At 70.4% G+C, this 43,789-nt stretch carries 25 protein-coding genes; 2 read left to right on the plus strand and 23 right to left on the minus strand.

The window, feature by feature from the left end:
* Positions 1-406 precede the first annotated feature (406 nt).
* The 18 genes from KR546_RS15375 to KR546_RS15465 all read right to left on the minus strand — a co-directional run bounded on the left by KR546_RS15375 (position 407) and on the right by KR546_RS15465 (position 36,076).
* Complete coding sequence (locus tag KR546_RS15375) at positions 407-1,411, minus strand: sugar phosphate isomerase/epimerase family protein (protein WP_238445606.1); 1,005 nt, start codon at positions 1,409-1,411, stop codon at positions 407-409.
* A gap of 216 nt (positions 1,412-1,627) precedes the next feature.
* Complete coding sequence (locus KR546_RS15385) at positions 1,628-9,001, minus strand: ThuA domain-containing protein (protein WP_274388187.1); 7,374 nt, start codon at positions 8,999-9,001, stop codon at positions 1,628-1,630.
* A 266-nt stretch (positions 9,002-9,267) separates the two neighbouring features.
* Positions 9,268-10,440 (minus strand): Gfo/Idh/MocA family protein, encoded by a 1,173-nt coding sequence (locus tag KR546_RS15390; RefSeq protein WP_238445607.1) that lies wholly within the window; start codon positions 10,438-10,440, stop codon positions 9,268-9,270.
* Between the two features lie 84 nt (positions 10,441-10,524).
* Entirely contained in the window at positions 10,525-11,613 is a 1,089-nt protein-coding gene (locus KR546_RS15395) for a substrate-binding domain-containing protein (protein ID WP_238445608.1), read from the minus strand.
* Between the two features lie 115 nt (positions 11,614-11,728).
* Complete coding sequence (locus KR546_RS15400) at positions 11,729-12,739, minus strand: ABC transporter permease (protein WP_238445609.1); 1,011 nt, start codon at positions 12,737-12,739, stop codon at positions 11,729-11,731.
* Complete coding sequence (locus tag KR546_RS15405) at positions 12,732-14,384, minus strand: sugar ABC transporter ATP-binding protein (protein ID WP_238445610.1); 1,653 nt, start codon at positions 14,382-14,384, stop codon at positions 12,732-12,734. The genes KR546_RS15400 and KR546_RS15405 overlap by 8 nt, the downstream gene beginning before the upstream one ends.
* A 422-nt stretch (positions 14,385-14,806) precedes the next feature.
* Positions 14,807-21,526, minus strand: coding sequence for a ThuA domain-containing protein (locus KR546_RS15410; RefSeq protein WP_238445611.1), 6,720 nt, complete (start codon positions 21,524-21,526; stop codon positions 14,807-14,809).
* Positions 21,527-21,711: 185 nt separating this feature from the next.
* On the minus strand, positions 21,712-22,572 hold the full coding sequence (locus tag KR546_RS15415) for a sugar phosphate isomerase/epimerase family protein (RefSeq protein ID WP_238445612.1): 861 nt from the start codon (positions 22,570-22,572) through the stop codon (positions 21,712-21,714).
* Between the two features lie 108 nt (positions 22,573-22,680).
* Complete coding sequence (locus KR546_RS15420) at positions 22,681-23,973, minus strand: substrate-binding domain-containing protein (protein ID WP_238445613.1); 1,293 nt, start codon at positions 23,971-23,973, stop codon at positions 22,681-22,683.
* Positions 23,974-24,126: 153 nt separating this feature from the next.
* Positions 24,127-25,164 carry an ABC transporter permease gene (locus KR546_RS15425; RefSeq protein ID WP_238445614.1) on the minus strand — a complete coding sequence of 346 codons (1,038 nt, stop codon included), beginning with the start codon at positions 25,162-25,164 and terminating at the stop codon, positions 24,127-24,129.
* On the minus strand, positions 25,161-26,279 hold the full coding sequence (locus KR546_RS15430; protein ID WP_238445615.1) for an ABC transporter permease: 1,119 nt from the start codon (positions 26,277-26,279) through the stop codon (positions 25,161-25,163). Before KR546_RS15430 ends, KR546_RS15425 begins: the two co-directional genes overlap by 4 nt.
* Positions 26,276-27,811 (minus strand): sugar ABC transporter ATP-binding protein, encoded by a 1,536-nt coding sequence (locus KR546_RS15435; RefSeq protein WP_238445616.1) that lies wholly within the window; start codon positions 27,809-27,811, stop codon positions 26,276-26,278. Before KR546_RS15435 ends, KR546_RS15430 begins: the two co-directional genes overlap by 4 nt.
* A complete protein-coding gene (locus KR546_RS15440; RefSeq protein ID WP_238445627.1) occupies positions 27,808-28,947 on the minus strand; it encodes a Gfo/Idh/MocA family protein in 1,140 nt (379 codons plus the stop codon). Before KR546_RS15440 ends, KR546_RS15435 begins: the two co-directional genes overlap by 4 nt.
* A 244-nt stretch (positions 28,948-29,191) precedes the next feature.
* A complete protein-coding gene (locus KR546_RS15445; RefSeq protein ID WP_238445617.1) occupies positions 29,192-30,379 on the minus strand; it encodes an ROK family transcriptional regulator in 1,188 nt (395 codons plus the stop codon).
* 182 nt (positions 30,380-30,561) lie between these two features.
* Entirely contained in the window at positions 30,562-31,833 is a 1,272-nt protein-coding gene (locus KR546_RS15450) for an FAD-binding domain-containing protein (protein WP_238445618.1), read from the minus strand.
* A complete protein-coding gene (locus KR546_RS15455; protein ID WP_238445619.1) occupies positions 31,830-33,341 on the minus strand; it encodes a cryptochrome/photolyase family protein in 1,512 nt (503 codons plus the stop codon). The genes KR546_RS15450 and KR546_RS15455 overlap by 4 nt, the downstream gene beginning before the upstream one ends.
* A gap of 269 nt (positions 33,342-33,610) precedes the next feature.
* Positions 33,611-34,156 carry a DUF421 domain-containing protein gene (locus KR546_RS19800; RefSeq protein WP_238445620.1) on the minus strand — a complete coding sequence of 182 codons (546 nt, stop codon included), beginning with the start codon at positions 34,154-34,156 and terminating at the stop codon, positions 33,611-33,613.
* 57 nt (positions 34,157-34,213) lie between these two features.
* Entirely contained in the window at positions 34,214-36,076 is a 1,863-nt protein-coding gene (locus KR546_RS15465; RefSeq protein ID WP_238445621.1) for a glycoside hydrolase family 15 protein, read from the minus strand.
* A gap of 327 nt (positions 36,077-36,403) precedes the next feature.
* On the opposite strand from KR546_RS15465, the gene KR546_RS15470 reads away from it, so the two are divergent.
* Positions 36,404-38,497: a PQQ-dependent sugar dehydrogenase gene (locus tag KR546_RS15470; RefSeq protein WP_238445628.1), complete on the plus strand. Its 2,094-nt coding sequence runs from the start codon at positions 36,404-36,406 to the stop codon at positions 38,495-38,497.
* 345 nt (positions 38,498-38,842) lie between these two features.
* On the opposite strand, the gene KR546_RS15475 is transcribed toward KR546_RS15470, so the two are convergent.
* Positions 38,843-39,658, minus strand: coding sequence for an alpha/beta fold hydrolase (locus tag KR546_RS15475; RefSeq protein ID WP_420804259.1), 816 nt, complete (start codon positions 39,656-39,658; stop codon positions 38,843-38,845).
* A gap of 41 nt (positions 39,659-39,699) precedes the next feature.
* Positions 39,700-40,359, minus strand: coding sequence for a DUF4352 domain-containing protein (locus KR546_RS15480; RefSeq protein ID WP_238445622.1), 660 nt, complete (start codon positions 40,357-40,359; stop codon positions 39,700-39,702).
* Positions 40,360-40,539: 180 nt separating this feature from the next.
* Here KR546_RS15480 and KR546_RS15485 point away from each other — a divergent pair, with 180 nt between their 5' ends.
* Positions 40,540-40,920 (plus strand): four-helix bundle copper-binding protein, encoded by a 381-nt coding sequence (locus tag KR546_RS15485; protein WP_238445623.1) that lies wholly within the window; start codon positions 40,540-40,542, stop codon positions 40,918-40,920.
* Positions 40,921-40,987: 67 nt separating this feature from the next.
* Here KR546_RS15485 and KR546_RS15490 read toward each other — a convergent pair whose 3' ends face one another.
* From KR546_RS15490 to KR546_RS15500, 3 genes are all read right to left on the minus strand, one after another.
* Positions 40,988-41,989: an NADP-dependent oxidoreductase gene (locus tag KR546_RS15490; protein ID WP_238445624.1), complete on the minus strand. Its 1,002-nt coding sequence runs from the start codon at positions 41,987-41,989 to the stop codon at positions 40,988-40,990.
* Between the two features lie 119 nt (positions 41,990-42,108).
* Positions 42,109-42,855: a hypothetical protein gene (locus KR546_RS15495; protein WP_238445625.1), complete on the minus strand. Its 747-nt coding sequence runs from the start codon at positions 42,853-42,855 to the stop codon at positions 42,109-42,111.
* Positions 42,856-42,963: 108 nt separating this feature from the next.
* The gene (locus KR546_RS15500; protein WP_238445626.1) at positions 42,964-43,341 is read right to left on the minus strand and encodes a hypothetical protein; all 378 of its coding nucleotides are present in this window, start codon (positions 43,339-43,341) and stop codon (positions 42,964-42,966) included.
* Positions 43,342-43,789: the final 448 nt, after the last annotated feature.

A 43,789-nucleotide genomic window follows, 5' to 3' on the forward strand; every position in this document is an offset into this window, starting at 1 on the left:
ACTCGTGGGTCACGGCCGGGAGCGGGTGCACGAACGAGCGGAATCCGCACCGGACGGCACCCACTCGTCGGTCACGGCCGGGAGCGGGTGCACGAACGAGCGGAAACCGCACCCAACTGCACCCACTCGTCGGCCACGGCCAGGAGCGGGTGCACGACCGAGCGGAATCCGCACCGGACGGCACCCACTCGTGGGTCACGGCCGGGAGCGGGTGCACGAACGAGCGGAATCCGCACCGGACGGCACCCACTCGTCGGTCACGGCCGGGAGCGGGTGCACGAACGAGCGGAAACCGCACCCAACTGCACCCACTTCGTGGGAGGTTTCGGGCACCGGCGGGGCGAGAACGGCCACGCCCGGCGCGTGGGCGCCGGGCGTGGTCGATCGATCGGTGTTCCGGGGGGTGTCAGTCGGAGGAGAAGGCCGCGTCGAAGGAGGACTCCGACGGCTCGATCGCGACGACCTTGCGGATGAACTCCTGGGCGTCCGGGCCGCCGAGCTCGCGGTCCATGCCGGCGTCCTCCCACTCGACCGAGATCGGGCCCTCGTAGCCGATGGCGTTGAGCATCCGGATGATGGCCTCCCACGGCACGTCCCCGTGCCCGGTCGAGACGAAGTCCCACCCACGTCGCGGGTCACCCCACGCCAGGTGCGAGCCCAGGCGGCCGTTGCGACCGTTGTCCTGGACCACCGACTCCTTGCAGTCCACGTGGTAGATCCGGTCCTTGAAGTCCCACAGGAACCCGACCGGGTCGAGGTTCTGCCACACGAAGTGGCTCGGGTCGAAGTTCAGCCCGAAACCGGGACGGTGGTCGATGGCCTCGAGCGTGCGGACCGTGGTCCAGTAGTCGTAGGCGATCTCGGAGGGGTGCACCTCGTGGGCGAAGCGCACGCCGACCTCGTCGTAGACGTCGATGATGGGGTTCCACCGGTCGGCGAAGTCCTGGTAGCCGGCGTCGATGGTCGCCTGGTCCACCGGTGGGAACATCGCGACGTAGTGCCAGATGGACGAGCCCGTGAAGCCGATGACCACGTCGACGCCGAGCTTGGCGGCGGCGCGTGCGGTGTCCTTCATCTCCTCGGCGGCACGCTGGCGCACACCCTCGGGGTCGCCGTCGCCCCAGATGCGGGCCGGCAGGATCGCCTTGTGGCGCTGGTCGATGATCGAGTCACAGACCGCCTGGCCGACGAGGTGGTTGCTGATCGCGAAGGTCTCCAACCCGTGCTCTGCCAGGATCTCCTTGCGCGAGTCGATGTAGCCGTCGTCGTCCATGGCCTTGTCGACCTCGAAGTGGTCGCCCCAGCAGGCGAGCTCCAGACCGTCGTAGCCCCACTCCGCCGCCTTGCGGCAGATCTCGGTGAAGGGCATGTCGGCGAACTGTCCGGTGAACAGGGTGACGGGTCGTGGCATGTCGTCGTCCTTGTCGTTGGGTCTGCACGGAAGAGGTGGGAGCGAGCGTCCCGGCGGATGTCCGGATGGCCGGTCATGCGCGCCGGGACGTCGCTCGCGGGGTCTGCACGGGTGTGGGGCCCGTAGGCCCCACACCGGAGTGTTGCTGATGGAACCCCCGCCGGCCGCCCGTCCCGCGGTGCAGGCGCGGGACGGACAGGCCGACGGAGGGATCGATCACGCTTGCTGGTAGAGCTCGGTCAGCGAGTCGACGATGACACGCCGCGCATCTGCGTCCTCGATCTGGACCGCCAGGTCGAGTGCCCGGTTGATCCACTGACGCACCTGCTTGGTCTTGTCACCCTTCTGGCCCGCCATCTTGACCGCCTTGTCGAGGTCGAATCGGATGTCGTCGGCCAGCTCGGAGCTGATCGACCCGTCCGCCTCGTAGGCGTCGATGAGGGCGAAGATGTCGTCGAACGACGTGGTGGTCGTGAACTCGATCGTCACGGTCGTGGTGTTGCCGGCGACATCGGTCGCCTCCACGACGAGCGTGTGCTCACCCAGGTCCAGCTCCGCCAGGGCGACGTCCAGCGGCACCTCGGTGCCGATGACGCTCCCGTCGATGCTGATCTCCACCGTGTCCAGTCCGCTGGTCGCGTCGCTGGCGTCGACCTGGAACGAGCCCGAGTTGCCGGCCTCGTCACCGTCGGCGATGCCCTCGACCGAGACCTCCGGATCGGTCGCGTCGATGTCGAAGGACACCGTCTCGACCTCGGTGGTCTCGTCCTCGCGGACTGCGCGCACCTCCACGGTGTGCGAGCCGTCGGTGTCGACGGTCAGCACGCCGTCCTCGTCGGCCACCCAGCCGGCGCCGTCGAGGTTGAACTCGACCGTCGCGTCGTCGTTGGTGGTCGCGGTGACGGTCACCGCGGACGTGTACCAGTCGTTGGCGCCGTTGGGCTCGGCCGGATCGACCGTGACGTCCAGCGTGAGGGGCTCGACCGTGGAGCAGTCGGCCTCCACCAGCCCGGCAGCGGTGGCGATGCCACCCCACAGGTGCTGGAGGAACAGGTCCTCGCTGTAGCTGGCCGTCGTGTGGCCGAGCGCGGTGTACCAGGAGCGGCCACCGTCGTAGTCGTGGCACCACGACATCGGGTGGTCGCCCATCGCCAGGCCGCCCACGTCGTAGGTCGACTCGTCGATGGTCATGAGGACGTGGACGTCCTCACGCGGGTTCTCCTGGAAGGAGTACCACTCGTCCACGCGGGTCCAGTCCTCGGGCAGCATGGACGTCGACGGGTGGTCGAAGTCCTCGACGTGCAGCGTGGCCTCGGGGGTACCCGGCGGGTGACCCTCGAAGTACGCACCGACGAGGTCGCCGTACCACTCCCAGTCGTACTCGGTGTCCGACGCGGCGTGCACGCCGGCGAAGCCACCGCCGTCCTGGATGTAGCGCTCGAAGGCGTCCTGCTGGACCCCGTTGAGCACGTCACCCGTGGTGGACAGGAACACGACCGCGTCGAACTGCGCGAGGTAGGAGTCACTGAAGACGTTGGCGTCCTCGGTGACCACCGTCACGGCACCGTTGTCGTTGGCCAACTCGGTGATCGCCTGCTGGCCCGCCTCGATGGATCCGTGGCGGAAGCCGGCGGTCTTGGAGAAGACCAGGATGCGTGGCGTGTCCTCCTCGGCGATCGTGAAGCTCGCCGAGCCGATGTCGCTGGTGTTGCCCTCGACATCGATCGCGCGGTACTCGATCGTGTGGTTGCCGATCTCGGAGACCTCGACCCCGGTCGTGTACTCCATCCAGTCGCCGCCGTCGAGGCGGTACTCGATGTAGTCCACGCCACTGTCGTCGGTCGCGTCGACCTGGACGGTGACCGTCCCGGCCGACGTGTCGAGGTTGGCGCACCCGATCGGCAGGCCGGTCGATCCGACGTGGATCATCACCGACTGCGCGCTCGAGCGTGCGGCCCAGTCCGCGGTCCCGGTCGCCGTGACGTTGCCGTCCGCGTCCGTGGTGAACCCACCGGTCGGGTCCTGGGTGTCCGACAGCCACAACTCGTTCGGGGGCTCGGTCGCCCCGTCCGGGTCGTCGCGGTAGTGCGGACCGTCCTCACCGCAGGCGAGGTCGTGCAGGTGCCCGCTGTAGTCGGCGTTGGGCTCCAGGCCACCGAGGTCCACGTCGATCGTGGTGGTGGACTCCTCCACGACCATCTGGGCGGTGCCCTCGATGGAGGTGCCGGTGGTCGGTGCGAACGCACCCTCGAACGTGCCGAGCAGGGTGGACGTCACCTCCGGGGCCGTGTCGTCACCGCCGTCGTCACCCAGGACGTGGAAGTAGTCGAACGCGATCGGCACGGAGCCGTTGGTCTGGTTCGTCCCGACCGTGAACGGTCCGACCGAACCATCCTGCGCCACCGCCGCGTTGGTCACGGTGCTGGGCAGGTCGGTCCAGGTCTCGCCGTCGGTCGAGAACGCACCCGAGATGACGTCGCCGGAGCGGGACATCCGCAACCACAGTTCGTCCTGGGGAGCCAGGGCCGGACCGTTGATCGCGTCCTCGATGGAGCCGTCGATCTCGCTCAGGAGCTCGACCAGGCCACTCGGCGTGTTGCCTGCCGTGTTGGTGACCACGTGGTCCAGCTTGACGTAGTTGTCGTCGTCGAGGTAGAGGATCACGCCACCCTGCTGGTACTGCTCGTACAGCGCAGAGGTGTCGAGCTTGACCTCGACCGTCCACTCGTCCTCGGCCGGTTGCGGCTGCAGGATGAAGTTCGTGGGCGTGCCGTTCGGGGTCTGGTAGATGTCACCGTCGCCCGTCTGGATCGTGAGCTCGCCGTCCGCGACCTCGTACGCACTCTCGTCGAGGCGCACGCTGTCGGTCCAGCGGCACAGCTCCAGCTCGGACCCACTGAACTCGTCGTTGGGGTCGACGGGACCACCGGTCCCGCCACCACCACCGGCGCCTTCGTAGGCGAACCAGTCGAAGCTGGCCAGCTCGTCAGCGGAATTGCCGGTCCCCGACAGGGCGAACAGCCCCATCTGGAGGTCGTCCCAGGCGGCAGGCGTCCCCGTGACCGCACCGGTGATGCCCGTCCAGCTCGACCCATCGGTCGAGTACTCGGGCGTGATGGTGCCGTCGTCCGCGACGTTCAGCCGGAGCTGGACCTCGTCCGGGAAGCCTGCACCCACGGCCGGGCTGTTCACCTCGGTCGGGGCACCGTCGACCTCCCACAGGAACTGGACGACCCGGGCATCCGGGTTGGCGGCACCGGTGTCGCGGCCCTCGATGACGAGCTTCACGTAGTTGTCGTCGTCCTGGTAGAGCAGCAGGCCTGCCTGCTCGTAGGCCTCGTAGGCCGCGACGTCGACGACGGTCGTGATGGTCGCCTCGCCGTCCGGCAGCGGCCGCACGACGATGTTCGGGGTGTCGGTGTTGTTGGTCCCGTAGATGTCGGTCGCGGAGACCGGCATCGTCAGGTTCGAGTCCGCCACGACGAGGTTGCCGTCGGGACGGATCACCGTCCAGTCGCCGGAGAGGCTGGAGCCCTCGAAGTCATCGAGGATCCCGCCGCCACCGCCGCCGGCGCCCGCGTACTCGAACCAGTCGAAGGCAGCTTCCTCGTCGGCGGGCTGGTTGTTGCCCGACAGCGCGAACATGCCCATCTGGAGGTTCTCGAAGTCGGCCCGGTCGGCCGTCTGGGAGAACGCGGTCCAGGTCTCGCCATCGGTCGACGAGTACGGGGTGATGAGGTCGCCCTCACCGACCAGCCGCAGGTACACGGTGTCGGGGTAGGCGGCGCCAAGTGCCGGTCCGTTGGTCTCGGCAGGACTGCCGTCGACCTCACTGACCAGCTGGAGCACCCGGGCAGCCGGGTCGGCCGCGTTGTTGTTGCGACCCTCGAGGACGAACTTGACGTAGTTGTCGTCGTCCTCGTAGAGCATCAGGCCGGCCTGCTGGTAGGCGTCGTACACCTGGGCCGTCACCTGGGTGGTGATCTCGAAGTCACCATCCGGCAGCGGCGTGTGCACGATGTTCGGCGTGTCGGTGTTGTTGGTCCCGTAGATGTCCGTCGCGGTCAGCGGCAGCACCAGGTTGGAGTCCTCGACGCGCAGGTTGCCGTCGGGACGCAGGACCGACCAACGAGCGTCGAGGCTGTCACCCTCGAAGTCGTCGAGGAAGCCTCCGCCGCCACAGCCGGGGCCGGGCGGGAAGTCCACCTCGATGTCGAACTCGGTGACCGAGCTCGCGCCCTCCGGGTCGGCCACGGTCAGGGTCGCCGTGTAGTCACCGGGTGAGGTGTAGGTGTGCTGGACGTCCATGCCGCTGTCCACGTCGCCGTCCCCGAAGGTCCAGTCGAAGGTCAGCGGGCTGTCGCCGTCGGGGTCGGTCGCCGTCGCGGAGAAGTCCACGTCCAGCGGTGCCTCACCCGATGTCGGGGTGGCCGAGGCGGTCACGTCCGGAGCACGGTTGCTGCTGACGCCGACGCCGTCGAACTCCATCCAGTTGACGTTGAACAGGCTGCCGGTGTTGTCCGTGGGCGAGTTCGCCACGAAGTACACGCTGTCGCTGGTCACGCCGTCGTCGAGATCGGCGGTCACCGTCGTCCACGACTGCCAGCCACCGGTCACCGGCACCTCGACGGTGCCCACGATCGGGCCGTCGGGTGCGTCGGTGCGGACCTGGATCTCGCCACCCGCGCCGGCCGAGGCCACGCGGAAGTCGATCGAGTCGATGCCGACCAGGTCGGCCGGGTCCATCGACCACCAGTCGCCGTCCTCGATGAAGCCGATGTTCTGGCCACCACCGTCGTCGGTCGTGTCCTCGATCTGGACGCCTGCGTCACCGGTCCCGACGCTGTCTGCGGTGCGACCGGTCTCGGCGAAGTACTCCGCCTCGGTGTGGCGCAGGTTGAGCTTGACGACCTCCTGGCTGGTCAGGCTGCCGGCACCACCCTCACCACCGGTGTCGGTGTAGGTGAAGGTGATGACGCCGAAGATGTCCGCCCCGACGTGGCCGGTGTCACCGGGGATCGGGAACTCGCCCGAGCATCCGGTGTACTGGTCGTAGGGGTGGGCGTGCTCGTCGTGGCCCAGCGCGGGCTGGGTGACGACGTCCTCGCAGTCGACCGTGCCGTCCTCGGTGTCGGTGACGGTCACGTCGTAGGCGACGCTGTCACCGAACGAGAAGAACCCACCGTCGGCCGGCGCGTTCACCTCGATGGTCGGGGGCGTGTTGCCCGCCGTGATGGACACGCTCGCCGAGGCGGTGTCGCCCTCGTCGTCGGTCACGGTCAGCACGGCCGTGAACTGGCCACCGGTCGTGTACTCGTAGGACGGTTCCTCCTCGGTGGAGTCGACGGTTCCGTCGTTGTCGAAGTCCCAGGCGTAGGTGATGTCCCCGCCGTCGGGGTCGTTGGACCGCGCCGCCGAGAAGTTGACGGTCAGTGGCAGGCCACCGGAGGTGACGTCGGTGTCGATGCGCGCCACCGGTGAGCGGTCACCACCGACGTACTCGATCTTGTAGATCCCGGAGTCGGGGTTGTTGTCCCCGTAGCCGTTGCCCCACTCGATGAGGTACAGCGAGCCGTCGGGGCCCCACTGGAAGTCCATCGTGCGGATGAACGAGTACTCGGTGAAGACCGGGTTGATCTTCTCGACCTTGTCGATGTCGTCGTCGACCTGGAAGGACCACCACGCGTTGTTGGTCCGGTTCCAGTCGGCGAAGATGTTCTTGCCGTCCCAGTACGCGGGCCACTTGACGTCGGACTCGAGGTCGGCGTCGTAGCGGTACGGGGCGGAGGTCATGGGGGCGCCGACGTTGCCGACCTCGGGCGTGCCGGTCGACGAGCGACCCATCCACTCCTCGGCCGGGATGGCCGGGGGCAGCTCGGTCAGCCCGGTGTTGTTGGGCGACTCGTTGACCGGGTTGGCGCAGTCGAACGCGCTTCCCGACGTGGACGTCGCGAAGTTGTAGTCGATGTAGGGCGTGTTGTTGCCGACGCAGTACGGCCAGCCGTAGTTGCCCGGCTCGTCGATGATGTTCCACTCGACCCGGCCGTCAGGACCACGGTTGGCGTTGGCCCCACCGGCATCCGGGCCGTAGTCGGCCAGGAGCACGGTGCCGGTCAACGGGTCGATGCCGAACCGGAACGGGTTGCGGAAGCCCATGCCGTAGATCTCGTCACGGATGAGGTCCTGGTTCTTGTCGGACGCCCAGTCGGTGTCCTGCAGGTTGCCCGCGGGGACCGTGTAGCCGCCCTCGTCGAGCGGGGTGATCCGCAGCAGCTTGCCGGACAGCGAGTTGGTGTTGCCCGAGGAGCGCTGCGCGTCCCAGGCGGAACGGCCGTCGCGCTCGTCGATCGGGGTGTAGCCGCTCGAGGCGAACGGGTTGGTGTTGTCACCGGTGGAGATCCACAGGTTGCCGTCCGGGTCGAACTCCAGTTCCCCACCGGCGTGGCAGCACTCGGCGCGCTGGGTCGGGATGTTGAGGATCTCGACCTCGCTGGACAGGTCCAGCGTGTTGCCGTCCATCGTGAACCGGGAGACCTGGTCACCGGTGCCGCCGGAGGGCGAGTAGGTGAGGTAGACCCAGTTGTTGTCGGCGAAGTCCGGGTCGAGCGCGAGCCCGATCAGGCCGAACTCGTGGACCGTGGTGACCGGCAGGGTCCCCGCGGTCGAGACGGCACCGCCGTCGATGACCTTGAACTGGCCGGTGCGCTGGACGTAGAAGACCCGTCCGTCCGGGGTCACCTCGATGGCCATCGGAGCGGTCGGGCTGTCGTCGAGCGTGACCTTCTGGTAGTTCTCGGTCAGCGTGGCACCACAGTCGTAGGACACGGCGCCGGCCGCAGTCTGGATCCCGCCCCAGATCTGCTCGAGGAACTCGGCCTCGGAGAACGAGGCGTTGGTGTGGCCCAGGCCGGTGTACCAGGAGCGGCCACCGTCGTAGTCGTGGCACCAGGTGATCGGGTGGTCCAGGCCCATCGCGCCCGCGCCGGCGCCGTAGGTGGACTCGTCCATCGACTGCAGCACGTGGACGTCACCACGGGGGTTCGTCTGGAAGTTGTACCACTCGTCGGTGCGCTCCCACCGAGTCGGCAGGTGCGCGGTCGACGGATGGGCGTGGTCCTCGGTGATCACCGTCGCCGTCGGTGTCCCCGGTGGGTGGTCCTCGAAGTAGGCGCCCACCAGGTCGCCGTACCAGGCCCAGTCGTACTCGGTGTCCGATGCGGAGTGGATGCCGGCGTAGCCACCGCCGCGCTGGATGTAACCCTCGAACGCCGCCTGTTGTTCGGCGTCGAGCACGTCACCCGTCGTGGACAGGAACACCACGGCCGCGTACTGGTCGAGGTTGTCCTCGTTGAAGGCGCTGGCGTCCTCGGTGGCGTCCACCGCGACGTTGTTGTCGGCGCCGAGCTGTTGGATCGCGGCGATGCCGGCCGGGATCGAGTCGTGTCGGAAGCCGGCGGTCTTGGAGAAGACCAGGATCGAGTAGTCCTCGGCGGTCTGCGCACTGGCAGGCTGGGCGAGGGCCACCACGGAACTCACGATCATCGCCAGCAAGGCGATGATGACGGTCAGGCGTTGGCGGGTTGCGCTCATGTGTCGGTCACTCCTGGTGGTTCGGTCGCGGCTCCCGACGCGGGTGTCGGAGCCGTGCGGGACACCGACCTGACTCGGTGCTCCGCCCCTGCTGCTGGTCCGTCGGTGACGGACTGCCGCCTCCCCCCGACCTGACCCGGTGAGCGGCGTGGTGCCGTTGGTGCGATGCTGCTGTGCTGGTGGTGCGTCGGATACTGGTCGGTGTCGGGGGGGAGCACCAACCTCGGGAAGTCAGGGGTCGTGCTGGCCGTGCATCGTGACGTCGCTCACTCGGCGACCTCCTGCCAGCAGCCGTCGGCGGCGGCAGAGTCCTCCACCGCAGCCAGGACGCGCTGGACCGACAGGGCGTCGGCGAACGACGGCGTCGGATCGGTCTCGTCGCCGATCGCGCGCACGAAGTCGGCGATCTCGTGGACGAAGGTGTGGTCGTAGCCCAGGACGTGGCCCGGCGGGTACCACGAACCGGAATAGGGGTCGGCGCCCTCGGTGGCCAGGACGCGGGTGAACCCGCCCGTGGCCGGGTCTGCCGTGGCGTCGTGGACCCACAGCTCGTTCATCGCCTCGAACGAGAACTTCAGTCCACCCTTCGAGCCGTACAGCTCGATGCCCATGTCGTTCTTGGCGCCGGCGGCGAAGCGGGTCGCCTCGAAGCTGGCGAGGGCACCGGAACGCATCCGGCCGATGAACAGTGCGGCGTCGTCGACCGTGACGTCGCCGTACTCGTCGCCACCGGTGCCCGACAGGCCGTCGTCGGAGCCGGACGGCAACGGGCGCTCGGTCACGAAGGTGTGCAGCAGCGCCGACACCCCAGCGACCCGGTCGCCGAGCAGGAACTGGGTGGCGTCGATGATGTGCGCGCCGATGTCGCCCAGGGCACCCGAGCCGGCGTGCTCCTTCTGCAGGCGCCAGGCCAGGGGGAACTCGGGGTCCAGCAGCCAGTCCTGCAGGTAGCGGGCCCGAACGTGGTGGATCTCGCCCACGGCGCCCTGGGCGATCATCTGGCGGGCGAGGGCGAGCGCGGGGACCCGGCGGTAGTTGAACGCCACCATCGAGCGCACGCCGTCGACGTGCGCCTTCTCGGCGGCCTCGACCATCGCCTCGGCCTCGGCGACCGAGTTGGCCAGCGGCTTCTCGCACAGCACGTGCTTGCCGGCCTCCAGCGCCGCGATCGCGATCTCGGCATGGCTGTCACCGGGCGTGCAGATGTCGACCACGTCGATGTCGTCGCGGTCGAGCACGCTGCGCCAGTCCGTCGTGGACTCCGCCCAGCCGAGCCGGCTGGCCGCCGCCTCGGTGCGCTCCGCGTCGCGGCCGGCGACCACCACCATGCGCGGGTCGCGCGGCAGGTCGAAGACGGCCGGCGCGTTGCGCCAGGCATGGGAGTGTGTCCGTCCCATGAAGGCATGGCCCACCATGGCGATGCCGAGCGGCGTGGTCATCGGTGCTCCTGTCCGGTCAGGGATGTCGGGGCTGGAGTCGAACCAGTCCGGCGGGGCGGCGATGGCCGCCCCGCCGGAGCGGGCTCAGGACTCGAAGCCGTAGGGCAGGTACTCCTCGACGTTGTCGGCCGTGACCGTGGCCGAGAAGGTGGTGATCGAGGCCGGCACGGCCAGCTCGACCAGGTCCGACATGCCCTTGTTCTGGGCGATCAGGCGGGCGAGGTTGATCCCCGACCCGGCCATCGTCGGCGAGTACAGGACGGTCGCGACCAGCACGGACTCACCCGACTGGATCTCGCGCATGGCGTTGGCCGATCCGGCACCACCCACCATGAAGAACTCGTTGCGACCGGCCTCGTTGATGGCCGCCAGGACGCCGACGCCCTGGTCGTCGTCGTGGTTCCAGATCGCGTCGATCTCCGGCTCGGCCTGCAGCAGGTTCGCGGTGACCTGCTGGCCCGACTCGACCGTGAACTCGGCCGCCTGGCGTGCGGTCACCGAGAAGCCGTAGCCCTCGAGCGCGTCCGCGAAGCCCTGCGAGCGGGCCTGGGTCAGCGGCAGCTGGTCGATGCCGGCGATCTCGGCGATGACGGGGCTGTCGACGCCCTCGTCGGTGAGGCGCTGGCCGATGAAGTTGCCGGCCGAGACACCCATGCCGTAGTTGTCACCACCGATGTACGTGCGGTAGGCCAGTGGGGAGTCGAAGATCCGGTCGATGTTGACGACCGGGATGCCCGCGTCCATCGCCTGCTGGGCGATCTCGGTCAGGGCGGCGCCGTCGAAGGGCAGGATCGCGAGGACGTCGACACCACCGTTGATCAGCGTCTCGACCTGGCTGATCTGCTGGTTGACGTCGTTGGTGCCCTCGGTGGCCTCGAAGGTCACGTCGCCGAACTGCTCGGCGGCGGCCGCGGCGTTGTCGGTGACCGCGGCGATCCAGCCGTGGTCGGCCTCGGGAGCCGAGAACCCGATCGTGACGGCCGGGCCCTCCTCCTGTGCGGCGGCCTCGGTCTCGGTGTCGCCCGTGGCCGCGGCGGTCGTCGCCGCCGCGGTCGTGGCGGCGTCGTCGGAGGCCTCGTTGGAGGTGCAGGCGGCAATGACGCTCATCGCGCCGAAGGCCCCCACACCACGCAACAGGTTGCGTCGGGACAGGTTCTGTGCTGCGTCAGTCATGCTGGTGCTCCTGGTTGACCGGTGCTGCCGGATCTGTTGGTGTGGGCGGTGCGGGTGACCCGGCGCCGAAGCCCACGTGCTCGGCCTCCGGGTGTTCGGGGGTTGGTGCGGGGGGTCATGCGTGTGCACCATCGGACCCGCGCTGGGTCCGCTGCTGCAGCAACACGGCCAGGACGATGATCACGCCCTTGGCGATGTTCTGGAGATCGGTGGTGAGGTTGTTGAGGACGAAGATGTTGGTCATGACGGTGAAGACCAGCACGCCCAGCACGGTGCCCACCATGGTCCCGCGGCCACCGGCCAGGCTGGTGCCGCCGATGACCACCGCGCCGATGGCGTCCAGCTCGTAGAGGTTGCCGTGCGTCGAGGACCCCGTCGTGGTGCGCGCGACGATCATGATGGCCGCGATCCCGCAGGCCAGGCCGGACAGGGTGAACAGCAACATCGTCTGGCGCTTGACGTTGATGCCGGCGAGCCGGGCTGCCTCGGGGTTGCCCCCGACCGCGAAGGTGCGGCGGCCGAAGGTCGTGCGGTTGAGGACGAACCACCCGATCGCGGCCACCACGATCAGCATGACGACCAGGTTGGGGATCCCGAAGACGTCACCGTTGTTGAGACTGCGGAAGGCGCTGACCTCGACGATCTGGGTCTGGCCGTCGGAGATGTACTGCGCGAGGCCACGGGCGGACACCAGCATCGCCAGCGTCGCGATGAACGACACGATCTTGCCGTAGGCGATCAGCACGCCGTTGACCAGGCCCGTGGCCGTGCCGACCGCCAGGAAGGCGAACAGCATCCCCCACAGGCCCATCTCCTGGGAGGCGACCGTGGTCCCCCACACCGAGGCGAGCGCCACGATCGCCCCGACCGACAGGTCGATGCCTCCACCGATGATCACGAACGTCATGCCGACGGAGACGACGCCGATCACGGCGGCCGACTTGAGGATCGTCAGGAAGTTGTTGGCGTCGAGGAAGGTGTCGGGCGACGTGACCCAGCCCGCGACGAAGGCCAGCACGAGCACGGCGATGAGGCCGAGGTTCTGGGTGTCGCCGAGGCGGTCGCGCCACGAGGTGCCACCGTTGCTGGCACTGGTCTCGTCGAGCGTGGTCACGGTGTCATTCATCGTGGGGGCTCCCGGGGGCGACGTGGTCGCCGTCGGTCGATTCGGACGTCGTGCTCGAGTCGTCGGCAGGGTCGTCGGCCGAGTCGTCGGCAAGGACCTTGTTGGGGTCGTCGTCCACGTGGGTGGTGTTCTCCATGATCATGTCGAGGACGTCGTCCTCCTCCAGGGCACCGCCGGTCTCGCGTTCGATGATCCGACCGTCGGCGATCACCAGCACGCGATCGGCGAGGCCGAGGACCTCGGGGATCTCGCTGGACACCACCAGCACGGCCACACCCTCGTCCGCGAGCTCGCGGACGAGGCCGTACAGCTCGGCCCGGGCGCCGACGTCCACCCCGCGAGTGGGCTCGTCCAGCAGCAGGATCTTGCAGCCGTGGAGCAGCCAGCGCCCGACGACGACCTTCTGCTGGTTGCCACCCGACAGCGTGCTGACCTTGCGGGTCGCATCCGGTGGCCGCAGCTCGAGCTGCTCGGTGATCGCCTGTGCGTCGTCCACCTCGGCCTTGGCGCCGATCCAACCCGCGGTGCTGAACTTGTGCAGGTCGGACAGGGACATGTTGCGGGCGATGGACTGGCCCATCAGCAGGGCCTGGGACTTCCGCTCTTCGGGGGCCAGTCCCAGTCCGTGCTTGACCGACTTGGTCACCGAGTTGCGGCCCATGCGCTCGCCGAAGAACGACACCGTGCCGCTGGTCGCCTTGCGGGCGCCGTAGATGGTCTCGAGGATCTCGGAGCGCCCCGACCCGACCAGTCCGGCCAGCCCGACGATCTCGCCCTCGCGGACGTCGAACGACACGTCCTTGAACTCGCCCGTGCGCGACAGGCCGTCGACCTCCAGCGCGACCTCACCGAGGTGGTCGGTGCCCTCGCGGCGCTCCGGGAACAGGTACTCGACGTTGCGCCCGGTCATGAGCGACACGATCTCGGAGGTGGACGTGGACTTGGCGTCCAGCCCGGTGGCCACGGTGGCGCCGTCCTTGAGCACGGTGACCCGGTCGCCGATCTCGCGGATCTCCTCGAGCCGATGGCTGATGTAGATGATCGCGACGCCGTCCTCGGTCAGCTCGTGGATGACCCGGAACAGGTTCTCGACCTCGTCGTTGTCGAGCACGGCGGAGGGCTCGTCCATGACGATCAGCTTGGCGTCGTGCGACAGGGCCCGGGCCATGGACACGATCTGCTTGCCGGCGGCGGACAACGACCCGACGGTCCGTCGGACCCGGATCTCGCCGTGGCCGAGGCGCTGCATGATCTCGCGGGCCCGCTTGTTGGAGCTGCGGGTGTCGATCCAGCCGAGCCGCGACTTCTCGTGGCCGAGGAAGATGTTGTCGGCGACGGTCAGGCCGTCGATCAGGTCCAGCTCCTGGTACATCGTGGCCAGGCCGGCCTGCAGCGCCGCGAGCGGGGTGGCGAACGAGCGGTCCTCGCCGAGCCAGTTGATCGTGCCCTCTTCGGGCGTGTGCGCGGCCGACAGGACCTTGATCAGGGTCGACTTGCCGGCACCGTTCTGGCCGAGCAGGCAGTGCACCTCGCCGGGACGGACATCGAGGTCGACGCCGTCGAGCGCACGGACCCCCGGAAAGACCTTGACGATGTCGGTCATTCTCAGGATCGGCGCGGCGGTGTCCGTCGCGACGTCGGGCATCTGCACTCCCCCGGCGGTTGGGCGTTTCCGGTGTGGGACCCGCGTGGGCGGCTCCCGCTCGGCCATGTTGACCGAGTGTTAATTAGTTGTGGCGGGCATACAAACAGACGACAGGCGTCTTGTCAAGGGTTTCGGGGACCAAATTCCCGAATCTCGAGACGATCATGGAGCAACATCTGCGGACGAACCCCGCGACGTGGTCGTAACGTGCGCCCTTTGTCCAGCTGGTGATCGAAGTTCTTCGCCAAGCTAACCAAAGTGAGCGGCTCGGTCAATGGTTTCGCCGATGTTTCCGGGAGGTCTCGCGGGCCGGGCTCCCCACCACGCGGGCAAGGATGCCCGCGTCGGCCCGCCCCCGCACGGCACTGCCGGCCGGTCCCCGAAGGAACCGGCCGGCAGCGGGGCACGCGTGCCTGGCGGGTTCAGCCGAGGTCGTCGACCAGGGCCCGAAGGTTCGCGCCCAGGACCTCGCGGACCTCGGGGTCGTCGACCTGCTGCAGCCGGTCCAGCGCGCGTTGGAAGGCACCGGCAGCCTGGCTGGTCCGCCCACCGTCGAGGTGGCGCATGCCCACCTCGACCTGCTGGCCGACCTGTCGTGCGACGCGGGCGTCCAGCGCACCTTCCTCGACGAACTGGTCGATCAGTGCGAGCACGTCCTCACCGGAGGTGGTGATGGTGAAGGACAGCTCGGTGGTCGTGACGTTGCCCGCGACGTCGGTCGCCTCGACGGTGACCGCGTGGTCGCCCAGCGACCAGTCCCGGGCGGTGAGGGTGGCGGACACCTCGTCGGTGCCCTCGCCCACGACCTCGCCGTCGACCATGACCACCAGCGACGCCATGCCGCTGGTCGCGTCGTCGGCCGACACGGTCACGTCGACCTCGGACGAGCTGCCGACCTCGACGCCGTCGGTGACGCCGTCGACGGCGACCCCGGGCGCGGTGGCGTCGAGGTCGATGGCGACCTCCGCCACGTCGGTGGTCTCGCCCCCGCGGATGGCCCGCACCGCGACGGTGTGGGACCCGTCGGTGTCGACCACCAGCACGCCGTCGTCGTCGGCCACCCAACCGTCACCATCGACGTCGAACTCGATGGTCGCGTCGTCGTTGGTCGACGCCGTGATCGTGACCGGGCTGACGTACCAGCCGTCCTGGCCGTCGGGGTCGGTCGGGTCGACGACCACGTCCAGCTCCAGCGGCTCCGTGATGGTGAACGATGCCTCACCGACCACCGACGTGTTGCCGGCGGCATCGGTCGCACGCCACGTCACCACGTGGTCACCCGGCTCGTCGACCGTGAACGGGCCGTCGTAGACGATCCACTCACCACCGTCGAGCGTGTACTCCACGGACGCCACGCCGACGTCGTCACTCGCGTCGAGGACGACCTCGACCGGCTCCGACGTGGTGTCGAGCGTCGCGCAGCCACGGGGCAGGCCGAACTCGCCCGCGTGGACGTACACCGACTGGGCGGTCGAGCCCGCGGTCCACGGCGCGGAGCCGTCCACCGTTGCCTCGCCGTCACCGTCGGAGGTGAAACCGGCCGCGGGGTCGCTGTCGTCGTCGAGCAGCCACAGTTCGTTCGGCGGCTCCTCGACACCGTCGGGGTCGTCCTGGTAGTGCCCGCCCATCGGCACGGCACCACACACGTCCTCGTGGAGGTGGCCCTGGTGGGTCGTGTCGGGCTCCAGCCCGGACAGGTCCGCGGACAGCGTGGTGCCGTCCTCGGTGACCTCCAGGGTCGCGGTCCCGGCGGTGTCCCACCCGGCGGTCGGGGTGAACGCACCCGTGAAGGTGCCCAGCAGCGTGGCGCTGGCCTCCGGCGCGGTGTCGTCGACGACGTCGCCGCCGTCGACCCGGAACCAGTCGAAGTCGACCGTCACCGGCGACTGCTGGCTCGGGCCGATGGCCCAGAGGCCGAACGTGTCCAGGTCACCGGCGTTGGTGACCGGCTCGCCGACCTGGGTCCAGTTGATCCCACCGTCGCTCACCCAACCGGTGTAGGTGTCGCCCTCCTTCGCCAGGCGCAGGTACCAGTACCCGGACTCGGTGGTCTCGGCGACGTCGAGCAGGCGGTTGCCGCCGGCACCGAAGTTCGCATCGACCTCACTGACCAGTTCGGTTCCCAGGTCGAGCGCCGATCCCGGAGCGTTGCGGGCACCCACGTTCAGCTTGACGTAGTTGTCGTCGTCGCCGTACGCGAGCAGCCCGGCGAGCTGCCACTGGGTCTCCAGCGGTGCCCGCATCCGGGTCTCGATCGTCCAGTCACCGTCGGGGGCGTCCTGGAGGATCATGTTGCGTGGGTCGCCGTTGTCCGTGCCGTTGATGTCGCCGAGGTCGGTGGTGATGGACAGGTGTCCGTCGGCCACCTCGACCTCGGAGGCGTCGGCCCGCACGATGGCGTTCCAGCGGCAGGTGTCCAGCGCGTCCCCGTCGAACTCGTCGGAGGGCGCCGGAGCCTCGGCATCGTCGTCCGCCGTGGCGAGGGTCGCGGACTCGACGTGGGCCACCTGCTCGGAGGCGGTGACGTCACCGCCGGCCATGATGCCGATGGTGGCATCGGCCTTGACGGGCGCGGAGCCCGACAGGTCGGTCCAGGTCGAGCCGTCCAGCGAGTACGCCGCCGTGATCGCACTGCCGTCGCTGGTCAGCTGCAGGTGGACCGTGTCCGGTCCGCCCGCGAGGGCGACGTTGTTGGCGTGCCACGTGCGGCTGCCAGCGGTCTCGGTCTGGAACTCCAGGAACGGAGCCCCGGACGTCCCCTGCGTCCAGGCCAGCTTGACGTACTCGTCGTCGCTGGCGTGCAGGAGCAGCCCGGCGTGCTGCCACTCGCGCGTGTGCTCGAGTGACACCTCGGTCGTGAACGTCCACTCGCCGGCGGGTGCCGGGCGGGCGACGTAGCTGATCGGGCCGGTGCTGCCCTCGTTGATGTCGCCGGCGGTCACCGGCAGGTGCAGGGCACCGTCGGACACGCTGACGGGGTCGCCGTCGGCCTCGCGGACGGTCGTCCACGTCCCGGTGTCGAGGGCGTCGCCCTCGAAGTCGTCGGCCGAGCCGACGGCACACGCCGGGAAGGGCTCGTACTCGGGCTCCTGCGGCTCGTCGGGCAGTCCCTCGACGATCGAGAAGTTCGAGAACTGCGCCGTCGCCCGACCACTCGTCGAGTGGGCGGTGACCGCCACCCCGACGTCCTGCACGGCGGCGGCACTGTCCACGGTGGCCGGGTCCCCGACCTCCGTCCAGTTCTCGCCGTCCGCACTGCGCCAGGCCTGGTAGGTGTCGCCGTCACGGGTCACCCGCATCCACTGCGGGTACACGACCGCGCCACCGTTCTGGGACGCGTCCAGCAGTCCGTTGCCGTCCAGGTCCTGCATCCACTCGAGCCCGCTGGTGCTGTTGCGGGCGCCGAGGTAGACGTAGCCGCCGGACGATCCGGCCGCGGTGATGTCGTTGCGGACCATGATGCCGGCCTTGCCACTGGTGGACACCGACTCGTGGCTGTCCAGCCGGACGGTCGCCGTCCACTGGTCCCACTCCGCTGCGGCCGGCTGGAACGCCGCGCCGTACTCGTCGGCCGACGTCCACATGTTGGCCCCGCCCGACTCGATGATCCAGGTGTCGGAGTCGGGCCGCTCGAAGGTGGCCGCGGCCGCCTCGTGGGAGTAGGTCTGCCACCCGGCGAACAGGTCACCGACGTCGATGCTGATCGCACGCGACGTGGTGGTCACGCCGGTGGTGCTGGTCGCGATCGCCTCGATGACGTAGCGACCCTCCTCGTCCGGCGTCCAGGTCACCTCGAAGGGCGCCGTGGTGTCGGTGCCGACGGACTCGTCGTCGACCAGGAACTCGACCTGCTCGATGCCGTTGTCGGGGTCCGACGCGTCGGCGGTCAGGGTGACCTCGCCCACCTCGTCGATGACGGCGTAGGGCTCGGGGCTGGTGATCTCGACCGTCGGGACGGTCGAGTCGGACAGGCCCTGGCCCACCGCCTCGATGAAGTTGACCCGACGCTCGCCCGGACCGGGCATCACCACGTACAGGGTGAAGGACTCGCCGGGGTCGGTCACGTCGACGGTCACGTCGACGAACCGGGTCAGCCCGGTGGCCGGCACGTCGGCAGTGCCCAGGAGCGGGCCGTCGGGTGCGTCCATGCGCAGCTCGATCGGGCCACCCTCGCTTGCCGCCGCACGCACGGTCAGTGCGTCGATGTTGGCCAGGTTCACCGGGTCGTGGCTGAACCACGCCCCGTCGGAGCCGCCGAGCGCCTCACCGTGTCCGGCGACGTCGCGCGACTCGCTGACGGTGATGCCCTCCCTGTCGTCGGCGAACTCGGCCTCCTTGAGACGCGGGTACACGGCGACCGTGTCGGAGCTGGTCAGCGGTGGTTGGCCATTGGCACCCGCGTCGGTGTAGCGGGCGTCGATGACGAAGAAGATGTTCTCGTCGGGGGCGTGGCCACCCAGCGAGGTCTCGACCGACCCGGTGAGCCCACGGAACTCCGTGGTCGGGTGGGCATGGCCGTCGTGGCCCAGGGCGGGCTGGACGATCACGTCGTCGGGATCGATGGTGTCCTCGGCGTCGGTGACGTCGACCTCCCAGCTGATGGTCGAGCCGAAGTCGAAGAACGCACCGTCCGGTGGAGTCTCGACCTCGACGTCAGGTTCAGTGTTTCCGACGGTGATCGGCACGGTGGCCGTCCCGACCTTGCCCTCGGGGTCGGTCACGGTCAGGCGGGCGTCGTAGACCCCGACCTCGTCGTAGGTGTGCGTCGCATCGACACCGGTGGCGTCGACGATCCCGTCAGCGTCGAAGTCCCAGGCGTAGGACAGCGAGGCTCCCTCGGGGTCGCTGCTGCGGGCGCCCGAGAAGGTGACCTCCAGCGGCGCCTGGCCCGACTCGGGGTCGGCGTCGATCTGGGCGATCGGCGAGCGTGACCCGGAGATGTAGTCGATCCGGTGCAGTCCGGAGTTGGGGTTGTCGCGCCCGAAGCCGCCACCCCAGTCCAGCACGTACAGCGACCCGTCGGGCCCGAACAGCGAGTCGATCGGGGCCAGGAACTGGGTCTGGGGCAGGAAGGGGTTGACCTTCTCCACTGCCTGGCCGGGCTCGTAGGCGTCGGTGGTCGCGGTCTCGTCCAGCACGAACGAGAACATGCGGTTGCGGGCCCACTCGTAGAAGAACGGCTTGCCGTCGTAGTACTCGGGGAACTTGGTGTCGGAGTCCAGGGACTCGTCGAAGTGGTAGGTCGGACCACCCATCGGGGCCAGGCCGCCACCCTGGTTCAGGCCCGAGCCCTGGTCGGAGGCGCGCTGGTAGCCGTAGTAGACGTCGGCCGGCTGGACCGGCGGCAGCTCGGTGAGCCCGGTGTTGTGGATCGAGTCGTTGATCGGCGCGTCGCAGTCGAAGAAGTCCCCGACGGTCACCGGGCTGGTCAGGTAGTCGACGTCACGGAAGGGCTCGTTGGCACCCATGCACAGGGGCCAGCCGTAGTTGCCGGCCTCGGTGATCCAGTTCCACTCGGCGATGCCGGCCGGACCGCGGGTGGCCGGGGCGTCGTTGTTGTTGTCCGGCGAGTAGTCGGCCAGGCCGACGTCACCGGTCACCGGGTCGACGAAGAACCGGAACGGGTTGCGGAAGCCCATCGCGTAGATCTCGGGCCGGATGAGGTCGGTGTCCTTGTCGGCCGCCCACTCCGTGTCGATGAGGTTGCCGTCCGGGATCGTGTAGCTGCCGTCGGCCTCGGGGTGGATGCGCAGCAGCTTGCCACGCAGGTCGTTGGTGTTGGACGAGGTCGCGCGGGCGTCCCACAGCATCGTCGACGACTCGTGCAGCGGCGCGTAGCCACCGGACGGCTCGGAGTGTGGGTTGACGTCGTCACCGATCGAGATGTAGAGGTTGCCGCCGGGGCCGAAGCGCAGTCCACCACCGGTGTGGCCGGGCTCGTCGGGCAGTCGGCTGGACGGGAACTCGATGACGAGCTCCTCGGAGGCCGGGTCGATCGTGCCGGTGTCGTCCATGGTGAAGCGCGACACGCGGCTGAAGAAGCTGGCCGGGTCGCTGTTGTCGGCACGGTCGGGTGCCCAGTAGACGAACACGTGGCCGTTGTCGGCGAAGTCGGGGTCCAGCGCGATGCCGAGCAGCCCGTCCTCACCACCGGAGTAGACGTCCAGCTCGACGGCGGTCTCGGTGGTCTGGGTGGCGGGGTCGTACACGCGGATCTGGCCGCGGACCAGCTCGGTGAAGAAGACGCGGCCGTCGGCGGCGACGTCCATCGCGAACGGCGCGGAGGTGTTGGAGTCCAGGGTCACGCGCTCGTACTCGGACCAGTCGGTGCCGCCGCAGTCACCCTCGGCCAGGCCGGCCGCCCACTCGACGCCGCCGACGATGTGCTGCACGAAGTCGGGCTCGTCGGTGTAGTGCGCCCCGAAGTGGCCCATGCCGGTCAGCCATGCACGGCCGCCGTCGTAGGGCTTGCACCACGAGATCGGGTGGTCGTAGCCCATGGCGTTGCCGCCCGGGTCGTAGGTCGACTCGTCCATCGTGGCCAGGACGTGGGCGTCACCACGCACGTTGACGTCGTAGTTGTACCACTCGTCGGCGCGGGCCCAGTCCTGCGGGAGGTGCTCCGTGGAGGGGTGCACGCGGTCCTCCACGAGCACGGTGCCGGGCTGGCCCGGGCTGGTGCCCGTGGCCGCGTGGCCGGGCATCAACGTGCCGACCAGGTCGTCCCACCAGGCGTAGTCACCACGCATGTCGGTGGCGTTGTGGATGCCCACGATCCCGCCGCCGGACTGTTGGTAGGCCTCCAGCGCGGCCTTCTCGGCGGCCGTCCAGGGGTCACCCGACGCCTGGAACATCACCAGTGCGTCGAAGGTCGCCAGGTCCGTGTCGTTGAAGATCGACGAGTCCTCGGTGTGGACCGTCTCGATGCCGGCGTCGGCGAAGGCGGACTCGAGCACCGGCACACCCTGCGTGATCGCCTCGGAGTGGCGGAACGCGGCGGTCTCGGTGAACAGCAGGACCCGGCCCTCGGCGGTCTGGGCCTGGGCGGGCAGTGCGGCGAACAGGGGCACCAGCAGCAGGCTGGTGACCAGCACGGCGAACAGGGTGGCGAGGCGGGGGCGGCGGACGTGCAGCGCAGTCATGGATCGGGCTCCGGGGGTCGTCGTCGGGGGGACGCCGTCGAGGCGGCGGGCGACGGAAGCCTGCACGCAGTCCGTCTGGTCAGTGTGGGGCGGTGGAGGTCGGTCGTGGGTCGATCGGTGGGTGCTCGGGTGGTGGGGACGCCGGCGGCCGACCCCGGGGGGCGGCGCCGATCGGGGTCACGGTGTCACGGAGGTCCCGGGACCACGCCGCGCAGGAACGCCAGGCCGTCCACGGCGATGGCGTCCTGGGTGGGGGCGAGAGGACGCCAGATCGACGCCGCCGTGGCGATGGTCTCGTTGTCCGGGGTGAACGACTCGATGCAGAGCGGTCCGCTCCAGCCGACCTCCTGCAGCGCACCCAGGAGGGCCGGCCAGTCGAGGTGGTCGTGGCCCGGGGTCCCACGGTCGTTGGCACAGACCTGGACGTGGGCGATCCGGTCCCCGGCGCGGTGGATCGCGGCGACCGGGTCCGACTCCTCGATGTTCATGTGGTAGGTGTCGAGGAGGACGCCCACCGACTCCACGGGCAGCGGGGCCATGGCCTCGAGTGCCTGGTCGATGGTGGTGAGGAACGAGGTCTCGTAGCGGTTGAGTGGCTCGACCGCGATCCGCACGCCGGCCTGGCGCGCGTGGTCGGCAACTGGCGCGATGGCCTCGGCCCACTCGGCCAGCGCGTCGGCACGCTGGGTGTCGTCCATGGGCCAGGTGCGGCCCACCGAGGCGTAGGCCGGTCCGCCGATCGCGTCGGCGCCGACGGTGTGGGCGACGTCGACGACGTGGCGCAGGTAGTCCTGGGTGGCGGTCCGGGTCGCGTCGTCGGTGTCGACCAGCTCACGGCCGGGCGGCATGACCAGGCAGACGGTGGCGCCCAGGCCACAGTCGTCGAGCACGGTCCGGGCGGCGTCCGGGTCCCAGTCACCGGGGTTCTCGACCGGCAGTTCGAGCACGTCGAAACCCCAGTCGGCGACCCGGCGGGCGCACGCGGCCAGGGCCGCGTCGTCCAGTGGCGAGTGCCACAGCCAGGTGGAGACGCCGATCGGGACCATGGGTGCTCCTGGGAGGGTCGGGGGGTGGGTCCCCCGAGCGCCGGGGGGAACGTGCGCACGCTCGGGGGGGCGGGGAGCCGGGCACGGCCCGGCTCCCCGCGGGATGGATCAGCGGTCGGTCCACGCGTCCGGGTAGCCGGGCAGGTCCTCGCCGCCGAACTTGGCGTAGTGCAGGCTCGGCATCTCGGAGTTCAGCTCGAGGAACTCCTGGAGCTGGTCCTCCTCGATCGGGACCTGCGGGAGGACCCACTCGCTCGGGACCTCCTCGCCGTTCCAGATCCGCACGGCCGCCTCGATCGGGGTCCGCCACTGGAAGTTGGAGTACACGGGCGCGATGGCCGTCATGCCGGTCTCGTCCCACTTGCGCAGGAAGGACATCTCGTCCTCACCGACGAACACCGGGTAGTCCATGCCGAGGTCCTCGTAGGCCTCGATGGCGGCGACGGCGCCGTCGCCGGCGTCCATCCAGATGCCGTCGACCGGACCACGCTGCAGGTACTGGGTGACGATGTCCTTGATCTGGGCGGCGTCACCACCGGTGAACTCGTTGCCGAGGACCTCCAGCTCGCTGTCGCCGAAGATCTGCTGCGCGGCGCCCCAGCGGTGCTCGAGGACGTCGACGCCCGGCAGGATGCGCAGGGCCAGGACGGTGCTGCCCGGCTCGAGGTTGTCGACCAGGAACTCGGCGCCGTCCGCGCCGTAGGCGTACCCACCGATCGGGTGGATGAAGGTCACCATGCAGTCGGTGTTGACACCACGGTCGAACACGATCACCGGGATGCCGCTGTCGCACGCGGCCTCGACCGCCGGGGTCAGGGTGGCGGTGGTGGACGGCGAGATGATCAGGGCGTTGCAGTCACCCGAGTCGATGAACGACTGGATGTCGGAGATCTGCTTGTTGTCGTCGTCACCGGCGTCGGCGACCTGGAAGTCCCCGATGATGCCCTGCTCCTCGTACACCTGGACCTGCTGCTGCATGGTGATCCAGCCGGTCACGCGCCACGGGTTGGAGATCGAGGCGTTGGAGAAGCACAGCGTCTGGCCGTCGCCGTCGGCGGCGAACTCGGACGTGTCGGCCATCTCCGGTTCGATCGCCTGGAGCCACGGGGTCGCGTCGTCACCCTCGGGGGCGATGTCACGCTGGGCGAGCTGGCGGTCGTAGTCGGCCTGCACGAAGAACTCGCTGTCGCCCGCCCCCTCGGTGGAGGTCTCGGATGCGCCCGCGCTCTCGCTGGCCATCTCGGAGGTGGTCTCGGTGGCCATCTCGGAGGTGGTCTCGGTGGCGGCGTCCTCCGTGGCGGTGACGCTGGCCTCGGGGTCGTCGGGGGTGTCGGTCGAGCAGCCGACGAGCACGAGGCTCGTGACGGCCGCTGAGGCGACCAGGGTCCTGGTCAACTTCATTCGGTTGCTCCTGTGTGTGTGGCGCGTCGAGCGCCGCGGTGGGTGGGGTGGATCAGGTCGGTCGGTGGGGGGATCGGTGGTGTCGGTCGGTCGGTGTGGTCGGTCTGGTCGTGGCGATCCCCCGGGTGGTGGTCGCATCGGACACGAGACGGCTCATGCGGGTGCGGGATCGGCGCTGGCGTCGGGCGCGGGCGTGTTCGCGGCTCCCGGGCCCCGGGAACCCTCGCGGGCGGCCCACGCCACCGCGGCGATGATGATGATCCCCTGCAGGGTGGGTCGAGCCGTCGAGGGCAGGGCCAGCTGGGTGAAGAGCCGCTCGATCGCCTGGTAGGCAAGGGCCCCGGCGATCGCGGCGATCATCGACCCGCGCCCGCCACCCAGCACGACGCCACCGAGCACCACCGCCGTGATCGCGACGAACTCGAGGCCGTCACCGACCTGCGCGGTGACCCCGGCGAAGCCGCCGATCAGGATCGCCGCGACGGTGGCCAGCACGCCCGACAGGACGAAGGCGACGGTGCGGACCCGCCAGACCCGCACACCGGCGAAGGACGCGGCCGTGTCGTTGTCGCCGGTGGCGACGAGGGTGCGTCCCCACGGGGCCCGCATCAGCAGGCCCACGGCGATGGCGATGACCACCGCGATGACCAGCGCCCACGGCAACTGCCGCAGCACCGGCATGTCGATGCCACCGCGTCCCCACGTGCGGAAGTTGTCCGCCAGGGCCCCGGTCGGGGCGCCGCCCGTCCACAGGCGCACCGCCCCGAACAGCACCAACAGCATGCCCAGCGTGGTGATGAAGGACGGGACCTTCAACAGCGTGGTGATGAGCCCGTTGACCAGTCCGACCACGGCACCCAGCACCAGCATGGCGGCCAGGACCGGCCACGTGCGGGACGGGTCGCCGTCGATCATCTTGGCCGCGAAGACCACCTGGGCCCCGACCAGCGCGCCGACCGACAGGTCGAACTCGCCGGAGACGATGACCAGGTACTGGCCGATCGCGAGGACCACGAGCGGGGCCGCGGCACGCAGGAACGCCATCAGCGACGCCGGCCGGGCGAAGGTGGGGTTGAGGATGGTGATGACGACCAGCACGACCACCAGCAGGGCGAAGATGGTCGCCGTGCCACTGGTCAGCCGGTTCAGCAGGCCGGCCGCGGCTCCGGAGCGCTCGCGCAGCGAACTCATGCCAGCACCTCCGGGTTGGACGAGGGACCGGACGGGGGCGACGACTCGGGCGGGTCGGACGGCCCGGAGAGGTGTTCGCCCTCCGAGGCCCCGATGGGTCTGCCGCTGGCGGTGAAGCGCTGTCGGTGGGCCGTCAGGTCGAGCTGGCGACGGGCGTACAGCGCCACCGCCGCGATGATGATCACGCCGCGGAGCACGTCGCGGAAGAACGGGTCGACCTGCAGGAGGTTGAACACCGTGTCGAGGGTGGCCAGGATCAGCACGCCCGCGACCGTTCCACCGACGCCGCCCCGACCGCCCATCAACAGGGTCCCGCCAAGGACCACGGCGGCGATCGAGTCGAGGTCGTAGCCGGCGCCGTAGATCTGCGCACCGACCCCGGTCGAGAACCGGGAGGCGAGCAGCAGCCCGGCCAGCCCGGCCGCGGTCGAGCACAGCACGTGGGCCAGCACCATCGTGCGCCCGGTGCGGATGCCCGACAGTCGCGCCGCCTCGACGTTGCCACCGACGGCGTACATGGCATGGCCGCTGCGGGTCCGGTTGAGCAGCACGACGGCGGCCGCCGCCACGGCGAGCATCACGATCGTGGCCAGTGGCACGGGCCCGATCCGGGTGTAGCCGAAGCCCTGGAACGCCACCGGCACGTCCCCGACCGGCCCGGCGTAGCGGGTGTCGAGGTAGCCCTTGATGATCAGGCCCATGCCCAGCGTGGCGATGAACGGGTTGACCCTCAGGCCGGTGATGACCAGGCCGTTCACCAGCCCCACGACGGCCGACACCGCCAGTGCGGCGACGACGCCCAGCACGATCCTGCCAGGATCGCCGTCCATCAGCGTGGCGCCGACGATGCTGGCCAGCGCCGCGGTGTAGCCGACCGACAGGTCCAGGGACCGGCACAGGATCACCAGGGTCTGGCCGATGGCGATGAATCCCAGCACGCTGGTGCGGCTGAGCAGGTTCACGATGTTGCCCTGGCTCAGCAGGTTGCCGCCGCCCGAGCCGACCAGCACCACGCCGACCACCAGGGTCAGCAGGAACGCCAGCCAGATGATCGCGGTCGTGGACAGGTCGAAGCGCTCGCGCACCTGCGCGATCGGACCGGTCGAGGTGCTCATGCGGCCACCTCCCCCGCCGTGCCGGCAGCCAGCGCCATCACGCCCTCCTCACCGACGTCGGCGGTGACCTCGCCGACCAGCCGGCCGTCCCGCATGACCACGATCCGGTCGGCCATGCCGAGCAGCTCGGGCAGCTCCGAGGAGATGAACAGCACCCCGTTGCCGGCCGCGCAGCGATCGCGCATCAGGTCGTAGACGGCCCGCTTGGCACCGACGTCGATCCCCCGGGTCGGTTCGTCCAGCACCAGGACGGCCGGCTCGGTCACCAGCCACTTGGCCAGCACGACCTTCTGCTGGTTGCCGCCGGACAGGAACCGCACCTCGGGATCGCCGCTGGAGGCCCGGAAGTCGAGGCTGGACAGGATCCCGGGGATGTCGCGCGAGCGCCGGTTGGAGGTCTTGGGCATGACGGCGTCCAGCACGAGCCGCGCGTTGGACGTCACCGTCTGCTCCAGGGCCAGGCCCTCGGCCTTGCGGTCCTCGGTGACCAGGGCGAGCCCGGCGGCGACCGCCTCGCGGGCCGACGTGGGGGTGAGCTCGGTGCCCCCGACGCGCATCGTCCCCCGCAGGAACGGCCGCACGCCGAACAGGGCCTGCGCCAGCTCGGTGCGTCCGCTGCCCTGGAGTCCGGCGACCCCGACGATCTCGCCGGCGCGGACCGCCAGGTCGACGTCGTCGATGTCGTGGTTGCCGGCGCCAGAGAGCTCCAGCACGACGTCGTCGGTCGGCCCACCGTCGGTGCGCTCGGGGAAGTACGTGCCGAGGCTGCGCCCGACCATCGCCGAGACCAGCTCGTCGGGGGTCGTGTCGGCGGTGTCGACCGTCTGCACCAGGTGGCCGTCCTTGAGGACGGTGATGCGGTCGGACAGGTCGAAGATCTCGACCAGGCGGTGCGACACGTACAGGATCGCCACGCCACGCTCCTGGAGCGTGCGCACCAGCGAGTACAGCAGGTCGACCTCCGCGCCGGCCAGGGCCGCGGTGGGCTCGTCCATGCAGATGATCCTGGCGTCGAAGGACATGGCCTTGACGATCTCGACGACCTGCTGCTGTGCCACCGACAACGAGGCGACCCGCCGGTCCGGTGACAGCGCGTCGGGGTCGATCCCGAGGTCGTCGAGCAGCGCGGCCGTGTCCCGACGCATCTGGCGCGGGTCGACCAGGCGGCGACGGCGTGGCTCGCGACCGAGGTAGACGTTCTCGGCGACGGTGCGCTCGGGCAGCAGGTTGAACTCCTGGAACACCGTGGTGACCCCGGCCGCCTGGGCCTGCAACGGATGGTCGAAGGTGACCTCCTCACCGCCGACCTCGACCGTGCCCGCGTCGGCCTGGTGCACGCCCGCCAGCACCTTCATCAGGGTGGACTTTCCGGCCCCGTTCTCCCCGACCAGTGCGTGGACCTCACCGGGGCGCACGTCCATGTCGACCCCGTGGAGCACGTCCACGCCGAAGAAGGACTTGACGATCCCCGTCAGACGCACGACCGGCACGACGTCGTCGTGCGTGCCAGGCCGGGGATCGGTGGTGCTCACGCGGGCACCTCCACCCACGTGCCGCTGTCGGCCGCGGCGACGACGGCCTCCACCACCCGGGTCGAGCGCAGGCCGTCGGCGAAGGTGGGGAGTCCGTCGGGCTGGCCACCGGCGATCGCTGCCGCGGTGTCGGCCACGAAGGCGTCGAAGCAGTCCTGGTAGCCCATCGGGTGGCCGCCGGGCAGGCGGCTGTAGGGCACGGCGGCCGCCGACAGCACGTCGGGGTCGCGCACCAGGGAGCGGGACGCGTCCCGGCGGCCGTGCCACAGCAGCTCGGAGCGCTCCTGGTCGAAGGCCAGCGATCCGTCGCTGCCGGACACCTCCAGCAGCAGCCGGTTCTTGCGCCCGGGCGAGACCTGGCTGATCACGGCCGAGCCCGGCACGCCACCCCGGGTGGTGAAGCTGATGGTGGCGATGTCCTCGGTGTCGACCTCGTGGTCGTCGCTGCCACGGCGTGGGTGGGCGGTGACCAGCTGCGCCGACAGCGTGGCGATGCGGTCCCCGGTCACGAACTCGAGCAGGTCGCACCAGTGCGAGCCGATGTCGGCGAAGGCACGGCTGGCGCCACCGAGCTCGGCGTCCACTCGCCAGTTGTCCTCGGCGGGGTCGGCGAGCCAGTCCTGCAGGTATGAGCCGTGGGCCAGCAGGACCCGGCCGACGTCGCCACGGCGGACCCGGTCGCGGGCCTCGCGGACCATGGCGTGGAAGCGGTAGACGAACGGGACGGTCGCGACCAGGCCTGCCCGGTCGGCCGTGGTGACCAGTTCGGCGGCCAGGGCGCTGCTGGTCGCCAACGGCTTCTCGCACACCACGTGCTTGCCCGCCTCGAGGGCGGCCAGCGCGACCGGGTGGTGGAGGTGGTTGGGGGTGCACACGTGGACGACGTCGACGTCGTCCATCGCGAGCAGCTCGTCCAGGTCGTCGGCGGCCCGGGTCGCGTGCAGCGCCGTGGCGGCCCGCGCAGCCGACGCCGGCGTGCTCGAGGCCACGGCGGTGACCGTGCCACCCAGGACACGGACGGCATGGGCATGCACGCCACCCATGAAGCCGCCACCCACGATGCCGGCGCGGTAGCCGCGGACGGGGGTGGGTGGAGCATCGGGCGGGTCGGGGGTCGGCGCAGGCGCCGTCTGCATGAGATCCATGCGGCGGAGCCTAGGCGGTCTTTTGGTTGCCGTCAAGCAAAAGGCTGCGACACGTCGCCCTGAATTGGGCAGCATCGTGGACGAATGGGGCAGAACGTGTCGTCCGACCACGCCGAACGAGACCGGAAATCGACCGAGATCGCACAGGAAACGCACTGGTGGAGATCAGCGATCACGGCCCAGCGGGCGACTTCGGTCCCGGTCCCGCACGTGGTGGCGGCCGAGCCGGCTGGCGTCAGGCCCGCACGTGGGTCGTGATGGCCTCGTCCACGGCGCTGGGCAGCAGGATCGACTCGATGATCATGACGGCGGCACCGACCACACCGGCACGGTCCCCGAGCTCGGTGCGCTCGATCCGCAGGTCATGCGTCGCCAGCACGGTCGAGCGCTCGTAGATCCGCTCACGGACACCCGCCACCAGCTGGTTCGCGGCCAGGGCGATGTCGCCGCCCAGCACGATGGCGCCCGGGTTGAGCAGGTTGACCGCGCCGGCCAGCACCTCGCCGATCTGGCGCCCGGCGGCCCGGACCAGGCGGTTGGCGGTGCCATCGCCGGCCATGGCCCGGCGGGCCACGTCGCGCGAGTCCTCCGACGGGGTGCCGGCCTCGGTCAGCTGGCGTGCGAGGGCGGCCCCGCCGGCCACCGCCTCCAGGCAGCCCCGGTTGCCGCACCGGCACAGCACGTCGGCGGCCGAGGCGACCTGGATGTGGCCCATGTCCCCCGCGGCGCCGTGCTGGCCACGGTAGATGCCGCCGTTCGCGACGATCCCGCTGCCGATGCCGGTGCCGATCTTGACGAACAGCATGTCGTCGACCCGGTCACGCCAACGGATCCAGTACTCCCCCAGCGCCATGATGTTGACGTCGTTGTCCACCAGGACCGGCACCGGGTAGGTCTCCTGGACCAGTCGCGGCACCTCCACACCGTCCCAGCCGGGCATGATCGGGGGGTTCACGGCGCGGCCGGCCGAGTACTCGACCGGTCCCGGCAGGCCCATGCCGATGCCCCGGACCTCGTCGGCACGACGGTCGACCTCGGCGAGCAGGCGGGCGAAGCCGTCCATCGTCCAGGCGATCACCTTCTCGGGCCCCTCGGCGATCGCGATGTCGCCGGTGTGCTCGGCCAGGATGTCGCCCGACAGGTCGGCCACGGCCAGGCGGCTGTGGGTGGCGCCGAGGTCGGCGACCAACACGACGCCCGCGTCGCGGTTGAAGGCCAGGGTCTGGGGTGGACGGCCGCCACTGCTGGGGGCCTCCCCCGCCTCGTAGACGTAGTCGCCGGCCAGCAGGGCCTCGATGCGCTGGGACACCGTCGAGCGCGACATGCCGGTCAGTCGGGCGAGTTCGGAGCGGGTCCGGGCACGGCCGTCCCGGATGAGGGCGAGCACCTCGCCCGGACTGTCGGCACCGGAGTTGTCTGCCATTTCGAAGCCCTTCGTGTCGTGTTCCGGCCACGCGACGAGGGGGACTTTCGCCTGCTGCCGACAAAAGATCAGGTCCGGCGTGATCATAGCGAAGCGAAGCGGCGACCTCGGGCAGGTTTGGTTCGTGCAATTCGTCCCGCCACCCCGCCCAATCCCGGGGGCAGGATGCCCGGCGTCCAGGATCAGTCCAGCCCGCCACCCAGGTCCAGGCGCGGCTGGCGCGGTGGCTCCGGATCGTCGTGGCGCCGGTCCCATGCACTGAAGCTCTGCACCGAGCCACCGTCGGGTCGACGCAGCCACGGCCACGGATGGATGACCGCGGGCTGGAGGCGACGACTCAGTGCCCGCCAACCGGGCACCGGGGTGAAGGTGACGGCAGGGTCGTGCTCGGCCAACACCTCGGCCGGCGCGCCCACGTGCACGACCAGGTCACGTCGCGACGCGAGGTCGGCCAGGCACTCGGCGAGGAAGACCAGCCGCTTGCCACTCAGTCGGAGTCGTGCCAGCAGCGGGGCGTCGAAGACGAACACGACCGGCAGGTCCGGGTGGGCGGCCAGCGCGGGGTCGTCGTCGCCGAGTGACTCGGCGGTCAGCCAGACCACGTCGGGAGGTCGTCGTCTCAGCACCTGGTCGGGGCCGGCGGTCCAACCCGGGGTCCGCTCGCCGCCGATGGTCGCGGGACGGGACTCGCGACGGGACGCCCGGTCGAGGTCCGGCCACTCCTCGATCGGGCAGTCGTGGGCCAGTTCGCAGTCGGCGCACAGCTCGGGCGCCCGCTTCATCACCTGGCTGCGGGAGAACCCGTAGGTCCGTCCCGTGGCCATCCCGGTCGTCCACTGCCAGCCCAGGCCGTTGGCGAACCGCGAGCCGTCCAGCAGGTGACGGAAGAAGTGCTGCTCGCCCTCCCACCAGTCGCCGTGACCCCGCACGACGTACTGCGAGGCCATCCACATCCGGGCCTGGTTGACCATCCAGCCGTCCCGCTCGAGCTCGCCGATCGAGGCCGCGACGCAGGCCATCTCGTCCGGCCAGGGTGCGCGGTCCCAGTCGCCGGTCGCGCGGCCGGGCTCGAAGCGCAGCGGTGCCCGCAGCGACCGCCCGACCTGGGCATAGAGGTGACGTGTGTACTCCTGCCACGACAACTCGTTGCGGAACTTCGTGCGATCACGCGCCGGTGCGTCGGCCACCGCGTGCCACACCCGGGGCAGCGTCAGCAGGCCATGGCGGATCCACGGGGACAGCCGGGTCGCGCCACGCCGGTCGCCCGGCAGCACGTCGTTGCGCCGCGACGCATAGCCCCGCACGTCCAGGTCGGCCAGGGCCGCGTCGGCGGCCGCCTGGCCACCGCGGAAGGCCGGCGAGGCGGCCACCTCGTCGCAGGCCAGGTCATCGAGGTGTTGCGTCACCCAGCCGACGACGTCGTCGGGATCGATCGCGGGCAGGTGGGTGCTCACAGCGTCCCCTCGTCCAGCCGGTCGAGGACCACGGTCGCCCGCTCCCGCACGGCCGGCAGGTCAGACAGCCGATCGAGATTGGACAGCGGTCGGGCCAGCCGGTGGTTGCCGGTGAAGGTGTCGCGGTGGCGGTCCAGGAAGTCCCAGTACAGGGTGGTGAAGGGACAGGCGTCGTCGCCGACCCGGGCACGGCGGTCGTAGCGGCAGTCGCCACAGTGGTCCGACATCCGGTCGATGTAGTTGCCGCCGGCGGCGTAGGGCTTGGTGGCCATGCGGCCGCCGTCGGCGTACAGGGCCATCCCGACGACGTTGGGCAGCATCACCCACTCGGCGCCGTCGACGAACGACGACCACATCCACCGGGTCATCGCCCACGGCTCGACCCCGGCCAGCAGGGCGAGGTTGCCCAGCACCATCAACCGCTGGATGTGGTGGGCGTAGCCGTGGTCGTGGACCGACCGCCGGGCGGCGGCCACGCACGCCATGTCGGTGTCGGCGTCGCCGGCCAGGACCGGTGGCAGTGGCCGGGTCGCGTCGAGGTGGTTGGCGTCGCGATGTTCGGGCATCCAGCGCCAGTACAGGCCCCAGGCGTACTCCCGCCAGCCGATCACCTGGCGGATGAACCCCTCGGCGGCGTTGAGGGGCACGTGGCCCGAGCGGTGGGCGTCCTCGACCGCCTCGACCACCTCCAGCGGGGTCAGCATGCCCAGGTTGAGTGCCGGCGACAGCAGCGTGTGGGCCAGGAAGGGCTCGCCGGTGAGCATCGCGTCCTGGTGGGTGCCGAACCGCGGCAGGACCTCGTCGACGGCGTGGCGCAGGCGCGCCAGCGCCCGGCGACGCGAGGTCGGCCACAGACCGGTCGGGTCGGCGCCGACGGTCGCGTCCGGGCTGAGGGCGTCGAGGTCGGCCAGCACCGCGTGGTCGAGGTCGTCGAGGTCGGAGGTGACCGGGCTGGGCCAGTCCCGTGCGTCGGTGGGGGGCGGCTCGCGGTTGTCGTGGTCGAGGTTCCACCGGCCACCGGTCGGCTCGTCGCCGTCCATGAGGACGTCCAGTCGACGACGCTGCCAGCGGTAGAAGTCCTCCATGCGGAACGACCCGCCGTCGGACTCGCGCTGGTCGGCCCAGGCCGCGAAGTCCTCCCAGTGACAGGTGAAGTGGTTGTTGCGTGTCGTGGTCACACCCTCGTCGTGCAGCATCGCGAGGCCGTCGAAGGAGGCGGGCTCCATCGCCACGACCTCGTCGGGGTCGTGCTCGTCGACGTGGGCGTGCAGCCCGGCCCGCAGCGAGTCGGCCCGGCGGTGGTCGACCACGAACCCCGCGTCGGCGAGCTCCGCCGCGAACCGCCGCATGCCCGCCAGCACGAGGTGGGCCCGCTGCCGGTGCCACCGCTGGGAGGTCAGCTTGGCGGTGGACTCGACCAGCAGCACCCGCGTGTCCCCGGGCTCCCGGCCGGCGAGGCTCGAGATCCCCCGGTTGAGCTGGTCACCGAGCACCCACACCGTCTCCATGCCCCGACAGGCTACGCCCACATCCGAGGCCCCCACCTCGCGGGCGTGATGGGATCGTCCGGCTCACCGGAACCAGGACTCACATCCGCGACCCGCCCATGTCGGGTCGACCAGGCGTGATGGGATCGTCCGGCCCACCGGAACGAGGACTCACATCCGGGTTCGGACGACGCGCCACGACAGTCTCACGTTGATGTGGAGGTTGAGAGTCAGGGTTGAGGCGCAGCCAGGGGCGAGGGAGCGGACCCGGCGATCAGACGCCCGGGGGATCAGCGGCGGCGGAAGGGCAGGATGGCGGCGTCGCGGCGGACGGATGCGAGCAGGTCCGGGTCGAACTGGTCCGCGGGGCCGTGCAACACCGAGACGTCGCCGGTGGTCTCGAGGACGACGGCGCGGACCTGGTCCAGGTTGAGGACGTTGGCCTCGCGCAGCTTGGCGTACAGGTCGTCTCGCGTGACCCGCGTGGCCGCCAGGTTGTCCTCCAGGATGCGGCCGCCGTCCATCAGCAGGACCGGGTCGTTCTCGACCCGGGACGTGTTGACCCGCCGACGCAGCGCCGCGAACCCACCCTGCATCGCGAACAACGCCACCAGCCCGACCGCTCCCTGCAGCAGGGACGGGCGGTCGGCCAGGATCACCGTCGCGATCAGCGACCCGATCGCGACCGTGCTGGCGAAGTCCACGGACGACATCTTGGTCAGGCTGCGCAGGCCGTTGACACGGATGAGCACGAGCAGCACCGCGTAGATGCCGATCGTGGTCACGACGATGCCGACCAGCTGGGAGACGTCGATGGCGTACCAGGATGCGTTCACGGGAGTCCTCGCAGGGGCGACGGCAGACGGATCCGGGTGGACCGCCCACGGACGACGCTACGAGGTGGGGTCGTGGTCGTCCCAGCGGTCGGTGGGGGCGTCCAGCGACTCGCCGGCCTCGCACCGGTGGATCGCCCAGGCCGCATTGACCAGTCCGATGTGGCTGAACGCCTGGGGGAAGTTGCCGAGCAGCTCCCCGGTCTCGGCGTCGACCTCCTCGGCGAGCAGGCCGACGTCGTTGGCGAACCCGGCGGCGGTCTCGAACACCTCGCGTGCCCGGTCGACGCGACCGGCCAGCGCCAGTGCCTCCGCCAGCCAGAAGGTGCACAGCAGAAAGGTGCCCTCGCCCCCCTCCAGCCCGTCGTCGGACAGGTACCGGTAGACCAGGCCCTGGTCGTCGGTCAGCCGCTCGACGATGGCATCGATGGTCGCGACCACGCGCGGGTCGTCGCCGGGCAGGAACCCGACCAGCGGGATGACCAGGCAGGCGGCGTCCAGCGCGGTGCCGTCGAAGACCTGGGTGAACGCCCCGGCCTCGTCGGACCAGGCCCGCTCCTCGATCGCGGCACGCACCTCGTCGCGGCCACGGGACCACGCCTCCACCCGGTCGGTGGCGTCCAGCCACTCCGCGAGGTCGATCGCCCGGTCCAGCGCGACCCAGCACATCAGCCTGGAGTAGGTGTGGTGCTGTGGCTCGCCCCGCATCTCCCAGATGCCCTGGTCGGGCTCGTCCCACACCTCCATCGCGCTGTCGGCCATCGCGACCAGGAACGCGCGCTCGGGCTCGGCGAGGTCGCCGATCTGCGTGCGCAGCCGGTGGACCGCGTCGAGCAACTCGCCGTACACGTCGACCTGGCGTTGGTTCCACGCCCCGTTGCCGACCCGCACCGGTGCGCTGTCACGCCAGCCCGACAGGTGGGGCAGCGTGCGCTCGGTCAGGTCGCGCTCGCCACCGATGCCGAACATGATCTGCAGGTCGCCGGCGTGGTGGACGGTCGTGGCGGCCGTGGTGAGGAAGTCCAGGAACATCCCGGCCTCGGACGGACATGCCGCGACCCACAGCGCCTCCAGCGCCATCGAGGCGTCCCGCACCCAGGCGTAGCGGTAGTCCCAGTTGCGCTCGCCACCGACCTCCTCGGCCAACGAGGTCGTCGGCGCCGCCACCATCGCGCCGGTCGGCACGTGGATCAGCCCCTGGAGCACCCGGCCGGAGTGGTCGACCAGGTCCTGCCACGGACCGGCGAAGCGCTGGTGCTCGTCGCTCCAGCTCTGCCACGCCGTGACGGTGTCGTCGAGGTGGTCGGCGATCGCCTCGGCCTCCCACGGCGCGGGCAGGTCGCCCCAGCTCGACGCGTACTGCAGCGCCAGGTGGCGGGTCTCGCCGGCGGCCAGCGTGGCGGTTCCCACGGCATGGCTGTCGGTGACCTCCAGGTCGACGTCACCGGAGACCCGCAGCTCGGTCGGGCCACCCCGCGCGGTCACGCCCCCGTCGACGTGTCGCAGCAGGGGGACGGTCAGCCCGTACTCCAGGCGTGGTGCGAACTCGACCTCCACGTCGACCTGGCCGTCGACGCACCGCGCACGACGCAGCAGGATGTGCGGGACGTCGTGGCCCAGCCGGTGGCCGCGGCTGCCGGCCGCCATCGCGAGCGCGTCGGTCAACTCCAGGGTGCCCGTGGGCGTGGTGAAGGTGGTCGTCAGGACGAGCGAGGCATCGACGTAGGACCGGGTCACGGTCACGTCGCCGGTGGCCGGGCCGACCCGGAAGTGCCCGGCGTCGTCGTCGAGCAGCCGGGCGAACACCGACGGGGCGTCGAACCGGGGCAGGCACAGCCACTCGATCGACCCGCGCCGATCGACCAGGGCCGCCGTGTGGCAGTCCGACAACAGGGCGTGGTCCCCGATGGGCTGGTTGCTCACGATCTCCCGTCCCGCTGGCGGTGCGACGTCGACCCGGGCGGTCCGGCCGCCGGGGCCGCCATCCTATGGAGGCACGATCGACCGGCCGCACCGGACGTCGGCGACCGGTGGGCGCACGCGTCGGGCGATCGAGGCCATCCCCTGTGAGGGCACCACCTGCCCTCTGCATCCACGCAACCCCATGTCCCACCGCCGGTACGTCCTTTTGTCGGTGGACAGGAGAAAGTGGGCGGACTTGTCTGGGCGGTGTGCAGATTGGGCTCGGGTCGAACTGATCCAGCGCCGGGCCTTCTCCCCCTGAACGGATCCGACCGAAGGCACGTGCCGATGCGAAGAATGCTGGCAATCTCTGCCTGCGTAGCACTGGGGCTCTCACTGTCGGCCCCAGCCGTGGCGCAGGACACCTCTCCCCCGAGCGATGACGACTTCCAGAAGATCACGCTCAACGACTCCCCCGGCGAGCCCATGGACCTCGCCCTGCTGCCCGACGGCGACGTCTTGCACACCACCAGGCCCGGCGACGTCTGGTACCACGACGTCGACACCGGACTGAACAGCCTGGCCGCGAGCTTCGACGTGTATCGCCACGACGAGGAAGGCGTGCAGAGCATCGCGGTCGACCCGAACGCCAAGCACGGCGACGAGGCCGTGTGGGTGTACATCTACTACTCCCCGCCGCTCGACACCCCTCCGGGTGACGCGCCCAACTTCGGTGACCCCGAGGACTTCGAGGCGTTCGAGGGCTACATCCAGCTGTCGCGGTTCCAGTTCAGCGACGGCGAGATCCAGATGGACACCGAGGAGGAGATCATGCAGGTCCCGGTCGACCGGGGCATCTGCTGTCACGTCGGTGGTGATATCGTGTTCGACTCCGAGGGCAACCTGATCCTGTCCACCGGCGACGACACCAACCCGTTCGCCTCCAACGGCTACGCGCCGATCGACGAGCGCGAGGACCGCAACCCGGCCTACGACGCCCAGCGGACCTCGGCCAACACCAACGACCTGCGTGGCAAGCTGCTGCGCATCACCCCGACCGACGGCGGCGGCTACACCATCCCCGACGGCAACCTCTTCGAGGAGGGCACCGCGGACACCCGTCCCGAGATCTACGCGATGGGCTTCCGCAACCCGTTCCGCATCGAGGTCGACCCGAACACCGACGCGATCTACGTCGGCGACTACTCGCCCGACGCCCGCAACCCCAACCCGAACCGCGGCCCCGCGGGCCACGGTCGGTGGATGTACGTCGACGAGCCGGGCAACTACGGCTGGCCGTACTGCGTCCAGCGCGACATCCCCTACGTCGACTACGACTTCGCCACCGGCACCTCCGGTGACGAGTTCGACTGCGACGGCACGCTGGTCAACGAGTCGCCGAACAACACCGGCCTGACCGAGCTCCCCGACATGGTGGACTCGGAGGTCTTCTACACCTACTCGGCCTCGGCGTTGTTCCCGGAGCTCGAGACCGGCGGGATCGGCCCGATGGCCGGACCGGCCTACGACAGCGACGACGTGGCGCCGTGGGTCAACCGCCCGCCGCACCGCCAGCCGCAGTGGCCCTCGTACTACGAGGACAAGCCGCTGTTCTACGAGTGGACGCGCGACTACATCAAGGCGTTCGAGATCGACAGCCAGGGTGACGTGCTCGGGATCGAGCCCGTCCTGGACTCGGTCGCGACCGACAACCCGATGGACCTCGAGTTCGGGCCCAACGGTGCCCTGTACATGCTCGAGTACGGCGACGGGTTCTTCTCCGAGAACCCCGAGGCCGAGCTGTCGCGCATCGACTACATCGCCCGCAGCGGGAACCACGCCCCGGAGGTCGACGTCGAGGCTGACGTCACGACCGGTCCGGAGGGCCTCGAGGTGAGCTTCACCTCGAACGTCTCCGACGCCGACGGCGACAAGCTCCGCTACATGTGGGACTTCGACGGCGACGGCGAGGTCGACTCCTCCGAGGAGAACCCGACCCACGTCTACGACGAGGCCGGCGTCTACCTGGCCCACCTCACGGTGGCCGACCGCGGTGGCAAGAACCGCGGCAAGATCGGTTCCGACTACGTCGAGATCCAGGTCGGCAACGAGGCCCCGGTGGTCGAGTTCATCACGCCGCAGGAAGGCGATGCGTTCTCGTTCGGGGACGACGTCGCCTTCGAGGTGCAGGTGACCGACGACCAGCCGGTCGACTGCAGCCTCGTGGAGGTCAGTTACGTCCTGGGCCACAACACTCACGGCCACCCCATCTCCACGGTCAACGGGTGCACGGGTGTGCTCGAGACCGATCTGATCGGCGGCCACGACCCGGACGTCGATGACCTCAGCGGCGTGTTCGTCGCCGAGTACACCGACCCGGGCGGCGAGGGTGGCACCGACCCCCTCACCGGCTCCGACGAGGTCGTCCTCGATCCGAGCTGACGCTCGATGACCCGGGGTCCTGACGGATCCCGGTGACCACACCCTCGACGGGGTGCGACCCACGCGGTCGCACCCCGTCGTCGTGTGTCCGACCGCCTCTCCTCTGCGTTCGCGACCGACTCCACCGGCCTCGAACGCCACCCCGACCGGTCAACGACATCCCCTCGGCGTTCGCGACCGACCCAACCGGCACCGAACGCCACCCCGACCGGACAACGACATCCCCTCGGCGTTCGCGACCGACCCAACCGGCACCGAACGCCACCCCGACCTCGGCTGCCCGCAGGAGGTTGCCTCCCTGGCGTTCGCGACCGACTCCACCGGCCTCGAACGCCACCCCCGGGGTCAGGGGTGCGGAGTCGAAACGCGGTCGCGGAGGATGCGGGTCACGGCCTCGGGCTCGGTCTCGGGGAGCCAGTGGTCGCCGTGCACCGCGACGAGGCGGTAGTCGGCCGCGACGTGCCCGGCGGTGCCCAGCGCGGCGGCACGACCGAAGAACGGGTCGTCGGTCCCCCACGCCAGCGTGGTCGGCACCGTGACGTCGCTCGCCCGCGCGAACAGGGACGTGTCCATCCCCCGGTAGTAGTTCAGCGCCGCCGAGAACGCGCCGGGCTGGTCCATGCGCTCGCCGGCCCGCATGGCCGACGACCGCGGCATGCCCGACGACATCAGCAGGCCGCGGAGCCGGGGCAGCACGAGTCGTTCGGCGATCCGGCTGCGGAACAGCAGGAAGTACCAGGAACGCAACCCCTGGGTCGAGGTCCGCATGGCCTTCGCCAGGGCCGCCGGGTGTGGCGTCGACAGGACGGTCAGGGTGTCGACGCGTTCGGGAACGCCCATGGCCGTCGCCCAGGCGACCACCCCGCCCCAGTCGTGGCCGACCACGTGGGCGGTCGCGACGTCGAGGTGGTCCAGGATCGCGACCGCGTCGCCGACCATTTCCGACGTCCGGTAGGCGGCGGGGTCGTCGGGACGGGCGTCCGGGGAGTAGCCCCGCAGGTCGGGGGCGATCGTGCGCAACCCACGGGCGTGCAGGTCCCCGACGACCAGGTCCCAGCAGGTGTGGTCCTGCGGGAAGCCATGGAGGAGCAGCACCGCCGGGCCGTCGTCCGGCCCAGCCACCGCCACGTCGAACACCAGCCCGTCGTGCGGGACCCGCACCATCGTGGCGTCCGGGCTGGCCGCGTCCGCCGACGGCTCGGTCACGACAGGTTCACGTGGAGCCGCGGCCCCTCCATCGCGAGGGTCTCCTCGACCGACAGGACCGCGTCCGCGATGTCCTCGCTGGGCAGGTCGAAGCAGAACGTGCCGGTGGCCTCCTCGCCGGGCTCGACCTCCGGGGCCAGCGTCAGCGAGTCCTCGGGCAGGGCCGCACACCCGGTGTCGGGGTACTCGGTCCCGTCGGGGGCCACCACCACCACGGTCAGGTCGAAGCCGGGCTCGGCCGGCTCGTCCCCGGTGTTGGTGACCACCAGGCGGGCGAGGGCGTAACGACCGTTCTCGGGATCCGGGTTGACCGAGTTCGCCTCGACGACCTCCTCGGTCGCCTGCCCGGTGTAGTCCTCGACCACCACCGTCCAGGAGTCGAACTCGAGTGCGTCACCCATCGCCAGCGGGTTCGCCAGTGAGCCCGAGGAGGTGTCGACCGTGGGCGACGGGCTGGGGGTCGGCGACGGGGTGGGCGAGGGCGTCGGGCTCGCGGTCGGCGACGACGACGGAACGGCCGACGGGGTCGGCGCGACGGTCTCGACCGGCGCGGCGGACAGGTCGACCGTGGGCGTCTCCTCGACCGGCGGGTCGTCCGTGCACCCGGCGAGGGCGAGCACGACCAGGGTGGCCAGCGCGATCCTTCGGGTCAGCATCGGGGTCCGTTCGGGGTTCCGGGGGCGTGTGAGGTGCGTGATCGTAGCCCCTCGTCCGGGGCGTTCCGTGGTGCTTCGACCGTCGCACGGTGGGGCAGCGCCACCCGATCGGACACCCGACTCCGACGGCCGATCACGGTGTACTCGTCGTTCCACCCGTTCCCTGCACCGGAAGTCTCCATGACCCTGCGCGACGTGATGGCCGCCCACCCCGAACGCGACACCTTCGACCTCGACGAACTGGTCGCCGCCATCGAGGCGGCCTCGACCTGCGCCGCCGCCTGCGGGACCTGCGCCGACTCGTGCCTCCAGGAGGGCATGGTGGACTGCGCCCGCTCCGACCTCGACTGTGCCGACGTGTGCCGGGCGACCGCGGCCGTGCTGTCGCGGCCCGGCCCCAGCGGCGACGGCTGGCGCTCCCTGGTCGAGACCTGCATCACGATGTGCACCGAGTGCGCCGAGGAGTGCGCCTCGCACGACGACGCCCACTGCCAGGCCTGCGCCGAGGCCTGCCGCGCCTGCGCCGAGGCCTGTCGCGCCCTCCTGGCCGTCGCCGACTGACCCCGATCACGTCGAGTGTGCGCATCCCGGCCACGGGCGGCCTCGATCCGCACACTCGACGGCTCGGTCAGGTGAGGTGGACGGCGTTCTTGCCGACCTTGTCGCCGGTGAACAGGCGCTGGAAGGCGGCCGGGACGTTGTCGAAGCCCTCGACGACGTCGACCTCGTGGCGGATCCTGCCCTCCGACGCCCACGTGGTGAGGTCGCCCATCGCCAGGCGGTAGTCGCGGACGTGGTCGAAGATCAGGAAGCCCTCCATCCGGGCCCGCTTGACGACGAGGTTCATGTAGTTGCGGGGTCCGCGTGGCGTGCCACCGTCGTACTGCGAGATCGCGCCGCAGACGGCGATCCGCGCATGGAGGGCGAGGTTGGCCAGCCCGGCCTCGAGCACGTCGCCCCCGACGTTGTCGAAGAACACGTCGATCCCGTCGGGTGCCAGCTCGCGCAGGCGGGACGACACCCGCTCGGTCTTGTAGTTGATGCACGCGTCGAAGCCGTAGTGGTCGACCACCCGCGCGCACTTGTCGTCGCTGCCGGCCGTCCCGATGACCGTGCAGCCCTTCAGCTTGGCGATCTGGCCGGCGACCGAGCCGGTGGCACCGGCCGCGCCGCTCACCAGGACGGTGTCGCCCTCCTCGGGCTGGCCGACTCGCAGCAGTCCGAAGTAGGCCGCGAGCCCGGTCGGGCCGAGCAGCCCGACGGCGTCGAGCGGGTCGGTGCCGGCGGGGACGACCTGCATGCGGCGGTCACCCTCGTCGGCGATCGCGAACTCCTGCCAGCCGGTCGTGCCGCTGACCAGGTCGCCGACGGCGTAGCGGTCGCTCTTGCTGGCGACGACCTCGCCGATCCCGAGGCCGCGGACGACCTCGCCCTCCTGGATCTTGGGCACGTAGGTGTCACGCTCCAGCCAGCCCCGGATGGTCGGGTCCATCGACAGCCACTGCACCGCGACCAGCGCCTCGCCGTCACCTGGCTCAGGGACGTCCTCGGAGGTCGAGGTGAAGGTGTCGTCGTCGATGGGTCCGTGGGGCGTGGTCTTCAGCCGCCACTGTCGGTTCTGGTCCGCCATGCAGGCACTCCCGGGAGGTCGAGGGATGCCCGGACGCATCCAGGTCCGGGCGCACACGACTGTAGGTCCCGCCGCGTGGCCCGGGGCCGGCGGAAGGAGGGGCAGGGGGCAGGGCCTGCTCAGGCAGGGACGCCGTCGCGGGCCAGCAGGGCACAGGCCTCGGCCCACCGTGCGTGGTCGACCGGCGCGACCGGTTCGTCGAGGAACGCCCGCGCCTCGTCGACGGCCCGCGAGAGGAGGTCCGCCAGCGCGCGGTCGGAGTCGGCCGGTCCCCCGGCCAACGTGCCCTGCACGGCGCAGCGCACCGCGGTCGGGGCCGCGTGCTTGCGATAGGTCCGCAGGCGCGGGACCTCACCCGCGGCGAAGGCCAGCGCCCAGTCACGCACGGCCGGCACGGCGGCCAGGGCGGTGGTCGCCTCGGGCGACAGGCCGTCCACCGGGCGACCGTCCAGCCGCGCCAGCATCCGCTCGGCCGCCAGGAGTCCCACGGCCAGGGCACGCTGCTCGTCGATCGGTGCGCGGGGGAGCGCGACCAGGGCACAGCGACGTGCGATCACCGCGTCGAACCGCGGGTCGTCGCTGCGCAGCCCGACGACCGCGGGAACCAGCGGCACCAGCGCGCCTCGCCCATCGTCGGTCGTCGAGTCGTTGACCAGGCGTGCCAGCGACGCCAGCAGGGGCTGGGTGCAGGCGGGATGGTCACTCCATCGCTCACCCGCCAGGTACGACGCGAACTCCATGAAGCACCCGCCCTCGCTGGCACGACGGTGCTTGCCGCGCGAGAGGACGGGCAGGCCCTCCGGCACCCCGGCGGCTCCGTGCCCACGCCCGGCACGGGGCCGGCCGAGCAGGTCGCGATCGGTCATGACGGCACCCCTCGCATCGACGATGGAGCCAGTATGGACCGCCCGCTCGGTGTTTGCGAGGGGTGATCGACCCCACCGTGGACGGCGGGTGACGGACGACGTGCCGCCTCAGGCGGCCGTGGCCTGCTCACCGGACTCCGCCGGCGACGACGTCGGCCGTGCCGGGGTCACGCGCGACAGGCGCGTCGGATCGGCGGTCGACGAGGTGGACCGGCGAGCCAGCACGATCCTGGTGACGACGGCGATCCCGACCGCGGCCCAGAACAGGATCGGGGCGAGGTTGATGACGCCCGACCAGGAACCCGGATCGGCATCGGCCGTCGCGGCCACGGACGGGCCTGCAGACAGCACCATGAGCACGACGAGGGCGAGGAACACCACGAGGGCGCCGAGGCGGACCGTGGTCCCGTCGACGGGACGTCGCTCGCGGTCGCGGCGGTGTTCGAGCGCATCGGACACGCGTGTGAATGGGCCGGTGGACGGCATCGCGGGTTCCCCCTCGTGGATGGTTCTTCCTGTGTCGCATGCCGACGACCCAGCCAGCCCCGTCCGGTCGGCCCCCGACATCGCCCACGGTGCCACATCGACCGTTGCGATGCCAACGACCCTCGACACCTCCGGCGCCAACGGCCTCCCCGGGGCTCAATTCGGCAACTCCCCCACCAAACCCCGCGCACTGGACGCACACCGGAGTGCGATTGCTCACGAGCACTCCCCCGCCACCCGGGTGCAGCACTGCCCCGCGGCCCGTGCGACGATCGACTCAGGGTGCGCGGACGATCGTTCAGGGAGGTCCCCCATCGCCAGCAGGGACCGTGCGTCGTAGCGTCGCCGTCGACGACCGTGCTCGCCGCCGGCACGGCTGCGTGGTACCCCGGCCCTTCGGACCACTGGACAGACCATGACACCCCCCACGTCCTCGCCCCCGACGGCC

Source organism: Salsipaludibacter albus (assembly GCF_019798055.1).
Taxonomy (GTDB): Bacteria; Actinomycetota; Nitriliruptoria; order Nitriliruptorales; family Nitriliruptoraceae; genus Salsipaludibacter; species Salsipaludibacter albus.

What these genes read in the sequence shown, in the direction of transcription:
- KR546_RS15420 (WP_238445613.1), bottom strand. Translation starts at nt 23,973, where the DNA reads ATGAAGTTGACCAGGACCCTGGTCGCCTCAGCGGCCGTCACGAGCCTC.
- KR546_RS15400 (WP_238445609.1), bottom strand. Translation starts at nt 12,739, where the DNA reads ATGAATGACACCGTGACCACGCTCGACGAGACCAGTGCCAGCAACGGT.
- KR546_RS15430 (WP_238445615.1), bottom strand. Translation starts at nt 26,279, where the DNA reads ATGAGCACCTCGACCGGTCCGATCGCGCAGGTGCGCGAGCGCTTCGAC.
- KR546_RS15410 (WP_238445611.1), bottom strand. Translation starts at nt 21,526, where the DNA reads ATGACTGCGCTGCACGTCCGCCGCCCCCGCCTCGCCACCCTGTTCGCC.
- KR546_RS15490 (WP_238445624.1), bottom strand. Translation starts at nt 41,989, where the DNA reads ATGGCGGACCAGAACCGACAGTGGCGGCTGAAGACCACGCCCCACGGA.
- KR546_RS15405 (WP_238445610.1), bottom strand. Translation starts at nt 14,384, where the DNA reads ATGCCCGACGTCGCGACGGACACCGCCGCGCCGATCCTGAGAATGACC.
- KR546_RS15495 (WP_238445625.1), bottom strand. Translation starts at nt 42,855, where the DNA reads ATGACCGATCGCGACCTGCTCGGCCGGCCCCGTGCCGGGCGTGGGCAC.
- KR546_RS15500 (WP_238445626.1), bottom strand. Translation starts at nt 43,341, where the DNA reads ATGCCGTCCACCGGCCCATTCACACGCGTGTCCGATGCGCTCGAACAC.
- KR546_RS15385 (WP_274388187.1), bottom strand. Translation starts at nt 9,001, where the DNA reads ATGAGCGCAACCCGCCAACGCCTGACCGTCATCATCGCCTTGCTGGCG.
- KR546_RS15415 (WP_238445612.1), bottom strand. Translation starts at nt 22,572, where the DNA reads ATGGTCCCGATCGGCGTCTCCACCTGGCTGTGGCACTCGCCACTGGAC.
- KR546_RS15395 (WP_238445608.1), bottom strand. Translation starts at nt 11,613, where the DNA reads ATGACTGACGCAGCACAGAACCTGTCCCGACGCAACCTGTTGCGTGGT.
- KR546_RS15375 (WP_238445606.1), bottom strand. Translation starts at nt 1,411, where the DNA reads ATGCCACGACCCGTCACCCTGTTCACCGGACAGTTCGCCGACATGCCC.
- KR546_RS15440 (WP_238445627.1), bottom strand. Translation starts at nt 28,947, where the DNA reads ATGCAGACGGCGCCTGCGCCGACCCCCGACCCGCCCGATGCTCCACCC.
- KR546_RS15455 (WP_238445619.1), bottom strand. Translation starts at nt 33,341, where the DNA reads ATGGAGACGGTGTGGGTGCTCGGTGACCAGCTCAACCGGGGGATCTCG.
- KR546_RS15425 (WP_238445614.1), bottom strand. Translation starts at nt 25,164, where the DNA reads ATGAGTTCGCTGCGCGAGCGCTCCGGAGCCGCGGCCGGCCTGCTGAAC.
- KR546_RS15470 (WP_238445628.1), top strand. Translation starts at nt 36,404, where the DNA reads ATGCGAAGAATGCTGGCAATCTCTGCCTGCGTAGCACTGGGGCTCTCA.
- KR546_RS15445 (WP_238445617.1), bottom strand. Translation starts at nt 30,379, where the DNA reads ATGGCAGACAACTCCGGTGCCGACAGTCCGGGCGAGGTGCTCGCCCTC.
- KR546_RS15480 (WP_238445622.1), bottom strand. Translation starts at nt 40,359, where the DNA reads ATGCTGACCCGAAGGATCGCGCTGGCCACCCTGGTCGTGCTCGCCCTC.
- KR546_RS15485 (WP_238445623.1), top strand. Translation starts at nt 40,540, where the DNA reads ATGACCCTGCGCGACGTGATGGCCGCCCACCCCGAACGCGACACCTTC.
- KR546_RS15390 (WP_238445607.1), bottom strand. Translation starts at nt 10,440, where the DNA reads ATGACCACGCCGCTCGGCATCGCCATGGTGGGCCATGCCTTCATGGGA.